Here is a 57,671-nt window from a genome sequence, read left to right as displayed (position 1 = left end):
CGGTGGCGCTGGAGTGCCGGCGGATGATGGCACTGAACATCGGCCAGTCGCGGGAGATCATTTTTGGCGAGGTATTGATGGCGCATGTGCGCGATGAGTTGATCGACCCGAAAACCTTGTACATCGATCAATTGGGGCTGGATGCGATTGGCCGGATGGGCGGCCATGGCTACGCGCGCACCCGCGATTACTTTGATTTGCCGACCCGCTCGTTGCAAGCGTGGACGGAAGCGCCGGGCGGTGGCGAACGGTTTTGGCCCGCTGGCAAATAAGCGCCAACAGCAAAAGATCGCAGCCTGCGGCAGCTCCTACTGATCGTTCCCACGCTCCGCGTGGGAATGCCGCCATGGACGCTCTGCGTCCACTGTGACGCGGAGCGTCACGGGATGCGTTCCCACGCAGAGCGTGGGAACGATCAATGCATTCCCCCTGTAGGAGCTGCCGCAGGCTGCGATCTTTTGATCTTTCAGTCAGTGCCGTATTTCGGCGAACGCGGCCCGTACAGCAGGCCCGCCGGATGCCCCGCCGAGAGCAGGCGATTGCTCGCCACGCCGGCAATCGGGTAACCGGCATCGGTGGAGCTGTTGATGATCTGCTTCACCGCCGCGGTGATCAGCATGCCGATCAGACCGCCACCACCGTTATTGCCGCCCTCTTCGCTCGACGCCCGCGCCGAACCGGTCCACAGCGTGGTGCCGCTTTTCAGGTCGACCAGTTTGGCTGTCGCGGTCACTGCCGTTTCACTGCTGATCACCATGTAACGCGTGCCGTATTCGGTCACGGTGATGTACAGCGCCGCGTCCGCACCGAAGATTTCCTGCAGTTTGTTCGGCGGTGCCTGATGGATGTCGTCCGGGGTGGTCAGGCCGTTTTGGCGGAAAGTTTCGTCCACCAGCGCGATCGGCAACACGTAGTAACCGGCCTCGGCCAGCGGGAACGTCACCTGCGACAACAGGCTGTACGAGGCCTTCACATCCGGCGAGGTATTCAGCGGCGGCAACACCAGAATGGTCTTCGGCCGCGCCTGTTTGTAGGCCGAGTAATCCACGGACTTGGGCGCAACGCAGCCACCGAGTACGGTCAGGGCCAAACCGGCGGCCAATAGTTTCAGCGTACGCGAGATCATTGGGCGTCTCCGGTCTTGGCGTTTTTAAGCAGAAAATCCATGTACGGGCCGGACTCGGGGAACAGCGCTTTCTCGGTGCGGAACTGCTGCACCATCTGATCGTCCTTGCCCATGCTCAGATAGAGCAAGCCAAGGTGCGCGTGGTAACCCGGCGGCACGGCTTTGCCGGTGGAGCGGATCTTTTGCAGATCACGTTCGAGCACTTCAGCCTGTGCTTCCTTGGGCTCTTCGCCCTTGAAGTATTCGTAGACCTGCGGTTGGTAGTCTTCCCACTGGTACAGGGTTTTCGGGCCGGCACAACCGGCCAGCAGGGCACTGGCGGCCAGCGTCAGCGCCATCAGCGAGCGCGACAACGTCAAATTCATGGGTGTTGCTCCTTGCAATGAATGGGCGTCGATCAGTTGCCCGGCTTCCAGGCACCGGCGTTCATGCCATCGACCAGACGATTGATCGCCTCGCGCATGGCCAGATCCAGTACTTTGCCGTTGAGGGTGGAGTCGTACGCAGCGGTGCCGCCGAAGCCGACGATTTCGCGGTTGGACAAGGCGTACTCGCCAGCGCCTTGCGTCGAATAAACCACTTCGGAAGTGCTGATGTTAACGATGTTCAAGTTGACCTTGGCGTAAGCGATCTGGGTCTTGCCACGGCCGAGAATGCCGAACAACTGGTGATCGCCAATCTCTTTGCGGCCGAACTCGGTAACGTCACCGGTGACCACGTAATCAGCACCTTTCAGCCGCTGGGCCTGGCCCTTGATCGCCGCTTCCTGCTGGATTTCGCCCATGTTGTCGCGATCCAGCACGCTGAAGCGGTTGGTCTGCTGCAGGTGGGTGATGAGGATGGTCTTGGCCTGACCGCCGAGACGGTCGACGCCGTCGGAGAAAATGCCGCGCATATAGCTGGAGCGGTTGTCGAACTTGCCCACGGCCATTGGCACACGAACGCCGGTCCAGACTTGAGTAGCGCTTTCAACCTTGGCCACCGGCAACGCGCGGGAGCTTTCGGTGGCGCAGCCGGCGAGCGTGCTGGCCAACGTGCCGAGCACAGCAATCGCAACGCCTGAAACCAACATCCGGGAGATCATTCTCACTGAGTATTCCTTTTGAAAAACAGGGGGTATCCCGGCACGACAACGTGGTGGGGAGCGGAAAAGGGCCGGCATTATGACAAAGTGCCATCACTACTAACAGGTTTTTTTGACGCCATCAATTTGACTTGCTTACCTCTGTTGATCGTTCCCACGCTCTGCGTGGGAATGCCGCTACGGACGCTCCGCGTCCGCTGTGACGCGGAGCGTCATGGGAGGCGTTACCACGCAGAGCGTGGGAACGATCAGACATTATTGTGGTGCGGCTGTCAGTGGAAATCGCGGCTCTGCACGCGGATGCCGTTGAGCAGCGGGCTGAGGTCGCTCAGGCGTCCGGCGATCAGGTGGCGTACTTCGCCTTCGCGTTCCCAGCGGCCATCGACCTTGAGCAGTTGCGAGCCGACCAAGACCTGGCGTTGACGCTCGGCCAGATCGCGCCAGACCACCACATTGACGTTGCCGAACTCGTCTTCCAGGGTCACGAAGGTCACGCCACTGGCGGTACCCGGACGTTGTCGCCCGGTAACCAGCCCGGCAACGCTCACCGGCCGGCCGTGTTCAACGTCGAGCAATTCCTGCGAACTGCGGCAGCGTCGCGCCTTCAATTCACCGCGCAACAGCGCCAGTGGATGCGGGCCCAGCGTGGTGCCAATCGTCGTGTAATCCGCGTGCAGATCCTCACCGACACTCGGCTTGGGCAGCACTACATCAGGCTCTTCCTGGCTCGGCAACCCGGCAAATAAGCCAAGTTGTTTCTGCACCCCCGCCACCTCCCAGCGCGCCCGATGCCGGTGCCCGGCCAGACCGCGCAACGCACCGGAATCGGCCAGCAACGCCTGCGCCCGACTGTCGAGTGCGGCCCGTTCACCCAAATCGGCGACATCGGCAAACGCCCCGCGCGCCCGCGCCGCCTCGATACGCCGGGCATCGTCCTCACGAAAGCCCTTGATCATCCGCAGGCCCATGCGGATCGCCGGTTGCGCCGCCGTGGTGGTTTCCAGGCTGCAATCCCAGTCACTGGCGCGCACGTCCACCGGGCGAATCTGCAAATGATGCCGGCGGGCGTCCTGCAAAATCTGATCGGGGCTGTAGAAACCCATCGGCCAGCTGTTGATCAGCGCACAGGCAAACGCCGCCGGCTCGTGGCACTTGAGCCAGCAACTGGCATAGGTCAGCAAAGCAAAACTGGCGGCGTGGGATTCGGGAAAACCGTAGCTGCCGAAACCTTTGATCTGCTCGAAAATCTGCGCGGCGAACTCTGGCGTATAGCCGTTTTTTTTCATCCCGGCAGCCAGGCGCTCCTTGTGCGGTTCGAGCCCGCCGTGGCGTTTCCATGCGGCCATCGAGCGGCGCAACTGATCGGCCTCGCCGGGGCTGTAATCGGCGGCGACGATGGCAATCTGCATCACCTGTTCCTGAAACAGCGGCACGCCCAGGGTTCTTTCCAGAACGACCTTGAGTTCTGGCGACGGATAGGTTTCTTTTTCTTCTTTATTGCGCCGGCGCAGGTACGGATGGACCATCCCGCCCTGAATCGGCCCCGGCCGGACGATGGCCACCTCAATCACCAGGTCATAGAACTTCGCTGGTTTCAGGCGCGGCAGCATCGACATCTGCGCCCGCGACTCGATCTGGAACACGCCAATGGTGTCGGCGCGGCTGATCATCTCGTAGGTCGGTTTGTCTTCGGCCGGGATCGTCGCCAGGCTCAGATCGAGATCGCGATGGCGACGCAGCAGGTCGAAGCAACGGCGGATCGCACTGAGCATGCCGAGGGCAAGAATATCCACCTTGAGCAGGCCGACCGCGTCGAGGTCGTCCTTGTCCCACTGAATGATCGTGCGATCAGCCATCGCCGCATTCTCGACCGGCACCAGGGTGTCCAGCGGTTGCTCGGAAATCACGAAGCCGCCGGGGTGTTGCGACAGGTGCCGGGGGAAGCCGATCAGTTGCCCGGTCAGGCTCAGCACTCGGCGCAGCACCGGGCTCTGCGGGTCGAAGCCACCCTCAAGCAAGCGTTCCAGCGGCGGCGTTTCATCGCTCCAGTGGCCACAGCAATCGGCCAATGCGTTGATCTGATCCGGCGGCAGGCCCAGGGCCTTGGCCACATCACGCACCGCACCGGCGGCATGGTAAGTGCTGACCACAGCGGTCAACGCCGCGCGCTGGCGACCATAACGGCGAAATACGTATTGCAGGACTTCTTCGCGGCGTTCGTGCTCGAAGTCGACGTCGATGTCCGGTGGCTCGTTACGCTCCTTGGACATGAAACGCTCAAACAGCAGCGTGGTGCGATCCGGATCGATTTCGGTGATGCCCAAGGCGAAACACACCGCCGAGTTGGCCGCCGAACCACGGCCCTGACAGAGGATGTTTTGCTCACGGGCAAAGCGCACCACGTCATGCACGGTGAGGAAGTAGCTTTCGTAGCCGAGTTCGGCGATCAGTTGCAGTTCATCGTCGATCTGCTTGAGCACTTTCGCTTGCGGGCCTTTGGGCCAGCGCCAGGCGATGCCTTCTTCGGTCAGGTGACGCAGCCAGGAACTGGCGCTGTGCCCCTTGGGCACTAACTCCTTGGGATATTGATAACGCAATTCGCCGAGATCGAACGTGCAACGCCGGGCCAGAGCCACCGAGGCATCCAGCAAGGCCGGCGGATACAACTCGTGTAGCACCTCGACAGTCCGTAAATGCCGCTCGCCATTGGGGTGCAAACGCAACCCGGCCTCGGCCACCGGCACGTGATGACGGATCGCCGTCATGGTGTCCTGCAAAGCGCGACGGCCACGGGCGTGCATGTGCACATCACCGCTGGCCACCGCCGGAATCTGCAACTCGGCGGCCAGACTCAACAGCGCTGCCAAACGCTGCTGATCGTTCTGTCCGCAATGCAACTGCACCGCCAGCCACAAGCGCTCGCCGAAGGTCTGCTGCAACCAGCGGCCCTCTTCCACTGCATCGAGCGAGTCCGGCACCCACAACACCAGCAGGCCCGACAAGGGTTCGTCAAAGTCCTCGCGCAGCACCTGATACTGGCCCTTTTGCGTGCGCCGGCGGGCACGGGTGATCAAGCCGCACAGCGCCTGATAGCCCGCCAGGTTCTCCACCAGCAGCACCAGCTTCGGGCCGTTTTCGATGCGGATTTCGCTGCCGATGATCAGCGGCAGCTCCACCGACTTCGCCGCTTGCCACGCCCGCACAATCCCGGCCAGCGTGCATTCATCGGTGATTGCCAGCGCTTGATAACCGTGTTTTTTTGCCCGCTGAAACAGCTCAAGGGCACTGGACGCACCGCGCTGGAAACTGAAGTTCGACAGGCAGTGCAGTTCGGCATAACCCTCGCTCATGCAAACCAGCCCTGCAGCCACAGCGGACCGCCCTCACCCACCGCCCGATAAGCCCAGCCCTGTTGACCGGCACGGTTCTGGATCAGGTAGTAATCGCGGCGCACATCGTCACCGTCCCACCAGCCCGATTCGATGCGTTCCGGGCCCATGAGAATCCGCGCCGAGCCTTCTGCCACACTCTGCGGCTCGCCGAGCAACCAGCCGGGACGGTGCACGCTCGGCAAGCCGCTGCAGCGTTGTTTATCGACGCCGTTCTGCCAAGCACACTCGGGGCGGTGATCGGCCTGGAAGCGCAGCCCCTGCACCGCGTCATCGCCCAACCGCGCGCGCAAGCGTTCGCGCAATTGCTCCCACGGCAACGTCTGCTGCGGGCGGTCATCGAACAGCTCGTGAAACTGCGGGACGAAACTCGGCAGGTCCTCGGCACGCAGACGAAAGCCACGCACCGGCGCCTCGACCTGCACTTGTTCCAGCCGTCCGCGCGCCAGTTCGAAGAGCATCGCCGGATCCCGTTCGGCGCTGAGCAGGCCAACTTTGATCAAAGTGTCCGGCAGCCCGGCGTGCTCCAGATGCAGATCGAAACGCTGCACGCCGCTGTCACGCCCGCAGAGGAACGCCGACAGGTCACCGGTCAAACGCCGTAACGGGAACAGCAAGGCCTGATGCGATTGCACGTCGAAATTCAGTTCGATGCGTACATCAAAACGATCCGGCGGCAGGTAGAACTCCAGCGCCAATGGCCGCGCACCGAACAAGGTGTCGAGGTGTTTGAGCATCTGCGCCTCGAAACGCCGGGCCAGCGCCTGACGCGGCAGGCTCTGCAGCTGACTGAGGTTGCGCAGGCCCATGCGCGACAACGCCGTGGCCACGGCCGGTTCCAGGCCGACGCGGTCGACAGGCAATTGGCCGAGGTGATGCTGCAAAGCCTCGCCGTCCGGCACCACCAAGCCGTCATAAGCATTGGCCAGCACCCGCGCCGCCACCGGATTCGGTGCGGCAACGATGCGATGGCGAAATCCCAGTTCGGTCAGTTCCTTGCGCAGCCGCGCTTCGAACTGGGCCCAGGAACCGAACAGGCCCAGGCTCGACTCGATCTCGAACACCACGGCGCGCGGGTAATGCACGCTGACCTGCGCGCTGAAGCCGTAGGCCCACGCGGCGAGGAACTGCTGCCAGTGTTCGACCTCGGCCGCTTCGTAATCGGCGGTGGCAAAGCCTTTGCTCATCGCCTGCGCAGCGGTCATCGACTGGCCAGCGCGCAAACCGAGTTTGCGCGCTGCCGGGTTGACCGCTTGCAGCACCCGACGCTGGGCCGGGCCGCTGAGCAGCACCAACGGCTCATCGGGATCGGAACGCTGACGCAACACCGCGTCCAGCGCCAATTGCGGAAAAACAATGCAGACCCAGCGCATGGCGACCTCAGTGCCCCACGGCAAAGGCAATCGGCGCCGTACGCGCCAAGCCGCCACGGCACTTGAGCACGCGCAACTGTGCGGGTTTGGCGTCGATGGCAATGCGCAGCGCTGCCGGTGACGGATTGACCGCTTCGCTCAACGGTCGCCAGGCAAACGCCAGGGTCTGGCCGGTTTCCGCCGCCACCTGCAAACGCCGCAAGGCACGATCATCGGCCTTGTGCGGCCAGCACAGCACCGCGCCGCAACTGCCCGAACGCAAGCACTGTTCGGCCGCCCACAAGGCATCGCGCTCGCTGGCTTGAATCACCGACAACTGACGCAAATCGACCCCGGCGTTCTCCCACGCCTGCGGGTACGGCACGAACGGCGGCGCCACCAGCACGATGCGCTCGCCCGCCGCCGACAACCGCGCCAGCGTCGGCCAGACCAGTTGCAACTCACCAACACCGGGGCCGGCCAGGAGGATTTCGCTCAGCGCCGCTTCTGGCCAGCCACCGCTGGGCAGTGCCGCGTCCAGCGCCGCATGCCCGGTCGGTTGCGGGTTGGCGGCCGGTGGCGCAGGCCGGCCCTTCCAGACCTGGCCGCCATTGAACAGCGTATCCAACGCAACGACGGCGCCCATCAGCCTTGCCTCACCAGACCGCAGAACACCCCTTCGATCGCCAGATCCTGATCGTCGCGCACGATAATCGGCCGATACGCCGGGTTGCGCGGCAACAAGCGCACTTCGTCGCCAACCCGTTCGAAGCGTTTGATGGTGACTTCACCGTCGAGCCGCGCCACGACGATCTGGCCGTTGAGCGCCTCGGGATTGCGCCGCACGCCGACCAGATCACCGTCGAGAATGCCGTCCTCGATCATCGAATCGCCCTGCACCCGCAGCATGTAATCGGGCGTGCGCGAGAACAGCGCCGGGTCGAGCAGCAAGCGGCTATGGACGTCGGCATCGGCGCCAATCGGCGCACCGGCAGCGACGCGGCCAAGCACGGGGATGTCGAGCAGCTCCGGACGCGGCGGTTGCCCGAGCAAACGAATGCCCCGGGCCTGATTCGGATTGACCTCGATAAACCCGGCTTCAGTGAGCGCGAGCACATGCTTGCGCGCCACGCTGCGTGAGGCAAAACCAAAAGCCTCGCTGATTTCAGCGAGGCTTGGGGGCTGACCGTGTTCGGCGATGCGATCGCGGATGAAGGTCAGGATGGCGGTACGGCGGGGAGTGAGGTTTGTCATGGAGTACATTTGTACTCCTGTAGGATTTTCCTGACAAGCGCCGCCAGTCGGCCTAGGCCGACGTAGGAGCTGCCGAAGGCTCGGGCCGCGATTGATCGTTCCCACGCTCTGCGTGGGAATGCAGCCCGTGACGCTCCGCGTCACTGGACGCAGAGCGTCCCTAGAGGCATTCCCACGCAGAGCGTGGGAACGATCAGTGCGGGGGGTGTCAGTTAAGGCCGCGTTCGGCGAGGAATTCGGCGATGTAATCAATGAAGGCCACCACTTTCGCCGTGGCCCGCCGATGGCTCGGATACACCGCGAGAATGTGCGGGCCAAAGGTGTCCGGGTCGATCTCGTAATCCGCCATGACCCGCACCAATCGCCCGTCGGCAATGTACGGCGCGGCGCTCCACAGTGGCGTGTGCAGCAATCCTCGCCCGGCCAGAGCACTGGCCAGCAACAAATCGTAATTATCACTGCGCAACAACGGCGCCGTCGGTTGCGCCAGACTCAAACGCTGGCCGTCGCGCTCGGCCCACCAGAATTCGCGGCTGAGCAACGGATGCTGATAAAGCAGCCATTCATGCTGTTCAAGGGTCTGCGGATTCACCGGCAAGCCCTTGCGCGCCAGATACTCGGGGCTGCCGCACAGGGCCAGGCGATTGCTGCCGACCACCCGCGCGATCAGCCCCGGCAAATCATCGTGGCCCTCGCGCAACGCCAGGTCATAACCACTTTCCAGCAGATTGACGAAGGCATCGCACAGATCCACTTGCAGGCTGATCTGCGGGTATTGCTGCAAAAAGCCGTCACACACTTGATCGAGAAACGCCCGCCCATAGGCCAGCGGCGCAGTGATTTTCAGGCTGCCGCGCAAGCCGTGCTGCAACTGCTCGATTTCCTCGCTGGCCTCGTCGAGGCGCTGCAACACCAGTCGCGCGGTTTCCAGGTACACCCGGCCGATTTCCGTGAGCAGAATCCGCCGCGTGCTGCGCTCGAACAACCGCGCACCCAGTTCAGACTCCAGGTGATTGACCGCTTTGGTCAGCGCCGACGGGGTCTTGCCCAACTGCTCGGCAGCGCGGCTGAAACTGCCGAGTTGCGCAGTGACCACGAACATTTTCAATGCACCCAACTTGTCCATGCTTTTTCCATTCAGGCAAAAACGTTTTTCGTGCGGGAGGCGTTCTGTCAGCCGCTGCCAGCCACTAATCTCGCCATCAGACGCAATAACAAGGAAATCTTCAATGAAAAGATTCATCCCGAAGCTGTTGGTACTCGCCGTAAGTTTTGCCTCGATGGAAGCCATGGCCGCCCCTGATCTGATCCTACTCAACGGCAAGATTTTCACCGCCGACCGTGCGCAACCGAAGGTTCAGGCCCTCGCCGTGGAAAACGGCAAAGTGTTGAAAGTTGGCACCGACGCGCAGATCAAAGCCTTGATCGAACCCGGCACTCAAGTCATCGACCTCAAGGGCAAAGCGCTGATGCCCGGCCTGATCGACAGCCATTCCCACGCGATTTTCGGCGGTCTGGAAATGACTTCGGCGAACATGGAAGACGAAATCGTCGACCTCGACGAACTGCAAAAACGTCTGCGCGACTGGCGTGAGGACGGCAAGGCCAAACACGGCGATGTGTTGAGCATTGCCGGCATGAGTTCGGCCTATTGGGCACAGGCCGAGGCGTTGGGCAAAACCTTCAACAGCGGCGAATGGGCCGATGTGCCGGTGGTGTTTATCGGCAGCGACCACCACACCGCGTGGGCCAACAACGTCATGCTCAAGCGCGCCGGGATTGATGCGGCCCTGCTGAAAACCCTGCCCGACGCGGAAAAAGACACCATCGGCAAACTGGCCAGCGGCGAACCGAACGGCTTTGTGGTCGACGCTGGTTGGGATCGGGTCGCCTCGAAAATGCCAGTGCCGAGCCCCGCCGACATGCTCAATGCCGCCAAATCAGCGGTGCGCTACAACAACAGCCTCGGCATCACCGCGTGGATGGACCCGGCCGCCAACGCCGCACCGGGCGAAGCGGTGTTCGCGCTCAAACCCACCGAGAAAACCGTCGGCGTGCTGCCGGCTTATAAAGCGCTGTCGGAAAGCGGCGACATGAGCGTACATGTCGCGGCGCTGCTGGTGGCCAACCCGAAAAGCGTGCCCGCCGATCTCGATACGCTGGACAAGGTGCGCCAGCAATTCCAAGGCATCCCGAATCTGACGCTACCCGGGATCAAGATCTTCGCCGACGGCGTAATCGAATTCCCGGCGCAGAGCGCGGCGATGATCGATCCGTACAGCAACTCGCACAAACAGGGCGAACTGCTGATCGACCCGCAGCATTTCGGCGAACTGGTCAGCGCCATCGACCAGCGCGGCTGGCTGGTACACATCCACGCGATCGGCGACCGCGCGGTGCGTGAATCGCTGAACGGCATCGCCCAGGCGCGCAAGGATCGCCAGAGCGGCGTGACCCACTCGATCACTCACCTGCAAATGGTCAACCCGAAAGAGTTCGCCCGTTTCAAACCGCTCAACGTCATCGCCTCGATGCAACTGCTGTGGGCCAGCGCCGACGACTACACCACCGACATGATCAAGCCCTACGTCAGCGCCCTCGCCTTCCGCTATCAGTACCCGGCGCATTCGCTGCTCAAACAAGGCGCGACGATTGCCGGCGCGAGTGACTGGCCGGTGTCGACGCCGAACCCGTTCAACGCCATGGCGCAGGCGATCACCCGCGTCGGCCCGTTGGGCGTGCTCAATGCTGATGAGCGCCTGGACCGCGACACCATGTTCTATGCCTACACGGTCAATGCGGCGCGCACGATTGGCCTGGAGAAACAGATCGGCTCGCTGACGCCGGGCAAGCAGGCGGACTTTATCGTGCTGGATCGCGACGTGTTCAGCGTCGACAACAAAGCCCTGCATGACACCAAAGTGCTGCAAACCTGGTTCGGCGGCCGTCAGGTCTACACCGCCACCCAATAACAAGAAAATCTCTCCCATGTAGGAGCTGCCGCAGGCTGCGATCTTTTGACTTTGATTTTAAAAACCAAGATCAAAAGATCGCAGCCTGCGGCAGCTCCTACAAGGTTCGTACTGCCCAAAAATAATCACAACATCGGGACTTCACATGAAAGCCTTGCCCCTGTTCGCCCTGAGTTTTTTGAGCGCGCTGCCCTTGAGCAGCCAAGCGATCCCTTTGAACGATGATTTTGCGCTGGTGGTGGACCTGAATTTAGCCAGCGATTACCGCACTCGCGGCATCTCGCAAACGCAAAACGATCCTGCCGTGCAGGCCGGTTTGACCCTCGCCCACAGCAGCGGCCTGTACCTTGGGGCGTGGAGCTCCAACGTTGATTTCGGCGGCGGCCTGAAAACCCGCCAGGAAGTCGATTACTACGGCGGTTGGCTGTGGCAGGCGACCGAGGATGTCAGCCTTGATCTGGGCTACATCAAATACGCCTACCCCAAGGAAAGCCAGTTCAACCAGAGCGAGGTCTACGGGATTCTCGGCGTGTACGGGGTGAAGCTGGCGGCGTATTACTCCAACGATGCGCCGGGGATCGATAGTAAGCAGAACTCGCTGTACACCTACATCGGTTATGAAACTGAACTGCCGTATGACTCGGGGCTGAAGCTGCGTTACGGCAACATGGATTTCAAGGATCCGCATTTGTACTCGGCGTCGGGCAGCGCTGAAGACTCGTACCGCGAATGGGAGGTGAAACTCACTCACAACCTCGCCGGCGTGGTGTTGGGCCTGAGCTACATCGACACTGACCTCTCACAGAGCCAATGCCTGAGCAACTGGGGCTTCAAGGATGTGTGCACCGCCACCGTCGTCGCCAGCCTAAGCAAATCCTTCTGACCCCCTCGCCCCTGTAGGAGCTGCCGAAGGCTGCGATCTTTTGATCTTGTTTTTAAAGATCAAGATCAAAAGATCGCAGCCTTCGGCAGCTCCTACAGGGTTTGCTTTCGACTTGTTACAGGATGTTTACGGAATTTTTACTATTGTTCTTCTACTGTTACACGCGCAACCGTGTGTGTTTTCTATTTGAGTAGAGGAAAAGTGCGAATGGCTTTGGGCAACGGACTGCGCTTACCGTCCATCACTCCGACCCGACTGGTGCTGCTGTTTTCCCTGGCATTGGTCGCGCTGTACAACCTGGCGACCTGGAAGGCGCTGGGCACGCTGATCACTTTGCAAGGCGCGCACAAACTGGGGTTCTTCGCCTCGTTCGGGCTGTTTTTGTGGGCGGCTATCACTCTGCTGCTGACGCTGGTGTCATTTCGCTGGACGCTGAAACCGGCGCTCACCGTGGTTGCCCTGCTCTCGGCCTGCGCAGCTTATTTCATGAACGAGTACGGCATCACCATCGACACGGTGATGATCCAGAACGTCTTTGAAACCAATCCATCCGAAGCCGCCGCGCTGTTCAACAGCAAGTTGCTCGCTTACGTGTTGCTGCTCGGCGTATTGCCGGCGGCGCTGATCTGGCGTTGGCCAGTGAGTTATCGGCCGTTCTTTCGCGGGTTGCTCAACAAGGTTCTGGTGATCGTCGGTTGCGTGCTGGTGATCGCCGCCTCAGTGGGCACGTTCTATTCGACTTACGCGCCGATCTTTCGCGAAGAAGACAAGCTCACTCACTTCATCAACCCGACCAATTACATCTACGCGATCAGCAAATACGCCAAGCAACGCCTGGGCATCAAAAAGCACTTCGTGGTGCAGGCCATCGGCGAAGACGCGGTGATGAGCGCCAAGGCTGCCAGTCGCGAGAAAAAATCGCTGATGGTCTTCGTGGTCGGTGAAACCGCCCGCGCCGATCACTTTTCGCTGAACGGCTATGAGCGCGAGACCAATCCCGAGTTGAGCAAACTCGACATCCTTAATTTCACTCAAGTGCATTCCTGCGGCACGTCGACGGCGGTGTCGGTGCCGTGCATGTTCTCGATGTTCCCGCGTGAGGACTACAGCGACAAGAAAGGCAAAACCTACCAAGGCCTGCTCGACATCCTCCAGCGCGCCGGCGTGCAGGTGCTGTGGCTGGACAACAACAGCGACTGCAAAGGCACCTGCCTGCGCGTACCGCACCGCGACATCGCGAAGAACCAGCCGGGGCCGTTCTGCGACGGCAACAACTGCCTCGATGAAGCGCTGCTGGCGGACCTGCAAGGCTACATCGACAGCCTCAAGGGCCACGCGATCATCGTCCTGCATGCGGACGGTAGCCACGGCCCCGAGTATTACCAGCGCTACCCGCAAGACATGGAGCGTTTCAAGCCGATCTGCCACACCAACCAGTTGGGCAGTTGCAGCCGCGATGAACTGGTGAACGTGTACGACAACACGATTTTGTACACCGACCACTTTCTCGCCAAGGTCATCGAGTTGCTCAAGCGCAATCAACAGACACTGGATACGTCGATGGTGTACGTCTCCGATCACGGTGAATCGCTGGGCGAAAATGGCCTTTATCTGCATGCGGCGCCCTATGCGCTGGCGCCTGAAGCGCAAACGCATGTGCCGATGGTGATGTGGTTTGGTGATCACACACTGGCCAATGAAGGGATTGATCGCGGGTGCCTGCAAGGCAAGACCGCGCAGGCAGATCTGAGCCACGACAACCTGTTTCACTCGGTGCTGGGGTTGTTTGAGGTAAAGACCTCGCTGTATCAACCGGGGCTGGATATTTTCCATGGCTGCCGGCCTTCAATGACCGCCGCGCAATAATCCGACTGGCTGATTGGCGATTGGCGATTGGCGATTGGCGATGATCAATGTAGGAGCTGCCGAAGGCTGCGATCTTTTGATGTTGATTGTTAAAAACAGGATCAAAAGATCGCAGCCTTCGGCAGCTCCTACAGGGATTGTCATAGGTTTGCCAGATAGGGCCACGGGTAGATGCCGCGTTGGTGGCCGTCGCTGAAGATCAGTTGTACGCCGTAGCCCTGGGGGTTGAGTTCGATCAGGCGTACGCGATCATCGACCATCGGCGTCAGGCCTTTCAGGCGGAAGGCGCGGCATTGCGAGCAGGGGCACTGGCGGCGCAGTTCGGCGTGGTTGAGCTGTTGTTCGCGACCGTCAGGCCAGCTCAACCGCAGGATCTGTTCGCTCTGCGAATTCCCCACCGACAGCGGGTTCATTGCAATTGACTCAGGGCAATGCGCACAGCTTTGCGCACTTCCGGATCGCCGTCATCCTGCGCAGCCTGCAACGCGGCCACGGCACCGCGATCATGCAACTCGCCCAAGGCCAGCGCGGCCTCTTTGCGCAGATTGCTGATGCGATGGCCGAGGGTGTCGATCAACGCGTCGAGTGCCGGCGCGAAACGCAAACGACCGAGGCTGCGGGTGGCGCGCAAACGCACTTGCCAATAATCGTCGCTCAGCGCTTCAACCAACGCTGAGCCCGCATCAATGTGGCCGACCTTGCCCAAAGTCGTCGCGGCTTCTTCGCGCACTTGCCAGGCGCTGTCCTGCAAAGCCTGACGCAGAGCCGGCAGGACTTCGGCGCTGGAGGCCAGGCCCAACGCGCCGGTGGCCGCGCGGCGCACTTCGGTGTCGGGGTCATCGCTGGCCAATCGGGCTAATGCCGGTAATGCGTCAAGTTGCTTGAGCCAGCCGAGCACCCCGACGGCTTCGCGGCGAACACTGGCGTCGGCATCGTTCAGCGCGGTGACTGCAGCAGGCGCGGCATCGGCGAAACGCAGTTCACGCAGGGCGCGGAACGCCGCGATACGCACGCTGACATCCGCATGATCAGTCCACGGCAGAATCACCCGCCCCGCCGCTTCGGTTTTCAGCAAGCTCAGACTCTGCGCGGCAGCGGATTGCACGGCGGGCGCCGAATCGGTCAGTGCCTCGCACAGCGCTTGCACGACTTCCTCATCCTCCCAGGCTTCCAGCAACCGCGCGGCTTCGGCGCGGACTTCTTCGGCAGGATCTTGTCCCAGCCGATCAACCAGCCAGAGCAAGCCATCCGGCTCTTCGAGATCGGCCAGATCAATCAGGGCAATACGGCGCACGCCAGCGTCTTCAGCAGTCAGGCGCGGTTGCAGGGCGAGAATGTCGTCGTTATCGGTCACAGCAAAAATAGAGGTCATAGGGCAAATCGCGGCAAAGGGTTTTCGGGAGGCAGGCCGAGCGGATTGAGGCGCGGCAGCGGTCGGTCGTCGTCGTGGCGCAGCAGGTCGAGGCAGTGGCGCTTGAGCCGGGAAAATTCGGCGCTGGTCACCAATTCGCTGGTGCGCGGTCGGGCAAAATCCAGACGCAAATCTTCGATGATTCGCCCCGGCCGCGCGCTCATCACCAGCAAGCGATCGGCGAGGAACAGCGCCTCGTCGATATCGTGGGTGACGAACACTACGGTGGTGCGGATGCGCGTCCAGATGTCCAGCAGCAGCTCTTGCATGTTCAGCCGGGTCAGCGCATCCAGCGCGCCGAACGGCTCGTCCATCAGCAACAGGCGCGGGCGATTGACCAGCACCCGGGCGATTTCCACGCGTTGCTGCATGCCGCCGGACAGTTGATCGGGCCAACGCTCGGCGAAGCCTTCGAGGCCGACCAGTTTGAGAATGTCATCGGCGGCGCGATGCCGTTCAGCCTTGCCGATGCCGCGCATTTTCAGGCCGAATGCCACGTTGTCACGCACCGTGCGCCACGGAAACAGCGTGTGATGCTGGAACACCATGCCGCGCTGCGGTGACGGCCCGGACACTTCGCCGCCATCGACTTTGAGGCTGCCGGCGTGCGCACTCAAATGCCCGGCCAAGGCACCGAGCAAGGTCGACTTGCCACAACCGGACGGGCCGAGAATGCACACGAACTGGCCGGGTTCGATCTGGCAATCGAGTTCCCGTACGGCTTCGAACGCTTCACTTCCTTGGCCGAGGACGATGGACAATTGGCGAATGTCGATTCGCCCTTCCGGGGTTTGCATCGCGCTCATCAGGCTTTTCCTCGCGGTCGATGCCAGGGCGTGAACAACCCGCCCAGACGTTTGATCAGCAGACTGCTGCCCATGCCCAGCACACCGATCAAGAGCATGCCGACGACGATGTCGGCGTAGTTCTGAATCGTGTAGGACTCCCAGGTGTAGTAACCGATGCCGAACTGGCCGGAGATCATTTCCGCCGTGACCAGACAGAACCACGAAGTGCCCATGCCGATCGCCAGCCCCATGATGATGCTTGGCGCAGCACCCGGCAGGATGACTTCCAGCAGGATCGCCCGGCGCCCTGCCCCGAGGCTTCTCGCTGAGGCAATCAAGCGCGGATCAACGCCTTCTACGCCGTGCACGGTGTTGAGCAGGATCGGGAACAGTGCGCCGGTGAAGGTTATGAAGACCATCGACAGTTCAGAGGACGGGAACATCAGGATCGCCAGCGGAATCCATGCGACGGCGGGGATCGGGCGCAAGACCTCCAGCGGTGGCAGCAGCAAGTCTTCGGCCCATTTCGAGCGGCCGATGGCCAAGCCCAGGGCGATGCCGATGACCAGTGCCGCAAGGTAGCCGGCGAAGACGCGGCTGAGGCTGGCGGTCAGGTGTTGCAGGAGTTTGCCGGAGTCGCCGAGGCCCAGCGCGGCTTCGATCACCGCGATGGGTGTCGGCACGTTGGCGAAGGTAACGAGGCCGAGGTTCCAGTGGTGACTGGCGGCGAGTTGCCAGAACAGCAGGCAGAGCAGCAGTGAAGCAGCCCGCGGAACCCAACGCGTAACGGATATGAACATAAATATTCCTGTCACCGTGCCCCCTGTAGGAGCTGCCGCAGGCTGCGATCTTTTGATCTTGGTTTTTAAAGTCAACATCAAAAGATCGCAGCCTGCGGCAGCTCCTACAGGGGGATGTCGGTTAGCGGGTGGCGACGGCCTGGGTGGTGGCGTCGGTGAAGTCGAGGACTTTGCCGCCCTGGGCCGAGGCGTATTGCTGGGCCTGGCCTTTGAGCAGGAACGCGCTCAGACGCCCTTTCGCATCACTGGCAAACCACGCCTGTTCAGCGAGCAACTTGATCCCGCTGTCACTGGCCTGCGCATACACCGCACGGATGTTTTTGCCTTCCTGCTTCAACGCGGCCAGTGCAGTGAACGCCTCTTCAGCCGAGGCGTACTGGCGCACTTTGTCTTCGCCGCGCACCCAGATTTCAGCGACATGGCTGAAGTCAGTGATCGCTTTACCGGACGCTGCATCCTTGGCCTTCAGCGGCGTCTGCGCGTAGTTGGCCAGTTGCGCGGTGTAATCGAGGTTCGATGCCTTGAACGCCGCACGGATGTATTGATCGTCAATGAAGGTATTGAGGTCGAGGCCACGATCGGCCTTCTTCAGCAGCTTCAGCGTATCGATCGCCGTGCCGACCGCCTGGCGATATTCCGGCTTCCAGCTCAGGTCGCGGGTCTGCACGCCGAGCGGGCCGTGGAACAGGTAGTTGACCTCGGCATCGACGCCGGTGACTTTGGCGATCAGTTCGCTGTACTTCTCAGGCTCAGCGGTGAGCAACTGATTGGCCTCGATGCTCGCGCGCAGGTAAGCAACGACGACCTCCGGATACTTCTTCGCGTACGCCTGATCCACCAGCGCACCGTGGAACGTCGGTGCATTGGCCTGGGCGCCGTCGTAGATCTTGCGGGCGAAGCCTCGGCTCGGGAACAGTTCAGCGAACGGCACAAAATCGGCGTGAGCGTCGATCTTGCCGGCCTGCAACGCGGAGCCGGCAACCTCCGGCGGTTGGGCGATGATGTTGACGTCTTTCAGCGGGTCCCAACCCTGCGCCGCCACGGCACGCAGCAACATGCCGTGGGCGGTGGAGGCAAACGGTACGGAAATAGTCTTGCCTTTGAGTTCGCTCAGCGACTGCACACCCGACGCGCTCGGCACGACGATGCCGTTGCCGCTGCCTTTGATACTGCCCGACAGCACGCTGATGAACAGGCTGTGCTTACCAGCGGTTTCAAACGCCACGCCGTTGAACGCGCCGGGGAAATCGGCCATGGCGCCGAAGTCGAGTTTGCCGGCAACCATCTCGTTGGTCAGCGGCGCGCCGCTGGTGAAGTTCTTCCACTGCACGTCGTACTTGGCGTCTTTGTAGGCGCCGTCGTGGGGCAGGTATTTGTCGAGCAGGCCCAGCTCTCGAATCAACAACCCGCCAGCGGCGCAGTTGATGGTGGTGTCCTGGGTGCCGATGGCGATGCGGATGGTTTCGGCCGAGGCTGACAAGGTGAACGAAGCCAGTACCAGACCGGCGATTGCTGCACGCAACATGGTTGTTTCCCCTCGAATCATTTATTTGAGTTCGTCTCCGCCGCGATCAGGGCGCGGTGGGAAACGAGGGGTTTTCGATGAATCCAGCGTCCGGTGTTTCCGGATGGCTTTGCGGTGTCGTAGATCTACTGTAGGAGTGAGCCTGCTCGCGATAGCGGTGTGTCAGCCAGCACATCTACATCTGACCCACCGCTATCGCGAGCAGGCTCACTCCTACAAGGGATCGGGTTTCAACGCAGGAGATAGGGAATGTCGACCTTGACGGCGCCCGTCGGGCAATCCTTCTCGCACGGCATGCAGTACCAGCATTCGTCAAAAGCCATGTAGGCCTTCTGCGTCGCCGGATTGATCGCCAGCAAGTCCATCGGGCAAACGTCGACGCACACGGTGCAGCCCTTTTCAGCGATGCATTTGTCCTCGTCCACGGTGACGGGGGCGTTGGAGCGGAAGAAGATTTCCTGAGCTTGATAGGCCATGGTTCGGACTCTTTGATTTATTGATGTATCAAGCGGCGAAAGCGCCGACCCGCAAGCGGTCGTAGGCCTGCATTTCCTCAGCATCGAGCGGGATGATGTAAGGCTCGACGGCTTTCTTGAAACTGGTCATCTGGCCGTCGTCGCCCTTCTTCAGATGGCAATGGCAGAACCATTCACCGTCATTGCGTTGCGGGTGGTCGACGCGATAGTGGTACAAACCCCAGCGGCTTTCGGCGCGGAACAACGAAGCGCGGGCGGCCATTTCGGCGCAGTCGCGGATCACGCTGGTTTCCATCGCACGCATCAGTTCGTGGGCGTTGTTGGCTTTCATCTGATCGAGATCGCGTTCGATGTCGCTGAAGCGTTGCAGGCCGATCTGCATTTTCTTGGTGACTTTCGGCGGTTGCAGATAATCGTTAACAAAGCGCCGCAGCTTGTACTCGACCTGTGCCGGCGGCAGACCGTGCTCGCGATCCAGCGGTGCGTAGACCCGGGCCTTTTCCTTTTCGATCTGCTCGGCATCCAGCGCGGAAAACTCGCGACCGGCGACGAAATCGGCGGCGTTGTGCCCGGCAAACCAGCCGTAGGTGAACGCGCCGAGCATGTAGTTATGCGGCACAGCGGCCATGTCACCCGCCGAGTACAAGCCTTTCACCGACGTCTCGGCGCGTTCGTTGACCCACACGCCAGACGCCGAGTGACCGCTGCAAAAACCGATTTCGGAGATGTGCATTTCGACCATTTGCGTGCGGTAATCGGTGCCGCGATTGGCGTGGAACTGACCGCGACTCGGGCGCTCGTTGCTGTGCAGAATCTCTTCGATGTTCTGGATGGTTTCCTCGGCCAGGTGATCGAGTTTGAGGAACACCGGGCCGTTGCCACTCTCCAGTTCCTGGTGAAACTCCCACATCATCTGCCCGCTCCAGTAGTCGCACTCGATGAAGCGTTCGCCCTTGTTGTTGGCGGTGTAGCCACCCAGAGGGCCAGTGACGTAAGCGCAGGCCGGGCCGTTGTAATCCTTGATCAGCGGGTTGATCTGGAAGCATTCGAGGTTGGCCAGCTCGGCGCCGGCGTGATAGGCCATCGCGTAGCCGTCGCCGGCATTGGTCGGGTTTTCGTAGGTGCCCATCAGGTAGCCCGACGACGGCAGACCGAGCCGTCCGGCAGCGCCGCAGGCGAGGATCACCGCTTTGGCTTTGATCACATGGAAATCAGCGGTGCGGCAGTCAAAGCCCATCACACCGTTGACGGCGCCCTCCTCGTCGGTCAGCAACCGCGTGCAGACAAGGCGATTGGTGATGCTCACCCGGGCGCGTTTCAACTGGCGATAAAGGACCTTTTTGATGTCGTGCCCTTCCGGCATCGGCAGCACGTAGGCGCCCATGTGGTGGACTTTTTTCACCGCGTAATCGCCGGTTTCGTCCTTCTCGAACTTCACGCCCCAACGGTCGAGCTGTTCGATGGTTTCGAAGCTGTGCGTTGCATAGGCGTAAACGGCGGCCTGATTGACGATGCCGTCATTGGCGATGGTGATTTCCTTGGTGTACTGCTCAGGCGTCGAGTGCCCGGGAATGATCGCGTTGTTCAGGCCGTCCATGCCCATGCTGATCGCGCCGCTGCGTTTGACGTTGGCCTTGTCGACCAACAACACGCGCAAGTCGCGGTTCTTTTCCTTGGCTTTGATCGCGGCCATCGGGCCTGCTGTGCCACCGCCGATGACGACGATGTCGTATTCCTGTTCGAGCACGTTGCGGGTCATGCCTGCTCCCCTTTTTGCCGGTCGATCCGCAGGCGGTACTGGAACGCATCGCCACGGTAGTAAAGGTGTTCGAAGTCCAGCGGCTGGCCCTGCGCGTCGTGGGTCAGGCGTTCGATGCGCATGATCGGCGAGCCAGCCTCGACGTTCAGCGCCTGGGTCAGGTCGCTGTCGGCCAGCACCGCGTCGATGGCCAGATCTGCGTGGCCGAGGGCGATGCCGCAGTCGTTTTCGAGGATCAGGAAGATGTCGCGGGTGACCAGATCGGCCTTCTCCAGGCGCTCGCCGACGGCTTTTGGCAGGTAAGTGATTTCCAGCGAAATCGGCTCGCGATTGATCAACCGCACGCGTTTGATCTGCGCGACGATCTCGCCCTCGGCGACCTGCAAACGCTCGGCCACGCGCTTGTCGGCGGGGATGAATTTGAAGCTGCGCAGGCGGTTGATTACCTCGTAGCCACGGCCGGTCATCGACTCGGCGAGGCCTTGCAGGCTGCTGACGTTTTGAAAGGTTTTCGGCTTGGCGACGAAGGTGCCTTTGCCGTGGATCTTGAAGATCAGCCCTTCCTTTTGCAGATCGCCCAAGGCTTGGCGCACGGTGATGCGGCTGACTTTGAACAGCGCACCCAGCTCGCTTTCGGAAGGCATCTGGCTGTCTTGCGGGTATTCGCCGTCGAGGATTCGCGCACGGAGGACATCGCGCAGTTGGGTGTGCAGCGGGACGCTACTGAGGGAGAGAACGTTATCGGTCATCACGGGATCACTTGTTATAACGAGTTATGACGTGATCTTAGAGTTGTTATGACAAGGTTAGAAAGATTGTTTGGGCATAACCTTAGATGCATGACACACGCGATTCCCTGTGGGAGCTGGCTTGCCAGCGATGGCGTTCTGTCAGCCAACTGATTGGCTATCTGAACCACCGCTATCGCTGGCAAGCCAGCTCCCACAGGGGATGGTGTAAGACTGGAGGTCAGTGGCGTTTGAGAATTTGATCCATGACCCAATCGGTCTTGAGCGCTTGTTCGGCGACGGCGGGATGTTCTGAACCACCACGAATATGCGCATTCATGCCCAGCACGTGATGCCACTGAATATGTTCGTGATGCGGGATTTCCAGGCTAATGATTTCATCGGCATGCAATTGCACGGGATGCTCATCAAACACCGAAAAACTGATCCGCCCAAGGCTGCCGATAATCTCGACGCGATCCTCGCGCCGATCCGCAACAAAATTCCAGCAACCCATGCCCAGCGCCCCGGAGGCAAACCGCCAACTGGCGCTGACGGCATCTTCGGCGGCATACAAACCGGCTTGACGCGCGGTGAATCCAGCGACTTCGACAATGTCGCCGAGCAGATACTGGAACAGGTCAAAGCCATGGCTGGCGAGGTCGGCAAAGTAACCGCCACCGGCCACCGCCGGATCGGTACGCCAGTTGTCGCGACCGTCCAGATCAACCGGCGACGGCGCTTTACTCAGCGTCCAGCTCAGATGCCGAACCTCACCAATACGCCCCTCCTCCAGCCACTGCCGAACCTGCGCAAAACGCGGCAACGAACGGCGGTAGTAGGAAACAAACAAATGTAATCCGGCCTCGGCAAACGCCTGCTGCATCTCGCGGCTTTGCCCGGCGTTCAGCGCCATCGGCTTTTCCACGCAGCAATGTTTGCCGGCGGCAGCGACTTTCAGGCTGTAGGCGTGGTGGCTGTCGGGCGGCGTGGCGATGTACACCGCGTCGACCTCGGGATCGTTGATCAGCGCATCGACGTCGGTGTAGACCCGCGCAATGCCGTGGCGCGCGGCGTAGTCAGTCACCGCCTCAAGGCGTCGGCCCATCACCGCCACCAGCGCCGAACCGGGCGCCTTATAGAAGGCCGGCCCGCTCTTGCGTTCAGCGACGCTGCCGCAACCGATCATGCCCCAACGCACCACGTCCATGTCCATTCCTTTAGCCGATGCGCAAGGCGCGCAGATCGAGGTGACCGTCCTTCAGCGGCGGGCACCAGTAGTAGCCGCCGGTGATCGGCCGGCTGATGCGATACAAACCGTCGGTAATGCCATCTTCCAGGCCGCTCATGCGCCGCAATTGCGCTTCGAAGGCATCCAGCGAGAAACCAAAGGCGAGGAACATCAGCCCGGCGCGATCACCTTCAATCCACGGCATCGAGCGGCGCACGACGAACGCTTCCGGTGCGAAGCTTTCCTGCGCGGTGCGTTTGACGTGGGCGGAAACGGGCGCGTCGTCGATCTCTTCGTTGTCGCTGAGGCGACGGCCCATGATGTTGTCTTTGTCATCGGCCGAGAGTTTGTGGAAACCCTTGAGGTCGTGCTGCCACTGCTGGATCGCGGCGAAGCTGCCACCGATCATGCCGTCAGTGCCGGCGCTTTGCAGGGCGGCGGCGATGGCGGCTTCGTCGTGCGGGTTTTCGGTGCCGTCTTCGTAACCGGTGAGGTCGTGGCCGTCCTTGTGGCGGAAGGCTTCCTGCATTTCGACCAGGCGCAGCGCCGGGGCCAGTGCGGCTTCGAGGGCGTCGCAACGATTGAGCAGTTCACCACGGTCGACGCCGTGCAGCCAGACCCACAGTGCGTGTTGGGTCGACGGGTTTTCGACGCCGACGCCGCTCATGGCCGGGAAGCTGCGCAGGCCGTCGATCTGCACGTTGAGGGCCTTGGCCAGGGACTCGCCAAAACCGACCACTGCCGACTTGCCGTCCACCTGATTGATCAGGTTGTCGATCGCCTGCGGCAGTGCTGCTACCGACTCGAGGGCGAAAAACAGGTGGCGCGCTTGCGCAGGAACGGGGGTGGCGAGAATGCCCGGCTGGTAGTAACTCATGTGAACTCCTTGGAAAAGTGCGCGGGAGTTTACCTGTGGCCGGACAGTTTGTGGGGATTCAGAAGGCGCTGACGATGACCTGTGGCGAGGGAATTTATCCCTGATGGACTGCGAAGCAGCCCCAATTTCATTCAATTCGGTACATCTGATAAATCGCGGTGACCGGTTTTCAGGACTGCTTCGCAGCCCATCGGGGATAAATCCCCTCGCCACAAAGGGTCATGTGCACTAAGCCGTAGTGCTCTCATGCCGCCACGCACTCGGGCTGAGCCCCGTCCAGCGCTTGAACGCCCGGCGAAAACTGCGCACATCGCTGTAGCCGACTTCTTCAGTGATCCGCTCGATCGGCATATCAGGATTGGCCAGCAAACTCATCGTCCGCGCCTGGCGCACCTGCTCCAGCAGCGCCTCAAACGTCAGCGCATGCTCGGTCAAGCGCCGACGCAATGTGCGACTGCTCATGTTCAAATCACCGGCAATCTTTTCGATATGGCTGCCGCGACTCAGATCCCGGGCAATCGCCCGCTCCACCGCCTGAATCAGATCAAGCTTCTGATGCACCTGCGCCGCTTCCAGCTCCAGCAAGGCGACGGCCTGACGCAGCGCCAGCGAATGATGATTGGGCAAGTTGACGTCCAGCCATTGCACATCGATCAGCATGCGATTGTGCAAGCAACCAAAACGCACCTCCGGTCCCAGCAGACGATGGTATTCGCTGAGGTAATCCGGCGCGGCGTGCACAAACTCGACGGCAATCGGCTTGAAATCAGCGCCCGCCAAAGCTCGGCCGTACACCAGCAAACTGGCGAAAAACTCTTCCACCGCGAACACCTGAACATCGGCAAACGGCAAGCGACATTCAGCATCGAGATGCACCTGAGCGCCGACCACATCGACACTGGACACCACAATCCCGCCCGAGGTGTGCTGATGACGAATCCCGAGGGCAAAGGCATCGCGCAAAGTCTTGCACAGCGACAACACATGCCCAAGCAAACCCAGCGTACCCAGCACGTTCTGCGCGCCGACCCACAGCCCCAAACCTTGATTGGGCAGCACTTTGAGTGCGCGTTGAATCATTGCCACGGCCTGGCGATAGGAAATTCGCTGCGCCGGGTCTTGCAGATCTTCAAGGGTGAAGCCAAGGCCACGGCACAGGCTTTCAGGGTCGACGCCCTTGTTCTGCGCGACCTCGGCGAGGGTTTGCAGGAGGAATGGCGAGACCAGCGCCAGTTCGAAAGTCGGGTCTTGGACTTTTACATTCATGGGGATGACATTCCGGATCACGCTTGATTGTTATTTTTGTAACCGGTTATGTCGATGGAAGTTAGCACAGGGTTTGCCAGCTGTCCGCAGAAGTCCCCCTCAGTGTCCGCCAATACCCTGCCCTGCCGGGCGCCAAGCGCTTATTTCTAGAGTGCCGGGCGTACTGCGTGCCGGCGTTGCGCCCAAAACACAATAATAATGAGGACGGATATGCACCCGAACCGCGCGACATTCCCCCTGCGCCTGGCCCTTTGCTTGCTGGGCGGCGCCGTGACCCTACCGGCGTTGGCGACCGAAGCCGGCGTCGACAACATCGGCCCCGGCACCGACGGTTTCTTCATGTTGCCGCTGGAAGTCGACAGCCTTCCGGAAAACATGGTCGCGTTCAACCTCTACTACAACCACTACAAATCGCGCAGCCTGAACATCAGTTCACTGGGCGGCAAAGTGCACGATGTCGAGATCGAGTCGACCGCAGTGATCCCCCGCCTCGACTACCTGAGCCCGGTGCGCGTGTTTGGCGGGCGGCTGGCCGGCTACATCGCGCAGCCGTGGTTGAAGCAGGAAGTCTCGGTGTTCGGCCTGAGCGACACCCGCGAAGGCATGGGCGATACCACCATTGCGCCGATCATTCTGTGGGACATGGGCAAGAACCTGACCCTCGGCGCGGCCATCGAAGTCACCGTGCCGACCGGCGAATACAGCGTCGATCGGCTGGCCAACACCAGCAACAATTTCTACACCTACAAACCGTTGTTCTCCTTCACCTGGCTGCCGACCGACAAGACCGAAGTGTCGATGAAGACCACCTACAGCTTCAACGAGAAGAACAAGGACACCGACTACAAATCCGGGCAGATCTTCCACTTCGATTATTCGGCCAGCTACAAGATCACTGATGACTTGATGCTCGGCCTCAACGGCTACTACCTCAAGCAGACCACCGACGACAAACAGTTCGGCCACACCGTGCAGTTTGCCGGACAGGACGTCGATGACGGCGTGCGCGGCGAAGTCTTCGCGATTGGCCCGGCTCTGCACTTCACCTTTCTCAAGTACGCCAGCGCGGAGATTCGCTGGGCCAAGGAATTTGATGTGGAGAACCGCCCGCAAGGCGAAATGCTCTGGGCAAAAGTCAGCATCCCCTACGCCTTCTGAAACCCACCGCAATCCCCTGTGGGAGTGAGCCTGCTCGCGATAGCGGTGTGTCAGACAACACATCAGCAACTGACAAACCGCTATCGCGAGCAGGCTCACTCCTACAAGGGATGTGGCCAGTTCCGAAGTTTTTAGCAGACAAAAAAAGGGCGACCAACCGGCCGCCCAAACGTACTGCACGAGAGTCTTTTACAACGTCAGTTGCCCGCGCTCCTCCTCGGTCAACTGCTGTTTCGCCTGTTCATCCAGCGCCCCTGCCCCCAGCACCTGCACCGGGCTGTTCGGGTTGTAGCCCGGCGCCGGGGCACGGCTTGCACCATCGCGAGACGGCGCAAGTTGTTCGTTGCCGAAGCTGAGCACCTGCACGGTAAACACCGACGCCTGGTTCTGCCGCGCTGCTGCTTGCTGCTGACGGGCGACGTCTTCCGCCGCTTGCGTGGCCGAGGATGCAGCGGAACTGGCTGATGTGATCGCGCCGGTGTTCACCGCCGACACCACCGGCACACCCGACGCCTTGCCCTGCACCGAAATGTTGGCGGCGTTGACCACCGTCAGTGCGGCAATGTTGACGTTGCCCGACACACGAATCCCCGCCTCGCCGGCATCAATGGTGCCGAGCGGCGCGATCAGGTCGATGTCACCCGGCGCCACTTCGGCGATCGGGTTGAGTGTGGCGATACCGGCGCCGGTGCTCGGTACCGACGGCGACAGGGTCACGTTGCCCCAGGTGTCGTAAACCCGTTTCGGCGGGGTGTAGACCACGGTGGTTTTCGAACCGCGACCGGCGTTGATGTCGCCCTCGGCGGACCAGCCAAGGATCGAGCCACCGAAGGTGGTCATGATCCGGCTCTGCCCCAGCAGAATGCTGCCCTGCGAGTAGAGCTGAATGTTGCCCGAGCCTTGGGTGATGATCCCCGCCGTCGACGGTGGCGCGGCGCCTTCGATGCCGAACACCTGACCACCGCCCGGCGTGAGCATCTGGATGTCGCCGCCGAACAGTGTCTTGACCCCAGCGCCGCCGTACAGCGTGATATCGCCGTCGTAGCGGATCGGATTGCCCGCCACATCAGTGCTCGGAAACAGCGCCGCAATCGCGTTGCGACCGCGCAGATAACTGCCAGTGCGCGGGCCATCGACGTCGTTGTATTCCAGACCGCCGGCACGCAGTTCAGCGAAGTACACCTGACGCGCGAAGATTGCCTGTTCGGCGCTCGGCATCGCGGCGTAGAACGCTTGTGCCTGTTCGGCATTGCCGCTGAAGCCATAGCCGAGGGTCAGCCAGCTCTGCAACTCGTCCAGGTAGGTCTTGACCACTTTGCCTGGCTGGCCGTTGAGAGAGGCCTGCGGATCAGCGAGGTTCTGCGGGTTCAGGTAACGCGCGATGAACCGTGAGTAATCCAGCCCTTGCGCGCCTGTGCCCGCCTGCAGCACCACACTGGCGCCAGGCCGCTGATCTCCGGCCACCAACGAACCCAGGCTGGTGATGCTGGCACGGTCTTCCATGAGGATGTTGCGCCCGGCATTGATGTCCAGCGTACCCGGGCCGGCAATATCGAAGCTGCTGTAAAGAATGTCGCGTCCGGCCGACACCCGCGATACATCTCGCGGGTCGTTATGCACGAACAGGTTGCCGGTCGAGGTGATGCCTTCCCGACCCACGCCCATCTCGTCGGGCCGCACGGATGTCGGTTGGCCCAGGTTGGTCCCGGATGCCACGATGTCACGTCCGGCAACCATCCAGACCGGGCCTGCGGCTTCGTACCACGTGCGTTTCGAGATTTCGAATCTCAACGTCTCACCACTGCGTATCCCCACCAGATCGCCGGTCAAGGCATAAAACCTTGCGGGTCCCTGCACGTCATTCAATCCGGAATAGCTGTTGGGACCAAAAGCGAACAACGGATAACGCGAATTGGCGTCAGGCTTAACACCGTCGCTGGCGTAGTTGCTGTTGAGGGGCTTCTGGACCCTACTGCTGGAGAAGGCTTGGAATGCCGGTTTGAAAGGCGTGGCAATGGCCAGTGGGCTAGCGCCGGATTGATTGATCGCATAGCCACCGGCATAGATGGAATCGCCGGCCAACAGTTCGAGTTGTCCGGCTGTCGAAGGTGCCAACAACAGTGAATACGCGGTTGTCGGCGCTGCGTTGCCCTCGCCGTATGCCGCCGATGGACCGGCATAAATCGACCCCTGAGCCGCCACAGCCCGAAGAATCGACGGATAGACAAAGCGCCCATCGGTGGGCGAGGTATTGGCGCCGCTCACAGGGGCGAGACGCCCATCGACCTCCGCCAATTGAGTACTCGGCGTGAGATTGCCACCGGCAGAAAACAGATCGATGGCGGTGTGATCGGTCCAGAGCGAGAAGCCGCTCAGAATGCCCCCGATACCCATATTGCCGCTGCTATCGAGCAGTGGCGAGGCGTTGAACAGACGCACCCGACCTGGATCGGCCGCACCGCCCAGCACCAGGTCGCCACGAGTACTCAGGCTCATGCCCGAGTCACCAGGAATCAGCACCAGACCACCGGACGCGTTGCTGGTGGTCGAGGTGAAAGGATCCAGCGGTCGGGTTTCACGGACATCATGCGACTGTGAAATGGCACCGTATTGCAGGTTGATGCCGCCCAGTGCCCCGCCCGTCAATTGCGCCGCCCCGCGCAAATTGATCAGCGCGCCTTGCAGGTCGTGCCTCGGCGCCCTCGTCCCATTGTCTCCGGCCCGCGCTTGCAGCGATGGGTTCAGCGCGCCGCCGATGCGAATGTCCATATCGCCGCCGCCGGTCATCTGCACGCTGCCATCGCTGGCGATACGACCTGTGCTGCCCACGGCAACGATAAGCCCTTGGCTGCGCGGATAATTGATGGCATCGCCCAACGGTTTGAGCATACCGGCGTCACCTCCGGCACGCAGGCTGATATTACCGCCGCCCAAGGTGCCGAAACCGGTAAAGCCCATCAGATACGGTTCGGTATTGCCGTCGGCTGTCATCAACTGAGTGGCGTAACTGCCGAAGTTGATCCACCAGGCGGTGGGCACATCCGGATTGCCTGTGCCTTGGCGCCACAGCCAGTTACCCACTGACGCGCTGGCAATCTGCTCACGGAAACCGCCACCCGACGGTAGCGCCTTCTTGCCTATTGAATCAGCGGAAACCGAGCCCCCGGCGTTGATCGTCAGGTTGCCGCCCATCTGCGGATACCAGGCTTGATACAAGCTGTCCGAGCCACCGTTGACCCATTTCTCATAGTCGACACCCGCCGAGCCCAGCACCGAATCGCTGTCCGAGAGATGCCCGCGTTTCTGGTTATAGAGCGGGTCAACGCTGGCTGACTGAGTGCCTGCGGTATACACGCCGAACGGCGAGTCCATGCTCAGATTGCCGGCGGCGATCAGGTCGAGATCGCCAGTGCCGGTGCGTAATACGCTGAACAGCTGCGTATGGGCATTGGCGGATTTCCCCGGATTGTTGCCGATGCACAGATCAGGTTGTACTTCACAGATAATCTGGAAGTCTTCCGGGACCGGCTCATAATCGGCTCCCAATCCGCTGCCTGGTGCCCAGACCCAGCGCGCCATGGGTGCGCAGCTACCCACCTGTACATCGCAAAGGGGAAGATACTCATCTGGCACAGGCTCAAACTCGGCAAAACCAAACGGGTTGTCAGCAGTCCAGACCAGTTTCCCCGCCGAAGTTGTCACTTTCACCCCGTAGTGAGTATCCGCCAGGCGCAGATTGCCCTCAGGGGTCAGCGGTCGCGCCGCCCGACTGTCAGCGGCGCCAAGATCTGCACCCGCCACCACGCGCATCGACCACGACGCACTGCCCGACGGCAACATGCTCGCCACTGCCCAGTTCTTGCCTTGCTGGTCGCCGGTAAACGGACGCAGTTCGATCAATGAAGTGCCGTCGGCCAGTTTCACGTCGGTCATGGAAGGAATCAGCGATCCGCGCAGCAATGCCAGCGAACCACTCAGCCTGACCCCGGAAACGCTTTGCAGGTCGGCGTTGTAAACCCCCGGCAACGGCACGCCTTTGGGCCAGTTCATGGCTTGCAGGCTGGTCGCCTTGTTCAGACGGATACCGGCACCCAAACGGCTGTTCGCCGGCACCGTCACACTGTCACTGAACAACGTCCCCGCCGCGTACAGCAAGTTGCCACTGGCATCATGGATGGCCCCGGCCAACACCGTGCCGGCGCTAAAGGTATACGCCTCAGCCAACACTGCCTGAGTCGGCAGCAACGTGCCGCTGGCCAACACCGCGCCCTGAATTGTCACGTCGTAATTGAGCGTGGCGCCAACCGGGAACTGTGTCCCTTCAGCCAGCGAAACACCGCTGCCCGGCACGATCAGATCAGCGCCGAACGGCTGCACACCGGCAATCAATTTCCAGCCGGCATCATCCTGAGTTTCCGGCGGCGGCGCGAAACCGTCGTTGATGCTGCCGTAAATATCGAGGTTGCCACCCGCGCGGATCACCAGGTTGCCGGCCTCACCGGAACCGTACACCGCCGGGTTCAAGCGCGTGTGCGGATTGAGGCTGGCATAGCGATAACCGGACAAGTCCAGATCGCCCTCCACCACCAGGTCGCCGTCGGCGGTTTTGCTGGCGATTTCCACGCCCGGACGCAAATGGAATGCATCGGCGTAGGCAGCGTTGTTCAGACCGGCGAGTTTGCGTTGCAGCAGATCGTTGTTGCCCAGCGCCGCATTGATGAAGGTGTTGCTGTCGCCGTGGATGCTATCAAGCATGGCCTGATCGATGACTTGATACGGTCGGCCACTGACCGCTTGATCGGCGCCATCGCGGGCATCGGTGTAGCGGCGTGTAGCGTTGAGGCCAATGGAGCGAGCGCCCTGAATGGTCAACGCACCGCTGGCGTCGATGGCGATGTCATTGCTGCCCAGACGCGGCGCGTTCAATTCCAGGGTGCCGCGCAGCATTCCGTCGTGTTGACCGGCGAGGAAACCGGGCAGCGCATCGGTGCCGTGACGCAGGTCGATGCGCGCGCCGGATGCCAGCGTGAGCACGCCCTCGCCGGAATTGAGCTCCACCGTGGCGCGGTTCGGCGCATCGATGATCTTGCCGTAGCTGTCGACGCGCAAGACTCGACCGTGGGCGTCGAGCACGCTGTTGCCGGCCAGCGTCATACCGTTTTTCGCCGCCAGACGAATGTTGCCGACGCGCTCGCCACTGGCGTCGATCAGACCGGCCACCGTCAGGCTGCCGTTGTCCACCGAGACATTGATGTCACCGGCCTTGAGGCCATCGCCGATCACAAGATTGCCTTGCTTGAGCTGCAACCTGCGGCTGCCGAATACCTGTCCGGCGTTCAGGCGTTGATTGAGTGCGGCGAACTGCGCCGAGGCATCCCCGCCGAGGTTTTGCGCGCGGATGTCCACGCCCCCGGCGTTGTACGGCACCAGCGTGCCGCCGGCATCGTAATAACCGCTGCTGCCGCCGAGGATTTCACCCTGCAAATCGACTGTCCCGGCAGCGTCGCCCAGCGCGGTGGCCGTGAGGTTGCCGGCCTGATGATTCTTCGCCGACAGATCAATCCGCGAGCCCGCCGCCTGCCGGATATTGCCGTTGGCGCTGTACAGCGACACGTCGCCGCCCCAACTGTACTTGTTCACATCGTTGAACGGCAACGTACGCCCGGCCATGTCCAGCACCGCAGCATTGCCGAGGGTCAAATCGCCTTCGGACTTGACCGTCAGCTTGCCGCTGGCCAGGGCGATACGGCTATCGAGCACGATGTTGCGAGCCTCAAGGTTCAACTCGGCACCCAGCGCGTCCGCCACCCCGGCAGCCCCGCCACCGCTGAGCGTCAGATTGTTGCCAGCCTTGAGCACACTGACCGACGCCGCTTCACCGGTAAGCAACGGCGTACGCAGATTCAGGTTGCCGCCGCTGTAGCGGTAACCCTTGACCGGGTCGTAAGTGCCCTGCTCCTGATACACCGCGAGGCTGCCCTTGTGGTTGGCGGTGATGCGGTCGCTGGCGGTCAGGTTGACGTTGGCAAAACCCAGCGCCAGACGATTGTTCTGATCCAGGCCGCTCGCTTGCGGCATCGAGTCGTAACCCAACTCGATACGTTGCGCCTGAATGTCCAGCGTGCCGCTGCCCGTACCGGCGCCAGCGGTGATCACGCCGCCAGGGCTTTGCGTGGCGCCGTTCCAGATCAAATTGGCAGTGCGGATGCTCGCCACATCACTGGCGTCGCCCCAGCCATAAATCGCCGGGGTGACCAGCAGCAGATTCTGCAGTTTACTCTGGCCGGTCTGGGGATCGAGAGTGTCGAGGCTCACGCTGCCGTAGAAATTGAAGGCATCGCGAGTGGTCAGGCTCAGGGTTTCCAGCGCCGGTGCGCCGTACTGCGTATCGCCACGCAGCAGTCGATTGAGCACGTTCTGGTTGAGCATCAACCCCGCCGGTACGCGACTGCCTGCCGCTGTCAGTGCTTCGGCGCTGCCGGCATTGACCGAGCCGACCGAAAGCGCCAGGTGGCGCGTGCCGAAACGCACCGCTTCGTCGAGTTCGAATTGATTATCCGTGGCGGCCGTCAGACTGCCGTCCGAATAAAGGATCGCCGGGTTGCTGCACACAGTCGTGGTGCAGACACCGATGCGGATGCTGCCACCGCCGGAAATGCCGCTGGCCGCTTTCGGCGCCAGAACATGGGTCCAGCCGTTGGAAGCGAGCAACAGACTGGATTGGTCAGGCTGATAGAAATAGCCGGCCGTTGAGTCGTAGGCCACATCGCCGCGTCCCAGTGTATTGATCCCGGCCCCCGCCTCGACCGTGATGCCACCAAGGGTCGACGTGGTGCGCAACAAGACTTCCGGCGCCGACAGGATCGCCCCTTCACGCAGAACAATGTCTTTGCTGGTGCCAAGGAATCCGATGATGTTGGCCGAGTTGCCGTACATGACATTCGGCATCGCTCCGATGCTCAGGCGTCCGGCGTTGAGGTTGTTGAGCGTGTCCGCGTAGACCGAGACGCCATCGAAGTCAGCGGTTGGCGCATGCCCTGCACCAAGGATTTCAAAGTTCGCGCCGGCATTGCCCCCGCGCAATACGGCGGTGCCGGTAAAGCCACCCTCGGCGGCCTTGAACAGCGCCTGCCCGTTGAACTGCAAAGCAATGTCTTGTTCGCCACCGGCGTTCAGACGCAAGTCCAGCGTCTTGCCGTCCATGGGTGCCAGCGCACGCGGCACGCCCCGTCGCGCGGCATCGCTGTAGATGAACTGGGTCAAGCTGGTTTCGTTGTATTGCGAGTAGCGGCGCAACACATCGGCAGACGTCAGGATCACCTGACTGGCGAGGCTGTCACGCAAAGCGGTATTGGCAATCGACATCTGCCCGCTGCTGGTCCAGGAACCGTTGCGCAGTTGTAGCGCAGGCGTCGTCCCGCTCGGCGTCGCCTGAGCATTCACTTCAACGCGGAACGCCCCCGGCAACAGGGCAAAATTGGAGGGCAACAAGGTATAGGTGCCGGCTGCCAGACCGGGCACGCCGGCGCCAAGGGTGATCTGCTGGCCGACCCGCGGATCTACCGCAGCGGCCTCTGCCACCACCGGCGCATACACGCTCTGATTGCCCGGCACGATGGCGTACACCGGATTGCTCGCAAGCCCTGGCAAGCTGAAGGTGCCGTCAGCGGCATTGCGCACCAACGGATTGAGACGGGCATCGGTGGAGCCGCCGCGCCCTGAAACGAAACCGGCGCCGCGAAGATCACCGCCACCGGACAGATCAAGAGTCGCACCGCCCTGTACATCGATGTATTGCGAGTTGACGACCACGCCATTGGTTTGGCCAGTGATGCCATTCAAGATGACCGACTTGTCGTTGTAGCGATAGTCGATGCCGTCGGTGGTGCCACCGTAAGGCATGACCAGCCCGGCGGCGCTGACCGACGTCATGCTGCCCGGCAACAGGCGCACCTCACGTGTGGCGGTCAGAACATCGTCACCCAGGGTGATCAGGCCCAACGGTGCACGGATCACCCCGCCCTGCTCGATGGTGCCTGCGGTCAGGCTCAAACTGCCGAATACAGAATAAGGCACCGCCGCAGGTGCCGCGCCGCGACCGCTGATCCGCAGGGTGTGTTCGTTCGCCCGGTCGGCGCCCTGATAGCCGGCGCGGACGTCAGCCTGCACGCCCGTGGCGGGGTAGATTTGCGCCGCACCGAGATTCAAGTCTCCCGGAGTCCACAGGCGGGTTTTTTCGGCACGGTCATTGGGGGCGAGGAAACGCAGGTCACCGCTGCTGTCGAGCGACACCAGGCCGAATGCCCGGCGGCTGTATGCAACGGCAGGTCCTTGCTGTTGCAAGATCGCACCCTGCGTACCGAACGACAGTCCGTTGCCCACATCCAGCAGGTTCGCCGAGGCATTGAACGTGGCCTGCGACAATCGGCTCGTGGGATTGAGGGTCACCCGTGGCCGCGTCATGGTGGGCGCTTCAAAGTAAGTACCGACACCCGACAGGCGCAGGTACGGCGCGCGCAAATCGACACGTGCCGTATCAGTGGAATTTTCTGCCAGCGAGAGCGCCCCGGCATACAGATTGAGGCTCTGGTTCATGTGCAAATTGACGTCACCGTCAAACGACAGCAAGCCGTTGCTCAGCAGACTCAGGTTGTCGAAACCGCCGGCCATCAACTCATCCGCACTCAGGCGCGTCTGCCCGTAGCGCAAACTATCGTCGCCATCGCCCGGCCGCAGGTTGGCGGACAGCTTCTGGTCCCCAGAGCCTTGGCCGATAATGATTTCCCTCGGCGCGCGCACCGCATTGCCTGCCGAATCCAAGTACAACGGGACCTCAAGCGCCAGCTCCAGACGCCCACCGGCAGCGCCGACACCTCCGGCCGCCGCACGCAAGCTGCCCTCCATGAACAAGCCGTTGTAGGAGCTCAGGCTGATGCGCCCGCCATCGGTTGCAACGCGGGTCGGCCCCTGAGCGGCGATATCGACAACAGCTTCGGTGCCGGACGCATCGAGTCGAGCCCCCTGACGCACGATGACATAGGCATCGGCCGCTGTGGCCGTCGCCAGTTTCGTGTCAATTTCGCCACCAATGATGATGCTGCCGCCCTTGCCGACCTGACCGTACGTGCGCCCCAGAACATCAATGGCCGTATTGGCGCGTCCGGCGACATCCAGTACGGCCTGCTCGCCGATCCAGATCGAACGGTTGTGCGTAGTCGAATCCGCCACTTGATTGGAGGTGCCCGGGTTGATCGCGCCAAACTGTTGCTGACGAATATCAATCGTCCCGCCCCAGGCATTCAGTTCACCTTCGACCGTAATCTGCCCCGCCCCGCGCAGCTTGATGCTCTGCCCCGGATCGACACTGATGCGCGAACCGCGGCCCAGGGTCAACGGGCTGTTGGCGGCATCAATCAAGCCGATCAGGCTGGCGCCGCCCTGCAGCGTCAGGCTGGCGCCGGCGCGTTGGGTCAGCAGGCCCTTGGTCGGGTTTTCCTGGAACAGCGTCGGCGTCCACAACTCAAGCGCCGTTTGCGGATCGACACCACTGACCTGATTCGGCGCGGCATCACCGAATCGGAACACCGGCAGGTTGACGTCAATCGCGGTGTCTTCGGCAACATCCAGCCCGCTCAGGCCGATCAGGTTGTAGGCGGAAAACCCCTTGCTGAACAGATCGCCGGACAGTTGCAGGGTGTTGTCGGTCAATGCCTGGTCGGTCTGGCCAACGAGGATCTTGTTGGCCTGCACCGTCAGCGTGCCGCCGCCCGTAACGCCGTAGCCACGCAACTCACCCGCAAGGTCGAGATGGGTTTTACCGGGCGCCGAAATCGCACTGGATTCCAGCGTCAAGTCGCCGCCCTTGCCACCCCGGGTCTTGCCGTTGGCCAGCACAGCGCCGCCGGAGGACACATCGAGCAGACTGCCCGCGCCGATATCGATATCGCCACTGCTGCGGACCGATACCAGGCCGCCATTCAAGTACGCGAGGTTCGCGCCATCGTCCGGGTTAGTGCGCAAATTGCTCCACACGCCACGCGTATCGAGTCGCACACCGTCGGCCACGTTGACCTGGGTCGTCTTGTCGGCCTTGGCCGTGAGCCGAGTGTCGGCGGTATCGCTGGAGAGGAATTGATTGAGCACGTTGCCCAGGCGCAGGCTACCGCCACGCGCAGTCAGGTCAGCGCCGATCTGCACATCCGGGGCATACAGGGTGATGTCGCCACCGTTATCGACCGTCAGTGCGCCGTCGACGACGACCTGATCCTGAGCCGCCACTTTGAGCGCACCGAGGCGCAAGCCATTGAGTTGATCGTTATCGAGAAACAACTTGCCCTTGCGTGCATCGGACACCGCCCCGGCCAGGTCCAGATCACTGCCGGCAAGCGGACGTTCGCCGCCCATTTGCACCTGGTCCAGCGTCGGATTGAGCGTATACAACAAGCCACTCGCCGCCGCGACGTAGGTCGGGTCGTAACTGCCGACGATCAATTGCGCTCGCCGCGCCAGTGCTGTCTGACTTTGTTCATAGCCGTCGAGCACCGGTTTCGGCGCCTGATTCTGCCGTTCGCCCTGATACACCTCGCCGATCATTTGCCCGTCGAGTACCGCATTGGCAGTGGCGATCACCAGTTGCCCGGCGTCGCGGCCGACGGTGTAACCCGACTCGAACCGTGAGCGCGGCGCGATCAGCGGGTTGTAGAAATAGCTCGTCTGGCCCCAGCGTTCGCTGCTGTCCTCATAGCCTTTGTACAGCCCGGTGTAGAGCAGATCGCCTGGCGCGTGCGAGACTTCGTAAAGTTTGCCGTCGGCACCGCGCAGCCAGCTCTGACGAATCTGGCCGCTCTGCACATCCAGCGTGCCGCCGGACAGATTGATCAAAGACCCTTTTTCCGTGACCACGTCGTTACCGGCGAAACTCACCGTACCGCCCTGGGCCATCCACTCGCCGATGCTGTGGCCCTGGGTGCCGAGGTAGCCGCCCACTTCCAGCAAGCCGCCCGCCGTGTACCAGCGATCCGTGGCATAGCCGTTGGTGCCGGCCGGCACGTAGACCAATTCGCGGACATCGACCCAGACGTCGTTGCTGTTGAGCGCACCCTTCTCGCGGTTGATCGACGCGTCGCGCTGTTCGTTACCCTGCACGTTGATCTTGATGTTGTTGTTTTCCATCGCGACCTTGACGCCGAGGGCGCCGGACACATCGATCATCGCGCCATCACGGACCACACTGCGTCGTTGCGCACTGACCGCGACCTGGCCGCCGGTCGCCAAGGTAATCGAGCCGTTCTGAAACTCGACGCTGCCGCCGCTCTGGATCTCGATGCGCGATTGATCGCCACGGATGCGGTTGTTGGCGTTGACGCCGGTCAGCGCGGCGTCGCGTTGACTGTCGAGCGCCGTGAGGTCGCTGCTGTCGAGCATGATTGCCGTGGCGCTGCCCTGCCCCAGCGTGACGCTGCCGGTGCTGTCAGTGCTCGGGTTGAGCAAATGAATCGTGCCGCGCGTGGACACCGAAGTGCTGGCGAGCAAAACACCGTTCTGCACCACTTCATGACCGGCCAGGGTGATGTCGCCGGTGGCGGACTGAATCAGCCCGTTGTTGGTGACTTTGCCGGCAACGGCCCCGGCCTTGAAGCCCGGCGTGACCTCACTGCCAAACGTCGTCGAAAAGGTATTACCCTCAGTGCCCGAGCCTTTGCGAATGTAAAAGCGATCACCAGCAGCCAACACCGTCTGCCCTTTGGCGGTACTGATGCTGCCGTCGTTCTGCACTTCGTTGCCCAGCAGTAACGCATAGCCACCGGCATCGGTGGACACCGCCGGTTTGTGCGTCTCGATGGACGCGCCGCGCTCCACCAACACCTTGCCAGCCGCGTCGGTGAACGTCGGCTGAGTGCCGGTGCTGTCGAAATACAGCCCACGGTCGCGGAACTGGATATCGGTGATATTGGCCGCCGCCGCCACCAGGTTGCGCACGTTGACCTGGCTGCTGCCGCTGAAAACGATGCCGTTGCGGTTGACCAGCATCACCGTGCCGGCGCCCTTGATCTGCCCCTGAATCTGACTGGCCCGCGCACTCGGGTCGTTGACCCGGTTGAGCACCGCCCAGTTCGCTTGTTGAGCGAATTCGACCGTGGTGTTGCGGCCGACGTTGAAGGTTTCCCAGTTGAGGATCGCTTTGTCGGCGGTCTGCTCGATCTGCACCGTGGTCTTGCCGTCAGCCTGAGTCTGCTGTGGGCCCTTGGCGTTCTGCCAACCCTGGGCGAGGCTGTTATCGACTTTCAAACCGCCCTCACCCAGACCGTCCGGCACAAACTGCACCGTGCCCAGCGCCGCTGCACGTCCGGCCGCCTGCGCCGCTTGTTGTGCGGCAATCGCGGCAACGGTGTTGTTCAAGGTCTGGATCGAACGCTGCAGCTGCTGATTGGCTTTTTGTTGTTGAGCCAGCGGTGGCGTCATGCCCGGCAAACCGCCCATGCTCGGCCGTGCCGCCGCGGCTTGCTGCGCTGCGCCCTTGGCAGCAAACCAGCTCGAACTGAACGCCGTCTGCGCCTGCGCACTGCCCGCCACCAGACACAACGCCACGGCGTGCGCCAACGGCTTGAGCAGCCACAGCGTCGGCTCCAGAGCTTCACGCCTGGAGGACAGAACACGGGTACGACGACGGGATGGGCGAGCGAGCATCACTACGAGATCCTTTTTTGATTGCCACACTTGGGTGGCCAAAGCTGCCGCAGGCCTGCAAAAACCTGCTGTTACGACATAGGCCGTTGGCGAGGGCCGCGACCGAACGGATGTCACACAAACTTCATGTTCGAGGAGTAGTCGGGCAAAAAAAATGACGGCAACCCGAAGGTTGCCGTCATTTGTGTTACGGCAGTCTGAGCTTAAGGACGACCGATAGCGTTGCAGACGCTGGCGTTGTTGATGTCCAGGTTGTTGCCCGACGAGTTGGTGATGAAGTTGGCGGTTACAGCGGTTTTCCAGGCGGTAGGCACAGCGACGAATTTGTGAGCCTGAGTCGCGGCGTTATTGCCCGGGTTGCTGTAGTGGGTGGTCAGGAACGCTTTAACGTCAGCGGCCACGGCTGCATCCTTGTAGCACTGGCCGAAGATGAAGTTGGTGTAAGCAGCCAGTTTGTAACCGGAAGTCGGGTTAGGCACCACTGGCGACCAGTTGGCAGGGTTTGCGGCCTGGGCTGCAGTCGAAGGCGCGGACGCCGACAACAGTGCCAGCGTGACGTTGGCCGACGTTGGCTGAACGCCGTTTACGCGAGCAACGACAGCGTTGCTGGTAGCGTCGACACCGTCCGGACCGACATAACCGATGGAGCCATCAACCGCGTTAACGGCAGTGGCAACATCAGAAGTGTTGGCAACGCCGACCCAGCCAGTAGGCAGAGCGCCGCCACCGACGCGAGCGGCAGTGAAGGTCGAGTTGGTCACGAACTGACTCGAGCAAACCGAGTTCAGGTGACGGGTGAGGATTTCCGTAGTACCGCTGGAAACGTTGCGATAAACCACGCGGATCGGGGTGGTGTCAGCCGTGCCCAGCAGAGCGCCCCAAGTGGTTTTAGCGCCGGAGAAAGCATCGCACAGCTGAGCGCTGGTCAGGTTCAGAGCAGTCTGGCCGGATTTTTTGTAAGGGATGGCAACCGAAGTGGCCACCGAAGGCAGTTGGATCAGCGGGCCGTACGAAGCACCGAAGTCGGTGTTGTAGGTGCTGAGTTCCGAAGCGCTGAGGATCGAGTCGCTACCGGCGAAGTGCACGGTGCCGGTGGTGCCGAAACCAGCCGGGTTGTTCTTCAGGAAAGCAGTCTTGCCACCGCCGCTACCGATGGCGGCGTAGCTGAAGTTGGCTGGCAGGATGCTGTCGGCAGAACCTTTGTACAGAGCGGCAGGCAGCGTTGCACCACCACCGGTAACGGCCATGGCTTGCGCGGAAGCCAGAGCGGCGACGGTCAGGGAGGCGGCGATCAGAGTGCGCTTGAACATGAAGAATCTCCTTTTCAACTGGTTTGTGAACACAGGTTTTCGGGGTTGCTTGCATGACACTGGGAAGACTCACCGGGCCCTCGCTGGCGCTGGCCGTGGTGAAGTCGCACTGAGAAATTCGCAGCTTCCGGTGACAGATAAAGGAAAAAACCTCGGGAGCTGCGAGGTGTTTCCGAAGGGATTTTCTCGGGTGATTGTTGGGGCCGGCGAAGGGTCTGGATCAGGGGTTTGGCGGAATCGGGCTGGAGCCGTTGGCGGGTGGTTGCAGATGACAGAAAGGAGAACCCGAGGATGGGGGAATCGAGGGTCGGGTGATGGTCAGATGCGGTGAAAAAGTTTTACAGATTCTTTGCCCGAGCTGACCTCATCGCGAGCAGGCTCACTCCTACAAGGGAACGCATTCCAAATGTAGGAGTGAGCCTGCTCGCGATGAGGCCCGACCAGACACCCACAAAACAGCAGACATCTACTGCACCAATTGATTGATCTCAATGATCGGCAACAACACCGCCATCACAATCACCAGCACCACCCCACCCATCACCACAATCATCAGTGGCTCCAGCAATGCAGTCATGCCCATTGCTCGCCGTTCGATATCCCGCGACAGAGTTTGCGCTGCGCGCTCAAGCATGGGTGGCAGCGACCCGGTTTTTTCGCCGCTGGCGATCAGGTGAATCAACACCGGAGGGAATACGTTTTCCACACGCAACGCTGCCGCCAGGTTGACGCCTTCACGCACCTTGGCCGTGGCCTCTGTGACACTCAAACTCAAGCGGTCATTGGACAAGGTCTGCCGCGCCGCTTCCAGCGCCCGCAACAACGGCACCCCGGCGCCGCCGAGAATCGCCAGGGTCGAGGCAAAACGCGCAGTGTTCAGGCCGAGGATGAATCGCCCGAATAACGGCAGTTTCAGCACCCGATGATGCCAACTCAAGCGTGCCGCTGGATTGCGCAGATACAGGCGCCAGCTCCAGAACGCGCCGGCGATGATCGCCGCACACAACCAGCCCCACGCCCTTATGAAATCACTGGCGTTTAGCATCGCCAAGGTCAGCCCCGGCAAATCCTGCCGCGCCTGGGAAAACGCGCTGACCACCTGCGGCACCACATAACTGAGCAGGAAAATCACGATACCGATCGATACCAGACCAACCACGCCCGGATAGATGAACGCGGTGAGAATCTTGCCGCGCAGGTTGTTGCGCTCCTCGATGTAATCCGCGAGCCGCTCCATGACCTGCGCCAGATCGCCGGACTCCTCCCCCGCCGCAATCAGCGCGCGGTAGATCTCGGGAAAGTCCCGTGGCCTTGCCGCCAACGACTCCGCCAGACGCATGCCGCTGCGCACATCTGCACGAACGGCACTGAGGGTGTGGGCGATGTGTTTTTTCTCGGCCTGTTCGACTGTGGCGCTGAGTGCAGCTTCCAGCGGCAGACTGGCGCCGAGCAGACTCGCCAATTGCCGCGTGGCCCAGGCCAGATCGTTGTCCGAAAGCTTGGCGCTGAACAGTCCACCGCCACCATGGCTGGCGACATTGCTCTCCTTGTGCACCGATAACGCGGTCAACCCGCGCCCGCGTAATGTTGTGAAAGCGGCGCTCTGGCTGTCCGCCTCAAGGTGTCCGGATTCGATCTTGCCAGTGGCATCAGCAGCTTCAAAACGATAGCGATTCATCAGGCGTCCCGTGTCACACGCAAGATTTCTTCAGGGGCGGTGGCGCCGCTGCGGATCCAGCGTTCGCCGTCCTCACGCAGGCTGAACATCCCGGCTTTGGCCGCTGAGGCGCGTAAGGCCTGCTCCCCTGCCCCTTGATGGATCAGGGTGCGGATGTCGTCGTCGATGCAGAACAATTCGTGTATGCCGGTGCGGCCGCTGTAACCGGTTTGATTGCACGCCGGGCAACCCACCGGGCGCCAGGTGTCCGGTGCCGTTGGGTCTTCTTGCTTGCACTGATTGCACAGGCGCCGCACCAATCTTTGCGCGAGCACCCCGAGCATCGATGAGGCCAGCAGAAACGGTTCGACGCCCATGTCGATCAAACGGTTGACCGCCGACACCGCGTCGTTGGTGTGCAAGGTTGCCAACACCAAATGCCCGGTCAGCGACGCCTGCACGGCGATTTGTGCGGTTTCGAGATCGCGGATTTCGCCGATCATGATGATGTCCGGGTCTTGGCGCAGGATCGCCCGCAACGCCAGGGCAAAGGTCATGTCGATCTTGGCGTTGACCTGAATCTGGCTGATGCCCGGGAGGTCGTATTCCACCGGGTCTTCAACGGTGAGAATGTTGCTGGTGCTCGCATCGAGCCGTGCGAGTGCGGCGTAGAGGCTGGTGGTTTTGCCGCTGCCGGTCGGGCCGGTGACCAGCACGATGCCGTGGGGCTGGCGGATCAGGTGATCGAGTTTGGCCAATACTTGCGCATCCATGCCCAACGTTTCCAGATGCAGACGCCCGGCCTGTTTGTCGAGCAGACGCATCACCACCCTTTCGCCATGCCCGGTCGGCACCGTTGAAACACGAATGTCGATCGGCCGCCCGGCCACGCGCAAGGCAATGCGACCGTCCTGTGGCAGGCGTTTTTCGGCGATGTCGAGCTGCGCCATGATCTTGATCCGCGACACCAGCGCACCGTGCAACGCCTTGCGCGGCGAGACTACATCGCGCAGCGTGCCATCGACGCGGTAGCGCACCACCGAATGGCTTTCGAACGGTTCGATGTGAATGTCGCTGGCTTCATCACGCGCCGCTTGCGTGAGCAAGGCGTTGATCATGCGAATCACCGGCGCGCCGTCCTGAGTGTCGAGCAGGTCGGTGATTTCCGGCATGTCCTGCATCAGCCGATCCAGATCAACTTCGTTCTCCGCCGCCCCGACCACCGCCGCCGCACTGCCGGTGTCGGCGTAAGCGGCGGCCAGCAAACCATCCAGCTCATCATCGCGCACCCGCTGAATCGTGGTCGCAGCAAACTGCCGCCGCGCCTCACTGATCGACCAGCCCGGCGTCGACGGACACACCGTCAACACCCCATCACACAACAAAATCCGCTGCGCCTTGGCCCAGGCGTAAGGCAACACACTCATCTCAAACCCTCCAGATCCCCTGTGGCATTGCCCACCCGCCGACCCCATGTAGGAGCTGCCGAAGGCTGCGATCTTTTGATCTTTGGCCCCTTGGGTCCGTCGAAAATCCAGATCAACAGATCGCAGCCTTCGGCAGCTCCTACAGGTCCGGTGTTGCACTCGATTGCTTTGGCAATCCGGTCCCCTGTGGCGAGGGGATTCATCCCCGATCGGCTGCGCAGCAGTCGCAAACCCGAAACACTCGGTATGTCTGAAAAAATGTGGTTGCAGGTTTTGGGGCTGCTTCGCAACCCATCGGGGATGAATCCCCTCACCACAGGAGTGGGTTTCAGATTGAGGGTCGGTTTCAAAAGCGCGTGCTCCCTTCGATTGGCACGGCTTTGATCGTGGCGCGTGGGCCTGAGGTGGGCGCCATCGCCGGCACGCCCTGTGCCGCCGTCGGCAACTGCGGCGCCTGCATGTCCGGCATCGCCCAGCTGCGTTCCGGCTGCAAACCGCCCTGGGCGCGGCGCATGAAGTCGTAGCGATTGAGGGTGATGCTGCGCCCCGCTTCGCTGTCGCGAATGATGTACGGGCGCAGGAACACCATCAGGTTGGTCTTGGTGATCGCCCGGCGTTCATTGCGAAACAGCGCGCCGATTCCCGGCAGACTGCCCAGCCATGGCACTGCATCATTGCTCTGGCTGTAACCGTCCTGCAGCAAGCCGCCGAGGACCATGATCTGCCCGTCATCCAGCAGAATGCTGGTATCAATCGCGCGTTTGTTGGTGACAATCCCCGCCGACGCCGCACTGTTCGAGGCGCGTTCATCAATGCTGCTGACTTCCTGATAGATATCGAGCTTCACCGTGCCGCCCTCGGAAATCTGCGGGCGCACGTTGAGCTTCAAGCCGACCTCTTCACGGGTCACCGTCTGGAACGGGTTATTGCTGGTGCCCCCGCCGCCAGTCACGTAACTGCCGCTGACAAACGGGATGGTCTGACCGACGAAAATACTCGCCGCTTCGTTGTCCAGCGTTAGCAGGTTCGGCGTCGACAACACATTGGTGCCGCCCTTGCTCTTCAACGCCCGGGCCAGCACTTTCAGGTCGAGAATCTTGCCAATACCGGGGATATCCACGGTGCCGTTGACGTAGCCCAGGTTCAAACCCTGCGGCAACACGTCGATGCTGGTCTTGCCGTTGACGTTGATGCCAGAACCACCCAGATTTGCCCCGCCAATCACGCCGTTACCGCCGAGATTGCCGGTCTGCCACTGCACACCAAATTCACTGGCATCGTCCTCGCCGACTTCGACGATCAGGCTTTCGATCACCACTTGCGCACGACGCTGGTCGAGCAGATCAATCACCTCACGCAAGTTGCGATACAACGGCTCCGGCGCGGAAATCAGCAAGGTGTTTGTGGTGGCGTCAGCCTGAATGGTCACGCCGCCGGCACTGAACGCCACGTTCTGTTCGCTGTTCTGCGACCCGCCGCTACCGGTTGCGCTGCCACCGCTGCCACCGCTGCCCTGCGCGTAACTGCCGCCCGTGCTGCCGCTGCTGTTAGTCGATGTTGAGCCGCTGCTTTGCGTACTACTCTGACCATTCTGCCCAGCGCTGCCACCGGTGCTGCCACCCATCGCACTGAGCACCGAACGCGCACTGTCACTGGTGCCACTGTCACTCTCGCCAGTCAGCAAACCCCGCAACGCCTGCGCCAGTTTCGTCGCCTGCGCATTACGCAGGTAAACCACATGCAGATTGCTCGGATTGCTCTGCGCGTTATCAAGCTTGTAAATCAGATTACGCGCCAGTTCCGTACGCTCCGGACTGCCGGCACGAATGATGATGGTGTTGGAACGCGGATCACCGATTACCGCGATTTTCTGCGTCGGATCATTGCCCGGCGCATCGAGCAAGTCCGCGACCATCGGCGCAATGTCAGCAGCGATACCGTTCTGGATCTGCACCACATCCGTGTCAATCGCACTCGGCGAATCAATGCTCGCAATCAACTGCGCAACGCGGGTCAGGTTCTCAGAGTAATCAGTGATGACGATGGTGTTGTTGCCCGGATAGGCGTTGATCGGATTGTTCGGCGAAACGATCGGCCGCAGCACCGGAATCAGGTTCACCGCGTTCTCGTATTGCAGACGGAAGGTGCGCGTGAGCATGCCATTGCCCGCCGGTTTGTCAGCGCTGTAAATCGGCCCACCCAACAGTTTCGCATCCGCCTCCGGCACCACCTGCGCCACACCGCCGACATCAACCACACTGAAACCCTGCATGCGCAGCGCCGCCAGCAGCATGTCGTAAGCCTGCCGCGCAGGCACCTGACCTTCGGACACCAGCGTCAACGTCCCCTTCACCCGAGGATCGACCAAAAACTGCTGCCCGGTGGAACGCGACAACGCCCGCACCACCGCTTGAATATCCGCGTCGACAAAATTCAGCGTCACCGGTTGATCGCCCAAAGGATTACTCGGCAACGCAATGCCCGAAGACGCCGCCGCCCCACTGCGCGCACTTTTGGAGATGTTGTGCAATTGCTTCGGCACCGGTCGCGCCTGGGCCTGCGCGCGTTCGCGGTCGAGCACCGCGTCGCCGCTGCGCTGGGTGTTGGCCAACGGCCGGCCCAGTTCACTGTCGACCAGCAATGGCGGCTGGTTCTGCGGTGTGGTGGTGTTGCTGCACGCGCTCAACGCCATCAGCAGCATCGGCAACGCCAGATGTGCCGGTTTGGATCCTGACCCCTTCATGAAGCTTCCTTAGCGCCCAGCGCCTGATCCATGCGAACGGTGCCTGACAAAGTGCCGGCAGTGACTTCGGTCGAGGGGGTGTCTGCGCGTTGCAAACGGGCCTCGACCACTTGCAGAGAAAGTTGTGCCGGGTTGTTCAACAGCCAGTCGAGCACGGCGTCGGCCGGCGCCGCGTCGAAGGTCAACTGCCAGGCACCGGCCTCCCCGGCCTGCAATTGATAGTGCCCGGCCAGGCCGCTGGCTTGCAGAGTCTGCTCCAGCGACTGCGCCACGTTTTGCCCGTCCGGGCGCACGCTGACTTCACGCAACAGCACCTCCAGCGCTTCGGTCTGCGCACGCAGCTTTGGCGTTTCGGTTTGCCAATAAGTGATTTTCTTCAGCGGCGGCTGGATCAGCGCAACCCACAGCAACAAGCCGATCAGCGCAACGGCCATGCCGGCGACCATGCGTTTTTCACGCAACGCCAACGGCTGCCAACGGGCCTGCACCTGAGCGTTAAAGCGTTGCCACTTGGCGCGGTGGAGCGCGAGCGAGGCCTTATTCATCTTCTTCTGCTCCGCCGCTGTCATCGCTCTCGCTTGGGGTGGCTTCAGTGGCCGGACGCAAAGTCCAGCCCTCGTCATCTGCCGTCACGCTGATACCGGCCTGGGCCAAAGTGCTTTGCCAATCCTGATCATTGCCGCCACGACGAGCGTCGGTGAGTAAACTCAGTTGCAAGGTGCCGTCGACAAACGCCAGCCGCTCGACACTGCCGGCCATCGACGGCATGCCGCTGCCCGCCTGCAACACCAGCCGATTAAAAGTCTGCGCCGGATCATCCGCCGCGCCCTTCTGCCGCGCCGCCAGTTGCTGTCGCGCTTGTTGCAACGGGTTGAGGATCACCGGCAACTCAGGGAAGGCCTGCTTTACCCGCAAGTTCATCTGGGTTTTCAACTGCTGACCCTGTCCAGCTTCGCGAGCGGCATACAGGTTCAAACCGATCACCCACACCGCCACGGCCAAAGCCGAAAACCCAATGGCTCGGCCCCAACCGCGATGCTCGGTGTTCTGCGTTTGCACCGCGCCGTGCAGCCCCCAACCGGGCAACGGCCCGGTCCAGCGCTGCACATCACTCATCGGCAATTCGGCGCCCGGCGGCGGTTGATCGCCGATCCAGTGAGGAGTCGCACCCGGTTCCCAAACAACACCATCGAGGCCGTCATCAAACAACGGCTGCACCCGCGCCCCTTGCACACTGTCACGCAGCAATAAATGTCCGTCCTGCACGCAAGCAACGGTGCCGGGCAGCACCGGCAAACAATACGGCGCCGGGTAGAGACCGCGCAGGTTCAGCCCAGCACTTTTCAGCAACTGACCAAACCCCAACAACTGTTGCCGAGGCGCCCAGGCGATCTGCACCTGCCCGGCCTCGTCCCGCGAGCTGTGCGCGATGTGCATCTCGCTGCTGTCGCCCAGCATCAACGCCTGCGCCGCACACTGCACCGCCGCGACAATCTTGTTGGCGGGCAACGGCGGTAAATCGAGACTCGCCAACAGGCTGTCAGCCGGGTGCAGAAAACACACCAGCGGTGGCAGTTTCGACTGCTGACTCAACTGGCTCAGACTATGGCGTTCTTCCCGCGTGACCTGGCCCTGTCGATCCAGCCAGGCACAGTGCAATTGACTGTGCAGATCCAGCTTCGCCAGGGGCGGCAACGCCACTTTCAACTGGCTCATACGCCCACCCGCGACCAGATCACTTGCGGCAAGCGGTCCTCGCTGCGATGCAACAACGCCTCAAGACTGACCCGCCGCTGATCGCGCCGCGCCTCGCCGCGCAGGCGAAACCAGTCACTGGTGATGCCGACCTTGACGTTGGTCAACTCCAGTTGCGGCATGCGCAAGCGGTTAACGAAATCGCCACGGTTGATAAACCAGCGCCCGGCATCACGCTCGGCAATCAACGCATTGGCACGCTCCAGCGACAGCCCCGGCACATACGCGGCCAACACCGGCGCGGTGGCGGTGTTGCCATTGAGCCAGGTCGTCGCCGGAATCACCGTCAGGTACGGCGCCAGTTTGCCCATCACCGCCTCATTCACGCCGTCCAGGCTGCGCAAATCATCAAGGCTGCGCAGCATCGGCATTGTCGGATTCTGCGGTTTGCGTGAAGCGTTGGGCGACGTTGCGCGGCCGCTGTCGAAGCCGCTTTTCGGCGCCTCGGTAATCTGCGGATTCAGCAGTCGCGGGTACGAAGCGATCACTCGCTGACTGATGCGCTGACTCAACCCGGCACTGACCCCGATCAACTCGCACAAGCGCTGAAACGCCGCGACCTGCGCCTCATCAACCCGCTCGTTGGCCACCAGATTGCGCAGGTTGAACTTGCCCTGCTCATCCTCCAGCCTCCCCTCAAAACCTTGCGCGGAGAGACGCTGCGCCCACGGCTGATCGAGCCGGGTCAACGGATCGCGCTGACGGTCGTCCCAGAGCAATTGTCGGCTGATCTCCAACCCGCCCTGCACCAGCCAACGCCCCTGCACACGCTGCTGATCCGCCTCCAGCGCACGGGTCGACACGCTCTGGCGCGTCAACATGCCCGCCGCAATCACCGCCACCACGGCCGCAATCAACAACGCGCTGATAATCGCCATACCCTGTTGCTTCGCCCCCTCAGGCGAGCGGCTGTTCATGGCCGGCCTTACAACTGCCAGGAACCGATATCGGCATTCACGCCGTCGCCGTCAGGCTGACCGTCGGCACCGAGGGAAAAAATGTCGATCTCGCCATTGGCGCCGGGGTTGAGGTATTGATAAGGACGCCCCCACGGATCGTTCGGCAAGCGCTCCAGGTACGAGCGCCAATTGCTGTTCTTCGCATCCGCCGGCCGCTCCACCAACACCTTCAGCCCCTGATTCATGCTCGGGTAAGTGCCGTGATCGAGGCGATACAACTTCAACGCCTGCATCAACCCACCAATGTCCTGCTTCGCCGCCGTCGCCCGCGCCTGATCCGGCCGGTCGAGGACCTTGGGCACCACCATCGCTGCCAAAATCCCCAGAATCACCACGACCACCATGATCTCGATCAGGGTAAAACCCTGCTGCCCACGCGGCGTGCGCAACGGTTGCTGAAGCGATTTGAAAGGTGCGATATCCATCTCGACAATCCCTGGCTTGATTCGATTCGACGCGCAGTGTTGCAAGAAGATATGTCAGTGATGTTGAAAATCCTCGGGTGTTTTCGTCGTCAAGCCGTCAAGCACGGGGGTTAGCGTCGACGGCTGGGTTTTGGTTTTGGGCGGTTTATGCGTGCGCGTTCGCGGGAAGCAGGTTTCACCCTGATTGAAGTGCTGGTGGCGCTGGCGATTATTGCCGTGGCGATGTCGGCGGCTGTGCGCGTGGCGGGGTTGATGACGCAGAGCAGCGGGATTCTGCGGGATCGCTCGGTTGCAATGCTGGCGGCGCAAAGCCGCATGGCCGAGCTGCGCCTGGAAGGTAAGTTGCCGATGGGTATGAAATCGCAGGAGTGTGATCAGGGGCGGTTGTTGTTGCGGTGTGAACAAGTGATCGCGTCGGCAGAACATGGTCGATTGCTAAAAATCGGCATCCAGGTATTCGACCGCAACCAAGACGCCCCGCCCCTGGCAAAACTCGAAACCCTACTCACCCACCCCCTGTAGGAGCTGCCGAAGGCTGCGATCTTTTGATCTGGCTTTTAAAAGGCAAAATCAAAAGATCGCAGCCTTCGGCAGCTCCTACATGAATATCTTGGGCAGCGGAAACAGCGCGTGTGCTTCGCTTTAACAGGGGATTGCCTGTCGCAATGCTCGACCATTGCCAATGCCTGCTATCCGCCAGAAGCAGTGATGGCACAACAATGGTATCGTCCACTCCTTTTCAACATTTCTGACAGTTTATGAACAAAGCCAAATCCTCAATCCAGGCCGTTGCTCGCGCATCAGGCATCCCTGAATCAATGGATACCTGACATGGCCAACACATCGCAGAACGCGAAATTAAACAAGTTGCTGGCTGACAGCGAAGCCAGTCTTGCCACGGCTCAATCCAATGCCGACCTATTGAAGACGATCCAAGAGTTCGTCTCATACAACGGCCCGCTCAAATTCAGTTTCACACGCGCATGGTGGTTTTTCGGCGCGGGCCTGCTATTGATCGCGAGCGCTGTAGCCTTTCCCAAGTATGCGAACACCTACACCGTCGCTTCTTTTTTTTACCGTCTGCAAATTGACCCCGACTTGTTCCCCGTGATCCTTGGTGTGCTCGGCATCGTTTCTACCGGTGGAAGTCTGGCATGGATGAAGACCAAATCTGATCGCTTGCCTTCACTCAGTAGCAGAATCGCTCGCCTGTCATCCTACTTCCACAACGGATTGACCCGCCTGGCAGAAGACCCGCGCTATACCCTCAGCACGTTGGATGCGCAATTTGCTGATTACCGGCGGGGCAACTACAGCCGCGAATTGCTGCAGTCGATGCAGGGTGTATTTACCGGCCCGTTGCACAACCTCGCTTACGAGTACCACCGCCTGCACTACGTCGACAAACGAAAGGTAAAAACCACCGTTAACGACGGCAAGGGAGGCACTAAAACAGAGACTCGAGTGGTGTATGACCACTACGACCGCTACAGTCTGGTCATCGACTTTCCGTGGGTCACCGGCGTATCGGTCAGAACTGACGGGCAATCACAAAACGACTACCCGAGCCGCATGGACACGGCGTCTCCGGATTTTAATAAAGCGTTCCGTTTGACCGGGCGCAGCGAGATGACCTGTGCGAAGTTCATCAAACCTTCGACGGTGCTGCACTTGTTGAAGGTATTCAACGTACTCAAGGTTCCGAACCTGGAGTTCGCCGACAGTGGAAAACTCTGCCTCAGCTTCGCCAACAGCGACCTGCTCACGTTTGGTACTCAATATTCGCTGTCTTCACCCAACGAGTTTTACGCAGAAATTGCTGCGGGTGTCGAACTGCCGGGCCTGGTGTCTGCACTCCAATGGAGCCATGCACTCGGTGAACTGCACGATGACAACTTTGCCGCCTCTCCCCTAACAAGCCGCCAAGAGAAGTAAGACATGGACACTACACTCACCCTCGCCATTGTTATCGCTGTAGTCATCATCGTAGCGGGCGTCGTCATCTACAACGGCATTGTTGGCGGTCACAACCGAGTCCAACGTGCCTGGTCGGACGTCCTCGTTTACGAACGCCAGAAGACAAAAGTGCTCGACCAATTGCAAAAAGTGCTCGCAGACTTCATGGTCTTCGAGTCCAGCCTCCTCGAAAAAATCGCCGGCCTGCGCAGCGCGATCCACAGCCTGCCTGCTGGAGCGGACGGCAATGCCCTCGCGACAGTAGAAACCGCCTCACGAGAGCTGATGGGCGGCTTGCGCGTCACCTTCGAGGCTTACCCTGACCTGAAAGCATCCGAATCGGCGAACAACATGATGCGCGAAATTACCGAACAACAAGAAAACGTCGGCGCGGCCATCACCATCTACAACCGCAACGTCGAACTGTTCAACAACTCCATCGAAATGTTCCCAGGCTCCGTCGTCAACGGCCTGTTCAACAAGAAATCGCCGGTAATACCGTTCTCCGATACCGAAGCATCGCAAGGTTTCTCCTACACCCCGAATTTCTAATTCGCACAATACGTCGACCATCACCCATGAGGGAGATGGTCGCCCCCCCCACCTCAGCCGAACAAAATATCCGTGCCCAACCCAACCCCCTGTAGGAGTGAGCCTGCTCGCGAAAGCGCCAGAACCAACACCGCTCAATCACCCGGTGATCCCGCCCCCCGCATATCTATCGGAATCTTCATTGCGTCTCGGCCCCCACCACCGATCCATCCCCTTGCCTCAACAGACGTAAGCGTCCGGCGAACACATCCCCCTGAAGCTGACAAGGAGCCATCGCCTCCCCTGAACCGAGGCAGTAGTGGTTATGCGGATTCTGTTCTCTATAATCACCGACCAGCCATGTTTAGAGTGCCTGTCATGCCAGCCTCCGCTGATCAAAACTCCGCTGTCGTTTTATGCGCAGCGTCCAATAACGACCTGGAAGATCTGGTAGCCATCAGGATTGAGGCCATGCGCGAAAGCCTTGAACGGCTTGGACGATTTAACCCGGATCGTGCGCGCGAACGATTTCTTGCTGGGTTCGACGCTAACAGCACACGCCGCATAGAAGTCTCAGGTGATCTGGTCGGTTTTGTCGTAATCAAAGACCAGCAGAGCGAGCTGCTGCTTGACCACTTGTATGTGATACCCAGTGCTCAAGGAGCAGGAATCGGCTCTGAAGTGCTTACTCGGATTTTCAGAGAGGCTGATGAGATCGGGCGCCCCATCAAGGTGGGTGCTCTCAAGGAAAGCGCTTCAAATCGCTTTTACACTCGCCATGGCTTCGAGTTCGTCGAAAGCGGTGAATTCGATAATTATTATGTCCGGGCTAACGGTAAAGCCGTTGATTCGAGCGACTAGGCACATCTTGATACGGTGCCCCTTCTCTATTCTTCAAAAATAAATCCGCCTCTTTCCCCCATGTAGGAGCTGCCGAAGGCTGCGATCTTTTGATCTTGTTTTCCAAATCAAAAACAAAAGATCATCCGACCGCGGCCCGAGCCTCCAACAGCTCCCAAACAAATATCTCAGACCCAGTTCCCAAAGGTTTCAGCGCCAGACACAACATCAATGACCCACACAAACCCCTGTAGGAGTGAGCCTGCTCGCGAAGGCGCCAGAACGGACACCCAATCAATCACCAGATGTACCGGACACCCGCATCACTCCGGCAATTGCAAATTATCCAGCGCCCGATTCACCGCCAACTCCCCGAGCATGATCAACTGCGCGATCCCCAACAACGCCCGACGCTGCGACGCCGGCAACAGACTGGCAACGTTCTGCGCAATGGTTTTGGCCGAAGCGAGCGTTTCGCTGGCATCCGTCAGCAGTTCTTCGTTTTTGTTGTCGGCAGTGACGGCGTACATCCCACGGTTTTTGCGTGGCGGCGGCGTGGAACCGGGTGGACAGAGGTAATGATCGAGCGCGCGGTCGGCGGCTTCGTGGAGTTTTCTGGAATCGATGGATTCGTAGGGGGAAAGCGAGACGGTTTCGGGCGGGTTGGGTGTTGGTTTGATCATGGTGAAGCTCCTTTGAAGTGAAGCTGCCAATTCCTGTCGCTAAACAGGAGGGGTGGCGGCTGTACGCAGGTTAGCGAACCGGTCAAAGGCACCCGGTAGACCTCGAAAGGTCTCCCGCATACAGCCACCATAACGAAATTGCAGACATACAGATCCGCAACGAAGCCTGGAACGCTGATGCACCTTCAACTTGAGCCGAGTCGCTAAACCCGATCGCTGATTCGTCAGCGACCGCACCACAATAGAACCCGCCCCCAAGGCGCACAAGCCGGCGGATTCTGGCGTAGCTGTAGGCAAAGGCGCAAGGATGTGTAGCCTGCGAGAGTGTCTGGAGATGTTTTTAAACGTTCGCGTTTAACGAGACCTCATTCCGTCACGTACCCGCAACAGATCCGTCCTCTTATCCCAATAGACGTAGGAAAATGGCCAAACCGGTCAGCAGTTACTGACAACCTCGGCCACATGAGCAGCTCTATTTTTTGCGGCACATCTCAATGTCATCCTGGGTTTTCAGGTCTGTATCTATTCCCAAGCGATATCTGCAGTAGTCGATAATCCATCCCCGCTCCTCTGCTGTAAGGCGCTCTACCTTCCTGATCTCTCCATCGTTGGCGTGGATGTTGTGAAACTTCATCTGAAACGTGGGGTGCTTCTTGATGAAGACAATCGTCTCGATGTCACCGTCCTCAAGGGCTTCGTAATAGCCAACGTAGAGCATGGTCACTACGGCGAGGATTGCTGCGATCAAAAGCTTTTTCATTCTTGTGGCGCCGGGGGTGGAAGTAGTTGGGTTTTTGGCATGAAAGGAGAGTCTTCGTAAACAACCTCACCGAAGGACTGATTGTCTTTTTTTGCCCCATCCATTACAAAAAACCTCTGTATTTCCCATAAAGCCAAACCACCCACGATGCACCGCACACGAAATAGCCGACATGAAATGGACTCGTCGCCCAAAACCTGAGTCCTCTGGGAAGGCGTTGAACGGCGTCAATCAACAAGGGTTCCTGCCCTTGGATACTCTTGGATGTAATCAGCCGGCTGACAGCGGTCATCCGCTGAGTTCTCGAGTAAAAACTTCCCCCTGATGAACCACAGTCCATGGATAGATACAGCCACTCAGCAAAGTGTTTTTCCAGAGCATCGAGTTTTGTATAAACGGCGTAGAAAATCATTGCGCAGTTGATCACGCCCATCATGATCTGCGCCCCACATGCCCAGGCAAATACTGTGCTGGTGATTTCCATTACTCGGAATACTCATGAATTTCTTGCCCCAATAACTCTCCTAGCTCCGTCATCTTTGTTCCTGTCTCCACGGACCCTGCCGCACCGACCACAAGCACACACACGAGTTTTCCCGTTGCCCAATCACCGTTACGCAGAGCATCGATGAGTTTTTGCTCATTCGCGCCTTGCATGTAGTTGGAACGATGCAGGCCCATGGCGTTTAACAAGTCGTCGAATCCGGGCAAGTCGTCCGGGCGATATAGCCTGTCGGAAATGTTCCATGGCTTCGTAGGCATCGAGGATCTGCTCTCGCTGACCATGGAACTCGCTTTGTGGGATGAGTCTGGTCACGTCCGTGTCCCGTTCTGAAAACGCAGGACTTTGGCGAACGGACTCAGATTTGAATGCAGGATGGATCGGTGTTCGTTGTAGGGAAAATCCGGTTTTCTGACTCGCAGAAGCCGCGCTCAAATCATCAATGTTTTATGGCGGTACTGGGTGGGGCAGAAAATAGATCCGTCGCCACTGTTTGCTCCCACAGGTATCAGCGTCGTACACAACATCTGCAATCAGCATAAAACCCTGTGGGAGCGAGCTTGCTCGCGAAGGCGCCAGAATGAACACCCGATCAATCACCAGGTGATCCCGGCACCCGCATCACTCCGGCAATTGCAAATTATCCAGCGCCCGATTCACCGCCAACTCCCCGAGCATGATCAACTGCGCAATCCCCGCCAGCGCCTGGCGCTGCGATGCCGGCAACAGGCTGGAGACGTTCTGGGCGATGGTTTTGGCCGAAGCGAGTGTTGCACTGGCATCGACCAGCAGTTCTTCGGTTTTGTTGTCCGCCGTCACGGCGTACATCCCACGGTTTTTACGTGGGGGCGGCGTGGAACCGGGTGGACAGAGGTAATGGTCGAGCGCGCGGTCGGCGGCTTCGTGGAGTTTTTTGGAATCGATGGATTCGTAGGGGGAAACCGAGGCGGTTTCGGGCGGGTTGGGTGTTGGTTTGATCATGGTGAAGCTCCATTTTTATACCTGGTGGAACCACCAACACCTGTCGCTAAACAAGTAAGGGTGGCAGCTGTACGCGGGTTAGCGAACCGAGAGGTATAAGACCCGGCAGACCCGAAGGTCTCCCACGCACAGCCACCATATCGTCGTCGCAAACGTCTGCGACAAACTGGAGCGTCGTTGTACTTATACCTGGTCAGGTCGCTAAACCCGGTCGCTGGGTTGCCAGCGACACGTAGACGATAAAGACCAGGTACAAAGCGCACAAGCCGGCGGATTCTGGCGTAGCTGTAGGTAAAGGCGCAAGGGTGTGTAGCCTGAGAGAGTGTCTGGAGATGTCTTTTTAAACATTGGTGTTTATCGAGGCCTCGTTTCGTAACGCCGCCCTGAAACAGATCCGTCCGCTCAAGCCGCTCTAGTGGCGCTTCGGTGGAAAAGACGACTGAGAACGCGTAGATAAGTTGCAAGTGGCGCATGGCTACTGCCAAGCCTATGCTCAGCGTACTTAAAAAAGAGAATAGGACATGACGACAGCAAATCGCCCACTGCACCTACATACACTGGACAGTCTTTGCGCAGACCTAGTGGCAGGTTTATCCGTTAGCGTGGGCGATGATGGAGGTACCTTTCAGCTTAAATCGAGCGCGTCACGTGGTGTGCTTTGGTGGTATACAAAAAATAAAACGCGATGGGCTGCTAACGTTCAAACCGCAGATGTGGAAGCTATAGTCGATGCAGCTCTTGCCGCCCCCTCTCTCCAGCACACGTCTGCCAATGCCAGTCAATCCGACTCTCTTAACAGATTTTCCCTCGCGTCGATCCGAGCGCACCAGTTCGCCGGTCTCCATCATGCTGGAACCTCCCAAGCTAAGCCAAACGACTTCATCTTTGAGGTCAAAAGTGGTGTGACTCTCTTAGAGGGATACAACGGTTGCGGCAAGACATCTCTTATTAATGCCATCATCTGGGCGTTAACTGGGGAGGTCTTACGACCACAGCGTGCCCCAGAGCCCGGCAGCAAGGATTTTGATTTTGAAGTTAATGAAAACGCTACCCATACAGCTCCACCAGTAGTACCTCTGCCCGACCCGACGCTGGAGCCGTTGACTACCCAGGCGATCCCCGTAGACACATGGGTGGAGTTGATATTTGAGGATCAAGATAGCCAGCGCTACCAGGTTCGTCGAAGCCTGAAGCGCGGCGTGCGCAACGCCTTGAAGGAGGAAGTTTCCGGTTTGGACGAAATGGGCCTTGATCCCATCAGCACGCGGGTTGGGACGACGATTCCCGGCATTCTGCCCTATGTGCAGGTCGGCTCTACCTCAGCACTAGGCAAGGCGGTATCAGAACTCACTGGTATGGCACCTTTGGTTCAATTGGCAAACCACGCCCAAAAAGCCAAGAAAAAAATTGATGGCGACCTTTCAAAAAACAAAAGAATCGAGCTAGAGGGATCGGACGAAGCCTACATAGTCACCCACAGCGACCTGATGGATCTGATCCATAGCAACACGTTAGCTATTGAAGAAGAAGCCGTTCCACTTCCTTCAGATGATACGACCCTTGAGACCAAGCTCGATGACCTTGCGGCTCAGCTCGAAACGCTCAAGTCGTCAGGACTTGAGCACGCGAAACTAGTATTAGGTGACGCATTCGATGCTCAGGATGAAAAGCAAAGAAGCGACTTGGTGAAGAGCATCGCACCGGCACTTAGCGCAGTTGGCAAACTGAGTACTCTGCCTTCAATTGCGCGACTGGGAGGATTGACCAAGCTCACGAATGATGAAGTCGCACCCATTCGGGATTTCATCTCTGCAGTGCGGAATGAAGCAGAAGAACTGGTTGAGATTGCTGCTGAGCCAAACAAAGCCGCACGTGTGCGTCTTTACGCGCGGGTTGCGGCCTGGATACGGGAACATCCCGGCCTGCACGACGAAAACAATTGCGCGGTTTGTGGCCATAGTCTGGATGACGCGTTAGATGACATCACAGGGCAAAAAATTAAAGACCATATAGGTGGGGCGGCTAAGGAGGGGGACTATGCAGGGCAAACATTCACTACATGGGCAAATCACGTCGTAGGTGAAATAACGACACGACTCCCACCCGCTATTGCTGCCGAGGCAAGACGCGACCTTCCAGAAAACCCGACTTCGCTGCTACGACAAGCGGTGGTAGACGAGTTATTTCTAGATCCAGCCTTCATCGGAAGCTTGGCGCCGCTTAAACGTAGCGTTGCCGAGGCATGCGACCATGGCTTAGGGTCCTTTCCTGGATTTAACTTTACTGCGTCGCCAGAGCTGGGAGAAGGACGTGCTGAGCTCAAAGTGCTCAATAAACTCATTTATCGCGTTGAGCGTGCTTTGACCTATCCCGAATGGCGCAGGAATACCACGTCCGCGAGGAACAGCTTTATGGCGAAAGTCATTGGCCAAGAAGCGACCGCCGAGCGTGAGACAGCACCAAGCTCACTCATGGGACTGCTACAAAAGCTGCAAGCCGTGGTCGCTGCG

43 protein-coding genes (2 of these 43 cut by a window edge) are annotated in these 57,671 nt (G+C 60.5%); 11 read left to right on the top strand and 32 right to left on the bottom strand.

Features of this window, described 5'->3' with window-relative positions; genetic code table 11:
* Positions 1 to 272, top strand: the 3' end of a protein-coding gene (locus ACQ4MY_RS11740) for a flavin reductase family protein (RefSeq protein ID WP_008085884.1). It extends 391 nt beyond the left edge of the window; only the last 272 of its 663 coding nucleotides appear in the window; its start codon lies beyond the left edge, outside the window; the stop codon is at positions 270 to 272.
* Between the two features lie 194 nt (positions 273 to 466).
* Here the strand turns inward: ACQ4MY_RS11740 and ACQ4MY_RS11735 are convergent, their stop codons facing one another.
* The 8 genes from ACQ4MY_RS11735 to ACQ4MY_RS11700 form a co-directional block, all read right to left on the bottom strand.
* The gene (locus ACQ4MY_RS11735; protein WP_008085883.1) at positions 467 to 1,126 is read right to left on the bottom strand and encodes a DUF799 domain-containing protein; all 660 of its coding nucleotides are present in this window, start codon (positions 1,124 to 1,126) and stop codon (positions 467 to 469) included.
* The gene (locus tag ACQ4MY_RS11730) at positions 1,123 to 1,491 is read right to left on the bottom strand and encodes a DUF4810 domain-containing protein (RefSeq protein WP_008085881.1); all 369 of its coding nucleotides are present in this window, start codon (positions 1,489 to 1,491) and stop codon (positions 1,123 to 1,125) included. The genes ACQ4MY_RS11735 and ACQ4MY_RS11730 overlap by 4 nt, the downstream gene beginning before the upstream one ends.
* A gap of 32 nt (positions 1,492 to 1,523) precedes the next feature.
* The gene (locus tag ACQ4MY_RS11725; RefSeq protein ID WP_440095317.1) at positions 1,524 to 2,210 is read right to left on the bottom strand and encodes a CsgG/HfaB family protein; all 687 of its coding nucleotides are present in this window, start codon (positions 2,208 to 2,210) and stop codon (positions 1,524 to 1,526) included.
* 272 nt (positions 2,211 to 2,482) lie between these two features.
* Entirely contained in the window at positions 2,483 to 5,581 is a 3,099-nt protein-coding gene (locus tag ACQ4MY_RS11720; protein ID WP_440095218.1) for an error-prone DNA polymerase, read from the bottom strand.
* Positions 5,557 to 6,972: a Y-family DNA polymerase gene (locus tag ACQ4MY_RS11715; RefSeq protein ID WP_440095217.1), complete on the bottom strand. Its 1,416-nt coding sequence runs from the start codon at positions 6,970 to 6,972 to the stop codon at positions 5,557 to 5,559. The genes ACQ4MY_RS11720 and ACQ4MY_RS11715 overlap by 25 nt, the downstream gene beginning before the upstream one ends.
* Positions 6,973 to 6,979: 7 nt before the next feature.
* On the bottom strand, positions 6,980 to 7,597 hold the full coding sequence (gene imuA / locus ACQ4MY_RS11710; protein WP_440095216.1) for a translesion DNA synthesis-associated protein ImuA: 618 nt from the start codon (positions 7,595 to 7,597) through the stop codon (positions 6,980 to 6,982).
* On the bottom strand, positions 7,597 to 8,214 hold the full coding sequence (gene lexA, locus ACQ4MY_RS11705) for a transcriptional repressor LexA (protein WP_158829039.1): 618 nt from the start codon (positions 8,212 to 8,214) through the stop codon (positions 7,597 to 7,599). The genes imuA and lexA overlap by 1 nt, the downstream gene beginning before the upstream one ends.
* Before the next feature lie 199 nt (positions 8,215 to 8,413).
* The gene (locus tag ACQ4MY_RS11700; protein WP_038368857.1) at positions 8,414 to 9,331 is read right to left on the bottom strand and encodes a LysR family transcriptional regulator; all 918 of its coding nucleotides are present in this window, start codon (positions 9,329 to 9,331) and stop codon (positions 8,414 to 8,416) included.
* A gap of 103 nt (positions 9,332 to 9,434) precedes the next feature.
* On the opposite strand from ACQ4MY_RS11700, the gene ACQ4MY_RS11695 reads away from it, so the two are divergent.
* From ACQ4MY_RS11695 to ACQ4MY_RS11685, 3 genes are all read left to right on the top strand, one after another.
* The gene (locus ACQ4MY_RS11695) at positions 9,435 to 11,177 is read left to right on the top strand and encodes an amidohydrolase (RefSeq protein ID WP_440095215.1); all 1,743 of its coding nucleotides are present in this window, start codon (positions 9,435 to 9,437) and stop codon (positions 11,175 to 11,177) included.
* A 145-nt stretch (positions 11,178 to 11,322) separates the two neighbouring features.
* Complete coding sequence (locus ACQ4MY_RS11690; RefSeq protein WP_440095214.1) at positions 11,323 to 12,060, top strand: TorF family putative porin; 738 nt, start codon at positions 11,323 to 11,325, stop codon at positions 12,058 to 12,060.
* Positions 12,061 to 12,267: 207 nt separating this feature from the next.
* Positions 12,268 to 13,926, top strand: coding sequence for a phosphoethanolamine transferase (locus ACQ4MY_RS11685; protein ID WP_440095213.1), 1,659 nt, complete (start codon positions 12,268 to 12,270; stop codon positions 13,924 to 13,926).
* Between the two features lie 140 nt (positions 13,927 to 14,066).
* Here ACQ4MY_RS11685 and ACQ4MY_RS11680 read toward each other — a convergent pair whose 3' ends face one another.
* The 11 genes from ACQ4MY_RS11680 to ACQ4MY_RS11630 all read right to left on the bottom strand — a co-directional run bounded on the left by ACQ4MY_RS11680 (position 14,067) and on the right by ACQ4MY_RS11630 (position 24,787).
* Positions 14,067 to 14,339 carry a DUF971 domain-containing protein gene (locus ACQ4MY_RS11680; RefSeq protein ID WP_440095212.1) on the bottom strand — a complete coding sequence of 91 codons (273 nt, stop codon included), beginning with the start codon at positions 14,337 to 14,339 and terminating at the stop codon, positions 14,067 to 14,069.
* Positions 14,336 to 15,298: a HEAT repeat domain-containing protein gene (locus tag ACQ4MY_RS11675; protein WP_440095211.1), complete on the bottom strand. Its 963-nt coding sequence runs from the start codon at positions 15,296 to 15,298 to the stop codon at positions 14,336 to 14,338. The genes ACQ4MY_RS11680 and ACQ4MY_RS11675 overlap by 4 nt, the downstream gene beginning before the upstream one ends.
* On the bottom strand, positions 15,295 to 16,143 hold the full coding sequence (locus ACQ4MY_RS11670; protein WP_440095209.1) for an ABC transporter ATP-binding protein: 849 nt from the start codon (positions 16,141 to 16,143) through the stop codon (positions 15,295 to 15,297). Before ACQ4MY_RS11670 ends, ACQ4MY_RS11675 begins: the two co-directional genes overlap by 4 nt.
* A complete protein-coding gene (locus tag ACQ4MY_RS11665) occupies positions 16,143 to 16,925 on the bottom strand; it encodes an ABC transporter permease (RefSeq protein WP_440095208.1) in 783 nt (260 codons plus the stop codon). Before ACQ4MY_RS11665 ends, ACQ4MY_RS11670 begins: the two co-directional genes overlap by 1 nt.
* Before the next feature lie 121 nt (positions 16,926 to 17,046).
* Positions 17,047 to 18,450 (bottom strand): ABC transporter substrate-binding protein, encoded by a 1,404-nt coding sequence (locus tag ACQ4MY_RS11660; RefSeq protein ID WP_440095206.1) that lies wholly within the window; start codon positions 18,448 to 18,450, stop codon positions 17,047 to 17,049.
* 230 nt (positions 18,451 to 18,680) lie between these two features.
* Positions 18,681 to 18,926 (bottom strand): 4Fe-4S dicluster domain-containing protein, encoded by a 246-nt coding sequence (locus tag ACQ4MY_RS11655; protein ID WP_003225615.1) that lies wholly within the window; start codon positions 18,924 to 18,926, stop codon positions 18,681 to 18,683.
* 28 nt (positions 18,927 to 18,954) lie between these two features.
* Positions 18,955 to 20,685, bottom strand: a complete 1,731-nt coding sequence (locus ACQ4MY_RS11650; protein ID WP_440095204.1) for a fumarate reductase/succinate dehydrogenase flavoprotein subunit — start codon at positions 20,683 to 20,685, stop codon at positions 18,955 to 18,957.
* Positions 20,682 to 21,434, bottom strand: a complete 753-nt coding sequence (locus ACQ4MY_RS11645; protein ID WP_016774450.1) for a GntR family transcriptional regulator — start codon at positions 21,432 to 21,434, stop codon at positions 20,682 to 20,684. The genes ACQ4MY_RS11650 and ACQ4MY_RS11645 overlap by 4 nt, the downstream gene beginning before the upstream one ends.
* 220 nt (positions 21,435 to 21,654) lie before the next feature.
* Positions 21,655 to 22,623, bottom strand: coding sequence for a Gfo/Idh/MocA family protein (locus ACQ4MY_RS11640; protein WP_440095201.1), 969 nt, complete (start codon positions 22,621 to 22,623; stop codon positions 21,655 to 21,657).
* Positions 22,624 to 22,633: 10 nt separating this feature from the next.
* A complete protein-coding gene (locus ACQ4MY_RS11635) occupies positions 22,634 to 23,521 on the bottom strand; it encodes a Dyp-type peroxidase (RefSeq protein ID WP_440095199.1) in 888 nt (295 codons plus the stop codon).
* A 228-nt stretch (positions 23,522 to 23,749) separates the two neighbouring features.
* On the bottom strand, positions 23,750 to 24,787 hold the full coding sequence (locus ACQ4MY_RS11630) for an AraC family transcriptional regulator (protein WP_158831089.1): 1,038 nt from the start codon (positions 24,785 to 24,787) through the stop codon (positions 23,750 to 23,752).
* A gap of 210 nt (positions 24,788 to 24,997) precedes the next feature.
* On the opposite strand from ACQ4MY_RS11630, the gene ACQ4MY_RS11625 reads away from it, so the two are divergent.
* Positions 24,998 to 25,945, top strand: a complete 948-nt coding sequence (locus ACQ4MY_RS11625) for a SphA family protein (RefSeq protein WP_440095196.1) — start codon at positions 24,998 to 25,000, stop codon at positions 25,943 to 25,945.
* A gap of 189 nt (positions 25,946 to 26,134) precedes the next feature.
* On the opposite strand, the gene ACQ4MY_RS11620 is transcribed toward ACQ4MY_RS11625, so the two are convergent.
* The 9 genes from ACQ4MY_RS11620 to gspG all read right to left on the bottom strand — a co-directional run bounded on the left by ACQ4MY_RS11620 (position 26,135) and on the right by gspG (position 48,908).
* Complete coding sequence (locus ACQ4MY_RS11620; protein WP_440095194.1) at positions 26,135 to 38,632, bottom strand: filamentous haemagglutinin family protein; 12,498 nt, start codon at positions 38,630 to 38,632, stop codon at positions 26,135 to 26,137.
* 203 nt (positions 38,633 to 38,835) lie between these two features.
* Positions 38,836 to 39,942, bottom strand: a complete 1,107-nt coding sequence (locus tag ACQ4MY_RS11615) for a substrate-binding domain-containing protein (RefSeq protein ID WP_440095192.1) — start codon at positions 39,940 to 39,942, stop codon at positions 38,836 to 38,838.
* A gap of 466 nt (positions 39,943 to 40,408) precedes the next feature.
* Complete coding sequence (gspF, locus tag ACQ4MY_RS11610) at positions 40,409 to 41,620, bottom strand: type II secretion system inner membrane protein GspF (RefSeq protein WP_440095190.1); 1,212 nt, start codon at positions 41,618 to 41,620, stop codon at positions 40,409 to 40,411.
* Entirely contained in the window at positions 41,620 to 43,026 is a 1,407-nt protein-coding gene (gspE, locus tag ACQ4MY_RS11605) for a type II secretion system ATPase GspE (RefSeq protein WP_440095188.1), read from the bottom strand. Before gspE ends, gspF begins: the two co-directional genes overlap by 1 nt.
* 346 nt (positions 43,027 to 43,372) lie before the next feature.
* Positions 43,373 to 45,769 (bottom strand): type II secretion system secretin GspD, encoded by a 2,397-nt coding sequence (gene gspD, locus ACQ4MY_RS11600; RefSeq protein ID WP_440095186.1) that lies wholly within the window; start codon positions 45,767 to 45,769, stop codon positions 43,373 to 43,375.
* The gene (gene gspM / locus ACQ4MY_RS11595; protein WP_440095184.1) at positions 45,766 to 46,314 is read right to left on the bottom strand and encodes a type II secretion system protein GspM; all 549 of its coding nucleotides are present in this window, start codon (positions 46,312 to 46,314) and stop codon (positions 45,766 to 45,768) included. Before gspM ends, gspD begins: the two co-directional genes overlap by 4 nt.
* Positions 46,307 to 47,485: a type II secretion system protein GspL gene (gspL, locus tag ACQ4MY_RS11590; RefSeq protein WP_440095182.1), complete on the bottom strand. Its 1,179-nt coding sequence runs from the start codon at positions 47,483 to 47,485 to the stop codon at positions 46,307 to 46,309. Before gspL ends, gspM begins: the two co-directional genes overlap by 8 nt.
* On the bottom strand, positions 47,482 to 48,441 hold the full coding sequence (gene gspK / locus ACQ4MY_RS11585; RefSeq protein ID WP_440095180.1) for a type II secretion system minor pseudopilin GspK: 960 nt from the start codon (positions 48,439 to 48,441) through the stop codon (positions 47,482 to 47,484). Before gspK ends, gspL begins: the two co-directional genes overlap by 4 nt.
* 8 nt (positions 48,442 to 48,449) lie before the next feature.
* The gene (gspG, locus tag ACQ4MY_RS11580; RefSeq protein WP_007918211.1) at positions 48,450 to 48,908 is read right to left on the bottom strand and encodes a type II secretion system major pseudopilin GspG; all 459 of its coding nucleotides are present in this window, start codon (positions 48,906 to 48,908) and stop codon (positions 48,450 to 48,452) included.
* Between the two features lie 147 nt (positions 48,909 to 49,055).
* On the opposite strand from gspG, the gene gspI reads away from it, so the two are divergent.
* The 4 genes from gspI to ACQ4MY_RS11560 all read left to right on the top strand — a co-directional run bounded on the left by gspI (position 49,056) and on the right by ACQ4MY_RS11560 (position 52,256).
* Entirely contained in the window at positions 49,056 to 49,430 is a 375-nt protein-coding gene (gene gspI / locus ACQ4MY_RS11575; RefSeq protein WP_440095177.1) for a type II secretion system minor pseudopilin GspI, read from the top strand.
* Between the two features lie 309 nt (positions 49,431 to 49,739).
* Positions 49,740 to 50,843: a hypothetical protein gene (locus ACQ4MY_RS11570; RefSeq protein ID WP_440095175.1), complete on the top strand. Its 1,104-nt coding sequence runs from the start codon at positions 49,740 to 49,742 to the stop codon at positions 50,841 to 50,843.
* Between the two features lie 3 nt (positions 50,844 to 50,846).
* Positions 50,847 to 51,416: a LemA family protein gene (locus ACQ4MY_RS11565; protein ID WP_320328059.1), complete on the top strand. Its 570-nt coding sequence runs from the start codon at positions 50,847 to 50,849 to the stop codon at positions 51,414 to 51,416.
* A 357-nt stretch (positions 51,417 to 51,773) separates the two neighbouring features.
* The gene (locus ACQ4MY_RS11560) at positions 51,774 to 52,256 is read left to right on the top strand and encodes a GNAT family N-acetyltransferase (RefSeq protein WP_440095173.1); all 483 of its coding nucleotides are present in this window, start codon (positions 51,774 to 51,776) and stop codon (positions 52,254 to 52,256) included.
* A gap of 302 nt (positions 52,257 to 52,558) precedes the next feature.
* Here the strand turns inward: ACQ4MY_RS11560 and ACQ4MY_RS11555 are convergent, their stop codons facing one another.
* The 3 genes from ACQ4MY_RS11555 to ACQ4MY_RS11545 all read right to left on the bottom strand — a co-directional run bounded on the left by ACQ4MY_RS11555 (position 52,559) and on the right by ACQ4MY_RS11545 (position 54,162).
* Positions 52,559 to 52,918 (bottom strand): DUF6124 family protein, encoded by a 360-nt coding sequence (locus ACQ4MY_RS11555; RefSeq protein ID WP_158830392.1) that lies wholly within the window; start codon positions 52,916 to 52,918, stop codon positions 52,559 to 52,561.
* A gap of 472 nt (positions 52,919 to 53,390) precedes the next feature.
* A complete protein-coding gene (locus tag ACQ4MY_RS11550; protein ID WP_440095170.1) occupies positions 53,391 to 53,678 on the bottom strand; it encodes a hypothetical protein in 288 nt (95 codons plus the stop codon).
* Positions 53,679 to 53,781: 103 nt separating this feature from the next.
* On the bottom strand, positions 53,782 to 54,162 hold the full coding sequence (locus tag ACQ4MY_RS11545; protein ID WP_440095168.1) for a hypothetical protein: 381 nt from the start codon (positions 54,160 to 54,162) through the stop codon (positions 53,782 to 53,784).
* 195 nt (positions 54,163 to 54,357) lie between these two features.
* Here ACQ4MY_RS11545 and ACQ4MY_RS11540 point away from each other — a divergent pair, with 195 nt between their 5' ends.
* Positions 54,358 to 54,513, top strand: coding sequence for a hypothetical protein (locus ACQ4MY_RS11540; RefSeq protein ID WP_440095166.1), 156 nt, complete (start codon positions 54,358 to 54,360; stop codon positions 54,511 to 54,513).
* 288 nt (positions 54,514 to 54,801) lie between these two features.
* Here ACQ4MY_RS11540 and ACQ4MY_RS11535 read toward each other — a convergent pair whose 3' ends face one another.
* Positions 54,802 to 55,161 (bottom strand): DUF6124 family protein, encoded by a 360-nt coding sequence (locus tag ACQ4MY_RS11535; protein ID WP_099758868.1) that lies wholly within the window; start codon positions 55,159 to 55,161, stop codon positions 54,802 to 54,804.
* 521 nt (positions 55,162 to 55,682) lie between these two features.
* Here ACQ4MY_RS11535 and ACQ4MY_RS11530 point away from each other — a divergent pair.
* Positions 55,683 to 57,671, top strand: the 5' portion of a protein-coding gene (locus ACQ4MY_RS11530) for an AAA family ATPase (protein ID WP_440095164.1). It continues 1,905 nt past the right edge of the window; 1,989 of the gene's 3,894 nt are visible here — the first part of the coding sequence; it begins with the start codon at positions 55,683 to 55,685; its stop codon lies beyond the right edge, outside the window.

The organism is Pseudomonas sp. SM4 (assembly GCF_051913165.1).
Taxonomy (GTDB): domain Bacteria; phylum Pseudomonadota; class Gammaproteobacteria; order Pseudomonadales; family Pseudomonadaceae; genus Aquipseudomonas.
Note: the sequence above shows the minus strand (reverse complement) of the source record. Positions and strands in the feature narration are given on the sequence as shown.

Coding starts and splice junctions, on each gene's coding strand:
- imuA (WP_440095216.1), bottom strand. CDS start 7,597: ATGGGCGCCGTCGTTGCGTTGGATACGCTGTTCAATGGCGGCCAGGTC.
- ACQ4MY_RS11670 (WP_440095209.1), bottom strand. CDS start 16,143: ATGAGCGCGATGCAAACCCCGGAAGGGCGAATCGACATTCGCCAATTG.
- ACQ4MY_RS11565 (WP_320328059.1), top strand. CDS start 50,847: ATGGACACTACACTCACCCTCGCCATTGTTATCGCTGTAGTCATCATC.
- ACQ4MY_RS11645 (WP_016774450.1), bottom strand. CDS start 21,434: ATGACCGATAACGTTCTCTCCCTCAGTAGCGTCCCGCTGCACACCCAA.
- ACQ4MY_RS11640 (WP_440095201.1), bottom strand. CDS start 22,623: ATGGACGTGGTGCGTTGGGGCATGATCGGTTGCGGCAGCGTCGCTGAA.
- gspG (WP_007918211.1), bottom strand. CDS start 48,908: ATGGATATCGCACCTTTCAAATCGCTTCAGCAACCGTTGCGCACGCCG.
- ACQ4MY_RS11730 (WP_008085881.1), bottom strand. CDS start 1,491: ATGAATTTGACGTTGTCGCGCTCGCTGATGGCGCTGACGCTGGCCGCC.
- gspM (WP_440095184.1), bottom strand. CDS start 46,314: ATGAATAAGGCCTCGCTCGCGCTCCACCGCGCCAAGTGGCAACGCTTT.
- gspK (WP_440095180.1), bottom strand. CDS start 48,441: ATGAACAGCCGCTCGCCTGAGGGGGCGAAGCAACAGGGTATGGCGATT.
- ACQ4MY_RS11550 (WP_440095170.1), bottom strand. CDS start 53,678: ATGAAAAAGCTTTTGATCGCAGCAATCCTCGCCGTAGTGACCATGCTC.
- gspL (WP_440095182.1), bottom strand. CDS start 47,485: ATGAGCCAGTTGAAAGTGGCGTTGCCGCCCCTGGCGAAGCTGGATCTG.
- ACQ4MY_RS11715 (WP_440095217.1), bottom strand. CDS start 6,972: ATGCGCTGGGTCTGCATTGTTTTTCCGCAATTGGCGCTGGACGCGGTG.
- ACQ4MY_RS11630 (WP_158831089.1), bottom strand. CDS start 24,787: ATGAATGTAAAAGTCCAAGACCCGACTTTCGAACTGGCGCTGGTCTCG.
- ACQ4MY_RS11700 (WP_038368857.1), bottom strand. CDS start 9,331: ATGGACAAGTTGGGTGCATTGAAAATGTTCGTGGTCACTGCGCAACTC.
- ACQ4MY_RS11545 (WP_440095168.1), bottom strand. CDS start 54,162: ATGGAAATCACCAGCACAGTATTTGCCTGGGCATGTGGGGCGCAGATC.
- ACQ4MY_RS11685 (WP_440095213.1), top strand. CDS start 12,268: ATGGCTTTGGGCAACGGACTGCGCTTACCGTCCATCACTCCGACCCGA.
- gspE (WP_440095188.1), bottom strand. CDS start 43,026: ATGAGTGTGTTGCCTTACGCCTGGGCCAAGGCGCAGCGGATTTTGTTG.
- ACQ4MY_RS11695 (WP_440095215.1), top strand. CDS start 9,435: ATGAAAAGATTCATCCCGAAGCTGTTGGTACTCGCCGTAAGTTTTGCC.
- ACQ4MY_RS11665 (WP_440095208.1), bottom strand. CDS start 16,925: ATGTTCATATCCGTTACGCGTTGGGTTCCGCGGGCTGCTTCACTGCTG.
- lexA (WP_158829039.1), bottom strand. CDS start 8,214: ATGTACTCCATGACAAACCTCACTCCCCGCCGTACCGCCATCCTGACC.
- gspF (WP_440095190.1), bottom strand. CDS start 41,620: ATGAATCGCTATCGTTTTGAAGCTGCTGATGCCACTGGCAAGATCGAA.
- ACQ4MY_RS11690 (WP_440095214.1), top strand. CDS start 11,323: ATGAAAGCCTTGCCCCTGTTCGCCCTGAGTTTTTTGAGCGCGCTGCCC.
- ACQ4MY_RS11560 (WP_440095173.1), top strand. CDS start 51,774: ATGCCAGCCTCCGCTGATCAAAACTCCGCTGTCGTTTTATGCGCAGCG.
- ACQ4MY_RS11735 (WP_008085883.1), bottom strand. CDS start 1,126: ATGATCTCGCGTACGCTGAAACTATTGGCCGCCGGTTTGGCCCTGACC.
- ACQ4MY_RS11680 (WP_440095212.1), bottom strand. CDS start 14,339: ATGAACCCGCTGTCGGTGGGGAATTCGCAGAGCGAACAGATCCTGCGG.
- ACQ4MY_RS11620 (WP_440095194.1), bottom strand. CDS start 38,632: ATGCTCGCTCGCCCATCCCGTCGTCGTACCCGTGTTCTGTCCTCCAGG.
- ACQ4MY_RS11540 (WP_440095166.1), top strand. CDS start 54,358: ATGGCGTTTAACAAGTCGTCGAATCCGGGCAAGTCGTCCGGGCGATAT.
- ACQ4MY_RS11570 (WP_440095175.1), top strand. CDS start 49,740: ATGGCCAACACATCGCAGAACGCGAAATTAAACAAGTTGCTGGCTGAC.
- ACQ4MY_RS11555 (WP_158830392.1), bottom strand. CDS start 52,918: ATGATCAAACCAACACCCAACCCGCCCGAAACCGTCTCGCTTTCCCCC.
- ACQ4MY_RS11535 (WP_099758868.1), bottom strand. CDS start 55,161: ATGATCAAACCAACACCCAACCCGCCCGAAACCGCCTCGGTTTCCCCC.
- gspI (WP_440095177.1), top strand. CDS start 49,056: ATGCGTGCGCGTTCGCGGGAAGCAGGTTTCACCCTGATTGAAGTGCTG.
- ACQ4MY_RS11635 (WP_440095199.1), bottom strand. CDS start 23,521: ATGAGTTACTACCAGCCGGGCATTCTCGCCACCCCCGTTCCTGCGCAA.
- ACQ4MY_RS11615 (WP_440095192.1), bottom strand. CDS start 39,942: ATGTTCAAGCGCACTCTGATCGCCGCCTCCCTGACCGTCGCCGCTCTG.
- ACQ4MY_RS11660 (WP_440095206.1), bottom strand. CDS start 18,450: ATGTTGCGTGCAGCAATCGCCGGTCTGGTACTGGCTTCGTTCACCTTG.
- ACQ4MY_RS11650 (WP_440095204.1), bottom strand. CDS start 20,685: ATGACCCGCAACGTGCTCGAACAGGAATACGACATCGTCGTCATCGGC.
- gspD (WP_440095186.1), bottom strand. CDS start 45,769: ATGAAGGGGTCAGGATCCAAACCGGCACATCTGGCGTTGCCGATGCTG.
- ACQ4MY_RS11725 (WP_440095317.1), bottom strand. CDS start 2,210: ATGATCTCCCGGATGTTGGTTTCAGGCGTTGCGATTGCTGTGCTCGGC.
- ACQ4MY_RS11625 (WP_440095196.1), top strand. CDS start 24,998: ATGCACCCGAACCGCGCGACATTCCCCCTGCGCCTGGCCCTTTGCTTG.
- ACQ4MY_RS11675 (WP_440095211.1), bottom strand. CDS start 15,298: ATGACCTCTATTTTTGCTGTGACCGATAACGACGACATTCTCGCCCTG.
- ACQ4MY_RS11655 (WP_003225615.1), bottom strand. CDS start 18,926: ATGGCCTATCAAGCTCAGGAAATCTTCTTCCGCTCCAACGCCCCCGTC.